Here is a 54,176-nt window from a genome sequence, read left to right on the forward strand (position 1 = left end):
TGGATGCAGAGTGACGCGCCGATGGGTAAGTTGAAATTCTATCCAAAGAAACGAGAGCTTGAGTTGTTTCTGCCCGCCGCAACCGAACCTTTGTTCAATGAAGTTGCCGAGTCGCGCCTGAACTCGCTGGCAAATGCACTTAAATCGGAAACACGGGTGATCATGCAGCGCTAGGTGCTGATCAATCAGATATCCGTAGCGCCCTGTGGTTCTTCTTTTTGCTCTTCCTGATCTTCCGGCAGAATTTCTTGAGGCTGCGGCTGATCCGGCTTTTTACGGATAATGATATCGCCATTAGGCAGTATCTCGGGTGCTTCGTAAGCGCTCCAGTCCTTTACCTGTGCTGTGATTTCAGCCAGCGCTGGTCCCATTTCCTGAATGAACGACTGCATGGCGGGACCGAATTGCTCGGCCAATCCGCGCAAATCCTCAAGCGCGGGTTCCATTTCCTGCCGGAGACCTTCGAAGAACAGTTCAGCCCCCTGCTCCATCAGGGATTTCCCGTCATCCTCCTGCGCAGAGACAGGAGCAGTAGCGACGGTTAAAATGGCGGCTATCAAAGCAATGCGATGCATGGACCAAATATAGGACAGGCTCAATACGCTTGAAAGGTCACAAATCGATATCCAGAGTGACCGGGAAGTGATCTGACGCCGCCAGCAGCGCTTCTCGCAACTCGGGCAATGCCCAACACCCTGTATCGTTGAATGGATGCCAGATACGCCATTTTGGTTGGCGTTCGCGCAGATCTTCGCTGATCATCACATAGTCAAGCAGGGCCTCCAGAAACCGGCCTTCTTTAGGTTTGGGAAAACGTGCCGTTGACGGAATAGACCCCGGCCGCAAGCTGTTCGCGCTGACGGCATGTGGATCATAGAGCCCGGCATCCAATAGTATCTCAACCGACGAGCGCCCGAAGAGATGCTCAAACTCATCCAGACCGGGCCCGTCGTTCAAATCACCCAGCAGGACCACCGGCTCCCCCTCGGCGACATGCGCTTTCACCCGTCGTGAAAGCCATACGGCCTGTGCAAGCTGCTTACGTCGGTTGGCGATCGAGATCCGAATAGCCTCATCGCGGCTATCCGCTCCATGAGGTGCCTTGGATTTCAGATGCGCGCCGATCAGACGGAATTCAAAGCCTGACTTGCTTTTCACCGCCAATTCCATCGGCGGCTTGGAAAAGCGGACAACATCCTCGGTGGCGTCGACGTCCAGATCTATTCTGAACTCATGATCAAATCGAGGGGCTCGATTGTTACTGGTTTCCTTTGGGTCGTGGCGAACGCTCAACTGTTCAGGATCATATAGCAGCGCAAGTTCCTGATGCGTGTCGTTGGGAAATCCCATGATCGCCTGTGAGGTTCTGAGGTCGAAGGTCTCGGCAAACCTCTGAAGCGCGCGCACTGTGTTCTGACTTTTCCCGGTGTTTGGTGCTTCAACAATCAGGATTGCATCGGCATCAACCGCGCTCAACACCTTGGCAATGGCTTCAATCTGCTGAACCTTGGTGACATTGTGCCGGCCTGACCAGCTGTCATCGGCGATCAGAGTGTCATTCTTGTCGAACAGGTTGGCGAACCATTCGATATTGTAGGTCGCCAATCGCATAACTTCAGACCCGGGCGCCGTTGATCTCGTCCCATGCCCGGTTGATATCGATCATCTTCTTTTCGGCCAGACGGATCGCTTCTTCGGGAACACCACGCGCCATCATCGCGTCAGGGTGCGTGTCACGTACCAATTGTCGCCAGGTTTTACGAATCTCCGGCAATGGCGTTTCCCGGGTCACTCCAAGAACCGTGTAGGGATCATTCGGCGCATCCGGCACGAAACGCGCACGTAATGCCATGAACTGCGCTTCGTCCTGGCCGAAAATACGACTGACTTCCTCAAGGAATTCGTTTTCGTTGGGGTGGTAAAATCCATCCGCCATCGCGATGTGGAACAACCCTTCCATCAAATCGCACAGCGTGGTGCTGTCTTCGGAAAACATGCGCGCGATCTTACGGGCGTAATCCTGATAACCCGCGACATCGGTTCGGGCCATGTTGAAAACGCGTGCCGCGCCATCTTCGTCATCGCGAGCGATCTGGAATACCTCTCGAAAGGCTGTGACCTCATCGCGTGTCACCTGCCCGTCGGCCTTGGCCATTTTTGCGCCCAGCGCAATCACCGCGATTGCAAAGGCAACCGATCGTTCAGGCGGAGTCCGCAGCTTTTCAAAAACTGCGGTCAGGCTTTCGCCTTGGGCAAGCGCGCTCAGCGCATCGGATATGCGGGTCCAGATCGACATGCTTGCACCCTAGCGCGAGGAAACGTGACTGTCAGGTGCGACTAATCATTCCGTGGCAAGAATTTTCTGCATCAGAACAAGGTCCAACCAGCGATTCCATTTTCGGCCAACCTCGGGCATCCGGCCGACTTCGGTGAACCCAAGTGCTGAATGAAATGCGATTGCACCGGGGTTGTCGGATGAAACACCGGCGACCAGAACATGCACACCGTCCGCACGTGCGACGTCTTCAAGAGCAGTCATCAATGCCCGCCCCAATCCTCTACCTCGCGCAGCAGGAGACAGCTGAATGGAATGCTCACGTGAGTGGACGTAGCCCGGGCCGCCCCGGAATGGGCCATAGGTTGCAAAACCCAGCACTTGACCGTCTGCTTCGGCCACCAGATACCGGTTTCCACGCGCCTCAACATCTGCAGCAATGCTTTCAATACTGCGTTCATCGGTAGTGAAGGTGATCAGCGTCTCGCGGATGATTGCATTCGTTATGTCAGCGATTACCGGGGCATCCCCAACTTTGGCTCTTCGTACCATCATTCCAACACGCGCATCCCGCGCGGTGTTTCGAATTCGGCTCGCATGGCCACAGGTCCGGAATCAAACTCGACCAGTTCCAGTGGTCCCAGCAGTTTCGCCAGATCAAGCGCGTCAGGATGAAACACGACAAGGCGGCGCAACCTGCAGCCACTGGCCTGTAACATCTGTGCGGGGTGTAGATCGCCCTGCCACTGAATCAGCGCTGGAAACAGGTTATCAAATGGCAGGCGTCCCGAAGGTGGAACAGCCATGCGCCACCTCAGCGCTCCGCGTTCCAGATCTATTGGCTGCCCGGCCCCTTCAGATAAAGAAACAAGGTCAGCTTCAATATCCTCCACGCGGCAAATCCAGTTGGTCAGCCGTGGGGTGCCTGAAAACCGGTCCAGATCGAACCAACGGGGAAATTCTGGCGCGGGTGCATTCGGATCAACGGCAATCGCCTCAAGGTAAAGACCATCCGCCAGCCCCAACAGCCGGTTATAGGTTCCGAATCTGGCGTGCTTTCCGCCTTCCTGTAGCTTAACGCCCAACGCTTCTTCAACATGAGCGGCAGCTGCTTCAAGCGTTTCGCCCGCGACTGCCAAATGATCCAGAATCATACGCTCTCCCCTTCGGTATGACCTCAAAGAAAAAGCAGCGCGCGGGTGCACGCTGCTTTCAATGTCATCTTCGCCGAAAAATTCCGGATGGCAAGAGTGCCTTGGCACGTTATCCGCGGGCTTCCCCAATCAGGCGCAGGATGTCCTGTGCCGCCTCGGGGATATTCGTGCCCGGCCCGAAGATCGCCTTGACGCCGTGGTCATAGAGGAACTGGTAGTCCTGTTGAGGGATAACGCCACCACAGATCACGATGATGTCTTCGGCTCCGGCTTTCTTCAGTTCCTCGACCAGTTGCGGTGCCAATGTCTTGTGGCCCGCTGCCTGCGAAGAGATGCCGATGACATGAACATCATTGTCCACAGCGTCCTGTGCCGCTTCGGCGGGCGTCTGGAACAGCGGTCCTACATCAACGTCAAAGCCGATATCGGCAAAAGCTGTTGCGATGACCTTCGCACCCCGGTCGTGACCGTCCTGCCCCATCTTGACCACCAACAGGCGGGGCCGGCGGCCTTCAACTTCGGCGAAGTCTTCGATGGACTTCTGGATCGCGGCAAAGCCTTCATCACCTTCGTAGGCCGCGCCATAAACGCCGGCCAGGGTTTTCACCTCGGCGCGGTGACGGCCGAACTCTTTTTCCATTGCCATGCTGATCTCTCCTACGGATGCGCGGGCGCGGGCGGCCTCAACCGCAGCAGCCAGCAGGTTTCCACCCTCTTGGGCAGCCTTGGTCAAAGCGTCCAGCGCATGTTGGCAGGCAGCCTCATCACGGGTCGCACGGATGCGTTCCAGACGTGCAACCTGTGCCTCGCGCACGGCCACGTTGTCGACGTCCAGAATGTCGATCGGGTCTTCCTGTTCCTTGCGGTACTTGTTGACACCGACGATCACCTCTTCGCCCCGGTCGATCATCGCCTGACGGCGGGCTGCGCTTTCCTCGATCCGCAGCTTGGGCATACCGCTGGCAACCGCCTTGGTCATACCTCCCATTTCCTCGACCTCTTCCATCAGGGCCCAGGCTTTTTCGATCAACTCGTTGGTCAGGCTTTCGACGTAATAGGAACCTGCGAGCGGATCGACCACATCGGTCACTCCGGTTTCCTCCTGCAGCACCAATTGCGTGTTCCGGGCAATGCGGGCTGAGAAATCGGTGGGCAACGCAATCGCCTCGTCCAGAGCGTTTGTATGCAGCGACTGGGTGCCGCCCAGAACCGCGCTCATCGCTTCATAGGCAGTGCGGATCACGTTGTTATAGGGATCTTGCTCCTGCAAGCTGACGCCCGACGTCTGGCAATGGGTCCGCAGCATCTTGGACCGTTCGGATTTTGCACCGAAATCTGTCATCACCCGATGCCACAGCGTGCGTGCAGCGCGCAGTTTGGCGATCTCCATAAAGAAGTTCATTCCGATAGCAAAGAAGAACGACAGACGCCCGGCGAACTTGTCTACGTCCATCCCGGCCTGCGTCGCGGCGCGCACGTACTCACGCCCGTCTGCCAGCGTATAGGCCAGTTCCTGCACCAAGTTCGCCCCGGCCTCTTGCATGTGATAGCCCGAGATCGAGATCGAGTTGAACTTGGGCATCTCGTTCGATGTGAATTCAATGATGTCCGAGATGATCTTCATCGAAGGCTCAGGCGGGTAGATGTAAGTGTTGCGCACCATGAACTCTTTCAGAATGTCATTCTGAATGGTGCCGGACAGAACCGATTTGTCGTGCCCCTGCTCTTCGCCCGCAACGATGAAACTTGCCAAAATCGGGATCACCGCGCCATTCATCGTCATCGAGACCGAAACCTTGTCCAGCGGAATACCGTCGAACAGAATCTTCATGTCCTCGACACTGTCGATGGCCACGCCGGCCTTACCTACATCGCCAACCACGCGCGGGTGATCACTATCATAGCCCCGGTGCGTCGCCAGATCGAAGGCCACCGAAACACCCTGCTGACCGGCGGCAAGATTGCGGCGATAGAACGCGTTCGATTCTTCGGCGGTTGAGAAACCGGCATACTGACGAATGGTCCAGGGACGACCGGCATACATGGTTGCCTTGACGCCACGGGTGAATGGACCAAAACCGGGAAGTGACCCCATATGCGGCAGTTCAGCCGTGTCTTCCTGTGTATAGAGCGGCTTGACGTCGATGCCTTCCAGCGTCTCTTTGGTCAGGTCGTCCAACGGGCGACCGCGCAGCTCTTTCTCAGCCAGCGCCTGCCAGTCTTTCGTATCGGTCATTGCGATTTCCTTTTCTCAATTCGGTGCGCGCCGTGCCGCAGCCTGCGCGTTGTGATGTTCCGAGCCGCCCTGTGCGACGTAGCATCGCGCAATAATTTGAGCGCGATGTGCAATTCGCCGGTCGCATTCATCGACACAGGGGCTATATTCAAACGAACAGGAGGCCCCATGACACGAACGCTTGCCCTTGTTTTCTCGGCACTATTCCCGCTGGCCGCTATGGCTGCGGATGGGTCTGCACCCGATGATGAATTTGTTCGCCCCGCTGGTGACAGCGAGTTGAGCGAATACTTGTGGATCAACCGACCCATCGTCGTTTTTGCCGATACGCCCGCCGACCCTCGGTTCCAGCAGCAGATCGATATGCTGCTGGAAGGTGAAGACGCCATGCGTGATCGGGATGTCATTGTCCTGACCGACACCGATCCGTCTGCCCGCTCTCCGATCCGGTCACAGTTGCGGCCGCGAGGGTTCCAAATGGTGTTCGTCGACAAGGACGGTGTCGTCAAACTGCGCAAGCCGTCCCCATGGAGCGTGCGCGAAATCGGCCGGTCCATCGACAAAACGCCCCTGCGCGAACGCGAAATCCGCGAACGGCGCGAGGGCGGCTGAGCGCTTTCGCCACGCCAAAGCCCCCCGGCGCAGCACGCCGGGACGTCTTGGGGATATGACAAAAGCGCAACCATGATCACTCGAACTCGATGATCACGTCATCCACGGCGAGGCTGTCGCCGGGGCCAGCATTGACCTTGGCCACGACGCCCTTCTTCTCGGCGCGCAGGATGTTCTCCATCTTCATCGCCTCAACGGTGCAGAGCGCCTGACCTTCCTGAACTTCCTGCCCCACTTCTACGTCGACTTTGACGATCAGTCCCGGCATCGGGCACAGCAGCATTTTCGAGGTATCAGGCGGCAGCTTTTCTGGCATCAGCTTGGCCAGCTCTGCCGCGCGTGGGCGGCGGACATGCACCTTGAGATCCGCGCCACGGTTCCGAATGCGGAATCCACCGGACACTTTGCCAGCTTTTAGCACTAGCGGGCTGCCGTCGACATCCAGGACGGCCAACTGGTCGCCGGGCGTCCAGTCGGATGCGACACGCAGGGTCGATCCATCCTCAAATTTGACAGTCGCGCCTTCTTTGTCCGCGTTGACCTGAACTGCGTATTCCTGTCCTTGCAGCGACACGACCCAGCGTTTGCCAACCTTGCGCTCGTGATTGTCCATCCGGCCCGAGACGCGAGTACGACGGATTTCCGCAACCCGATGCATGGCGGCACATGACGCTGCAATACGACGCAGATCGGTCTCAGACAGTTCAACGCCTTCAAAGCCGTCTGGATACTCTTCGGCGATGAAAGCCGTAGTCATATCGCCACTGATGAATTTGGGATGATCCATCACGGCCGACAGGAACGGCAGGTTGTGACCGATCCCCTCAACCTCAAAACTGTCGAGCGCCACACGCATCGCCTCGATGGCTTGCTCACGGGTCGGTGCCCATGTGCACAGCTTTGCGATCATCGGGTCATAGTACATGCTGATCTCGCCGCCCTCATAAACGCCGGTGTCGTTGCGCACGGCTGCGTCACCACTTGGGGCCTCACCCTGCCATTTATCATTGACCAGCAATGGTCCGGCCGCGATTTCCTGAGGCGGGCGATAGCGGGTCAGACGACCGATGGATGGCAAGAAGTTACGATACGGATCTTCCGCATACAGACGGTTCTCAATGGCCCAGCCGGTCAGCGTCACGTCGTCCTGGGTGATGGACAGCGGCTCACCCGCTGCAACACGGATCATCTGTTCAACCAGATCGACGCCTGTGATCAGTTCAGTCACCGGGTGTTCCACCTGAAGGCGGGTGTTCATTTCGAGGAAGTAGAAGTTCTTGTCGCCATCAACGATGAACTCCACCGTACCGGCACTGGCATATCCTACGGCCTTGGCCAGCGCGACGGCCTGCTCACCCATTGCGCGGCGAGTATCCTCATCAAGGAAGGGCGACGGTGCTTCTTCCACAACTTTCTGGTTGCGGCGCTGGATCGAACATTCGCGCTCACCCAGATAGATGCCGTTGCCGTGACTGTCGCAAAGTACCTGAATCTCGATATGGCGCGGTTGGGTCACGAATTTCTCGATGAAAATCCGATCATCCCCAAAGGAGTTCGCGGCTTCGTTCTTGGATGACTGGAAACCTTCGCGTGCTTCTTCATCATTCCACGCGATCCGCATGCCCTTGCCGCCGCCACCGGCACTGGCCTTGATCATCACCGGGTAACCGATCTGCTGGCTGATTTTGACGGCCTCATCGGCGTCTTCAATCAAACCCATATAACCAGGCACGGTGGAAACGTTGGCATCCTGCGCGATCTTCTTGGATGTGATCTTGTCGCCCATCGCCTCGATGGCCCCTTTCGGCGGGCCGACAAAAGCGACGCCCTCGGCCTCAAGCGCCTCGGCAAACTTGGCGTTTTCCGAAAGGAAGCCATAGCCTGGGTGAACAGCCTGTGCACCGCTTTGACGAATGGCATCCATCACCTTGTCGATGACGATATAGGACTGGTTGGCCGGGGGTGGACCGATATGCACGGCCTCGTCCGCCATTTCCACATGCAGCGCCTGTTTGTCCGCATCCGAATAGATGGCAACGGTGCCGATTCCCATCTTGCGCGCGGTTTTAATGACCCGGCAGGCGATCTCACCCCGGTTGGCGATCAGGATCTTGTTGAACATGGAACGTCCTTTGTCTTGGTGTTCTGGGAACGCAAAAACGCCGTTGCAAGGCGAAAGCCCCACAACGGCGTGATGCGTGATGACGGTCGGGGCAACGGATGCCCCGCAATGTTCTTGTTAGCTGCAGTTCTTCTGCGTCTTGCAGTAGAGCACGTTTCCTGCGGCCCCGACTGCGGCTCCGAATATCGGATCTGCGTTGAGGACGGCCGCACCGACCGCACCGGCGCCGCCACCAAGCAGCGCTTGCTCGCCGGTTGTGTCTCCGCAGGCCGAAACGCCCGCACAGGCGGCCAGTACAAGGATAAGTCGTGAGATTCGCATGATATCTGCCCCTTTGGATTTTTTATCGCGATCGGGTGCAGATGCCGGAATAGCCCGCTGTTATTCAATATCAGATCCGATGATCCCGGCTTTTGCGCAGATATTTGCTGCTTTAAGACTGATATACGCGCAAAGAAAAACGCGGACAGGACTATGTGGGGAACACAAGCCTGTCCGCGGAAGGAAGGGGTACGGAATAGTAGGTGCATGTGCGGCGCAGGCAAAGTAGAGCCGCACGGCCCGCTCACCTTGCATGGCACAATTCCACCCGCCAACCAGTCATTGTTTCCATTTGAATTTCCGGCTGGTTTCTGCCCATCCGCAGAATTTCCGCGCAGAAATGCGCCGACAGCGGCCTTAGTCGTAAAGGGAAAATGCACCACATCACCCAGATAAATAGCGCCTTTTTGTCCCTGAACACTGGACATTGCGATATGTGCCGCCGTCTGGACCAACTTCAGCCAACCCCGTCAAAGATATCGGGAAAGGACTGCCGTGCCGCATCCAAATCGATCACCAAAAGTGCGTCATAACTTTCAGGATCAAACGGGTCTTCTGCCGCGATAACCTCACGCCCGAAAAGCCAGCTCAGACGACCGGCATCCAGATTGCCACGCTCAAATGGCTGATCACCAAAATGCTCCCACAGCGCTTCCATAAAGGCTGTATCCGCGCGCCGATCTGCCGGTTTGCGATCCCGGAACCGTTCACGTTGGGTTATTGGCGTCACGCCCTTCGGATTGGCGCGCCGGATTGTGAACTGAAAATCAGTGCCGGCTAAACGACCGGGAAATCCGCGATGTTTCAGCATACCTGCACCTCGCCGGGCAAACTGTTAGAATAGAAAAGAAAAAGACTTCCGTTCCGGAACGGGTTCTCCATGCGCACCTCCAAAGCCGCATCGTTTCGCTGAAACGCGCCAACAACATGAGATGATCCCCTCATGGTCAGAGCCCCTCCCAGATACACTGGGATTGTTCCAGCCGATAGGCTTCGAAAAACTGCGTGGCATCGGGCGAGGCATTGCCGAATTCGATCGCGCGGTCGGAGAAAGAGATAACCACAAGCGCTGGCTCCAACTGGTGCTTATTTACGTAAGGGACAGCCAGAGTTTCACACAGATGCGCCATGTCCGTCGAAGCCACGTCATAGCCGATCCGCCCTACGGTCGAGCCGATCTTTGGAGCGATGAAACGGAAGCGCAACCACAGCTCGCCCGGATTGTTGTCGAGCAGCACATCGCTCAGTTCGACAGGCTGGCCTGAGGGAACGGGCAAAAGGGCATCGGTTAGCCCGGCAGTGGGTGCCATCAGGGCAAGAGCCAGAACAAGAGCACGGCCCCGGCCCTGCCAATGGCAGGCTCCTCCTTCCGGGGCCGCGTGCGCAGCACCTTTGGTGTGCACGATTCTATGTCTGGCAGAGCAACTCATGGCGCCGATTCGTCGCTGGTGTCAAATTGCGAGGGCGAAGTGATCTCGATCAGCTCCATTTCGTCCGAATGTCGGACTTCACGATGCACGATCCCGGGTGGTTGCAGAATGCAGGACCCTTCTCGCAAAAGATGCTCGCCCTGCCCTTCGTATTCGAAGACCACCCAGCCCTTGGTGACATAGACCATCTGAAAATCCAGTTCATGCGAATGCCAAGAACCCGGGCTTTCCATCCCGGGAACGGCCCGGATCACATGAGCCCCGAATTTACCCTGTGTCGCGTCTTTGATCCCGAGGTCCCGGTATTCAAAAAAGGCGCGCAATCCCTCGCCGACAAACGGGGACGTGTCGGCGTGGGATACGTTAAAGGCTTGGTTTTTCCAGATTTGAGACATCCGTCACCAATGGCTGTTGATCAGGCTTTCAGTTGGACTGCGTACATCACAAAGGAATGTTGTCGTGTTTTTTCCATGGGTTCTTCAGCTGCTTGTTACGCAGGCTGGCAAAGGCCTTGGACACACGGCGGCGGGTTGATTGCGGCATGATCACCTCGTCGATAAAGCCACGCTCGGCCGCAACGAAGGGATTAGCGAACCGGTCTTCGTAGTCCTGCGTGTGCTGCGCGATCTTCTCAGCATCTCCCAGATCGGCACGGTGGATAATCTCGGTCGCGCCTTTTGCGCCCATCACCGCGATCTCGGCGGTGGGCCACGCATAGTTGAAGTCTCCGCGCAGGTGCTTGGAGGCCATAACGTCATACGCCCCGCCATAAGCCTTGCGGGTGATCACGGTAACCTTTGGAACGGTAGCTTCGCCATAGGCAAACAGCAACTTGGCACCGTGCTTGATGACACCGCCATATTCCTGCGAGGTTCCCGGCAGGAAGCCCGGCACATCTACAAAGGTCAGGATCGGGATTTCAAAGCAATCACAGAAGCGTACGAACCGCGCCGCCTTGCGGCTGCTGTCGATATCCAGACAGCCCGCCAGAACCATAGGCTGGTTTGCTACGACACCAACAGTCTGCCCCTCGAGCCGGATGAAACCAGTGATGATATTCTTGGCGTAATCTTCCTGAATCTCATAAAAATCGCCCTCATCTGCCACTTTGGTGATGAGTTCTTTCATGTCGTAGGGCGTGTTCGGATTTTCCGGGATCAACGTATCCAGCGAAGTTTCAATCCGGTCGGGCTCATCAAAGAATGGGCGAACGGGTGGTTTTTCGCGGTTGTTGAGCGGCAGGAAGTCGACGAGGCGACGAACCTCGGCCAGTGCTTCAACATCGTTTTCAAAGGCGCCGTCTGCGACGGACGATTTCTTGGTGTGGGTCGATGCGCCGCCGAGTTCCTCAGCAGTTACAACCTCATTCGTGACGGTTTTCACAACGTCGGGGCCAGTCACGAACATATAAGAGGTGTCTTTAACCATGAAAATGAAGTCGGTCATCGCAGGGCTGTAGACCGCGCCACCGGCACAGGGGCCCATGATGACGCTGATCTGCGGCACAACGCCCGAGGCCATGATGTTGCGCTGGAACACCTCGGCATAGCCCGCAAGCGAGGCCACGCCTTCCTGGATTCGCGCACCTCCCGAGTCGTTGATGCCGATCACCGGCGCGCCATTCTGCATCGCCATATCCATGATCTTGCAGATTTTCTGGGCGTGCGTTTCAGACAGCGACCCACCGAAGACGGTGAAATCCTGCGAAAAGACATAGACCATGCGGCCGTTGATCGTGCCCCAGCCGGTCACAACGCCATCACCCGCAGGCTTTTGATTTTCCATTCCGAAATCGGTACAGCGGTGACTGACGAACATATCGAATTCTTCGAAACTGCCTTCGTCCACCAGCAGCTCGATCCGCTCACGCGCGGTCAGTTTCCCACGGGCATGCTGCGCATCGATACGCTTTTGCCCACCACCCAGTCGCGCGGCTTCGCGACGATCTTCGAGCTCGGAAAGGATGTCCTTCATCACGATAGTCCCCTGTGAAATTTTCCGGGACAATATAGGTTGCTGAAGGTGACCCAAAGGCTTTTTCCGCAAATTTGCAAAATTTTGGAAACCAGTCATGTGACAACTGCAAATTTGTTAATTAACGAATTAAGCCATCAATCTGATAGTAATTCCGAAATGCAGGCTCTAAGTGTGAACCATGCAGTTCAGTTCGCGCTCGATAGGGCACACTCCACCAACGCTTGCCACGCTGGTCCTGTTGTCAGGATTGTCAGCGCTGAGCATGAATTTGTACCTGCCCAGCCTGCCCTTCATGGCTGTCTATTTCGAAACCGACTACAAGGTGATGCAGCTTTCGATAGCACTGTATCTGCTTGTAAACGCGCTCATGCAGATCCTGATCGGCCCCATCGCAGACAAAGCCGGTCGCCGACCGGTGCTACTGTGGGGTCTTGGGCTCTTTCTGCTGGCTACGCTTGGCTGCATCTACGCCCCGAACGTCGAACTCTTTCTGTTTTTCAGAATGAGCCAGGCTGTCATCGTTGTTGGCCTTGTCCTGAGTCGGGCCGCGGTTCGCGACATGTTCGAACAGGATCAAGCGGCATCAATGATCGGTTATGTGACAATGGGCATGGCTGTTGTTCCGATGATAGGGCCAGCCATTGGCGGGGTGCTGGAAGAAAGCTTCGGATGGAAGGCGAATTTTTGGCTGCCGTTCGGATTGGCGGTTTTAGCATTGGCGCTGACCTACATGGATTTCGGTGAAACTTCGGCCAAAAGCGGCAAGACATTGATGCAGCAATTTAGGGAGTATCCCGAGCTGCTGACCTCGCCCCGTTTCTGGGGCTATTCTCTGTCCTCAGCATTATCCTCGGGCGCTTTCTTCGCCTATCTGGGCGGCGCACCCTTCATTGGAACCGAAGTGTTCGGACTGACGGCCGCCGAAGTGGGCATCTATTTTGGTGCTCCCGCTGTGGGATATTTCTTTGGCAACTTCATAAGTGGGCGTTATTCGGTTCGCTTTGGCGTCAACAGAATGGTCCTGTGGGGATGCTGGTTGAATGCAATTGGCGTCGCGCTGTCCGCTGCCCTGTTTCTTGTGGGTATGGGAACTGCATTCAGCTTTTTTGGCTTCATGACCTTTGTCGGCCTCGGAAACGGTATGTCCATCCCCAACGCAACTGCTGGTTCCTTATCCGTGCGCCCGCATCTTGCCGCCACGGCGTCAGGATTAAGCGGTGCAATCATGCTGGGTGGCGGCGCCGCTTTGAGCGCACTTGCCGGTGCGTTACTGACCCGTGAAACCGGCGCAATGCCCCTGCTATGGTTAATGCTCGCAACCTCGATCCTGGCCATAATTGCCATCAGCAGCGTCATTTGGCGCGAACGGCAACTGGGACTTTAGGTCGCTTGCACTGAAAGGTTTGCAAAGTTAGCCTGCAGCTTCAGGAAAGCTGCAAAGATTCATCATGGCCACCCAAAAACTTTATGCCGGTGCAAAGCTGCGCGAGATGCGTACACGGCTGTCGCTGACCCAAAAGGAATTCGCTGCCAAGCTTGGCGTTTCGCTCCCTTATCTCAATCAGATGGAAAACAATAATCGTCCGATTTCGACGACGGTTGTTCTGGCTCTGGCGCAAGAATTCGGGATGGATGTGACCGAACTGAGCACTGGGGACAGTGAAAGGCTGGTCTCGGACATGCGCGAAGCACTGGCCGATCCGGTATTTGCAGATTCGATGCCCCCTCTGGCTGATCTGCGTCTGACTGCATCAAACGCACCCGCCTTGGCGCGTGCCTTCATCGACCTGCACAAGACCTATCGCCAAACTCATGAAAGGTTGGCTTCGCTGGATGAAGCACTCGGACGCGAAGACGCGCGCACGCAGGCCAGCCCTTGGGAAGAAGTGCGCGACTTCTTCCACTATTGCGACAACTACATCGACGCGGTCGACCGCGCTGCTGAAAGGTTTGCCGAACGTGCGGAAGATCCTGGCGGCATTCGTCAGGCGGCCATCAACAGCCTTTCTGAAAGGGGCATTCAGGTCCGTTTTGCTGACATCGAAGACATGCGCAACTATGATTCCGACACCAGAACGTTGCGCCTGTCCTCACGTGCCGCGCCACAGACTCAGGTGTTTCAGCTGCTTCTGCAAGTGGCCCTGATCAGTCAGGACAAGCTGCTGGAAGCAACACTGGATTTCGCACGCTTTCAAAGCGAAGAGGCCCGTTCAATCGCCAAGATCGGCCTTGCGAACTATTTCGCGGGCGCGTCGCTGATGCCCTACGGGGCATTTCTGGCTGCCGCGCAGGAAGATCGCCACGATCTGGAATTGCTCAGCAACCGGTTCGGCGCATCAATTGAACAGGTCGCCCACCGCTTGTCGACACTGCAACGGCCCGGCGCCAAGGGCATTCCGTTCTTCTTTGTCCGGGTGGACCAAGCCGGAACCATCACCAAACGCCATTCTGCCACACGCCTGCAATTTGCGCGCTTTGGAGGGGCATGTCCTTTGTGGAACGTCCACCGCGCCTTTGAAACACCCGGCCATTTCCTGCTGCAACTGGCGGAAACCCCGGATGGAGTAAGGTACATCTCGCTGGCGCGGGATGTTTCTAAATCGGGGGGGTCTTTCGGCGCACCCGTACGCAGATACGCCATCGCATTGGGGTGTGAAGTCCGCCATGCCGAGGCTTTGGTCTATGCCGACAACCTCGACATCAATAACGCAAGCGCATACGAGCCTATTGGGATTTCCTGCAGAATTTGCGAGCGCCAGACCTGCCATCAAAGGTCTGTTCCACCGCTGGAGCGTCGCCTGACAATCGATGCCCATACCCGCGGCACGCTGCCCTATGAGGTGACTTAAGCGCTACAATACGTGGCGGGAGCGCTGCCCCCGCCCGTGTTTGTCGATCAGGATTTGGACAGGATCGCCCAAATCTCATCCTTGAGTGCTGCCCGTTTTTTGCGCAGCTCCACCTCAGCCAACTCTTCCATCGGTTCGATATTGGTTTCAGCCCGATGTACGGTTCGATTGATCTCGTGATATTCGTCAGACAGTCGGGCGAAATGGGCATCCGATTGCTTGAGCTGGCTCATCAACTCGACCTTGTCGGGAAACTCTTCGGCCAGTTCATGCGGGGTGTGAGACATTGCTGTTCGCTCCTTGATCTATCGTTACAAACTATTGGTAAAGGTGATCGTTCCATACCTCTTTGACCCGGATCAAATTTTGCCGGATTTCATTCAATATTCAACGCTTTGCCGGTCGCCATCCAGCAGATCGGGCTTCTGATGCCGAGCAGAACCATCGCTCACCCTTGCGTTGGCTGATTTTTGTCTTCGCATAGTATTTCTGTCCGGGGGCATGGTAAATGCGTTCGCCACTGGACGAGATGTTTCCTTTGATCTGACAGGGCTGTGAGTTCTGGTTGCGTCCTAATGCCCGGTGGACCCAGGGCACCTGCACCTGCCCCGCATGCAACCCCTGATTTGAGGCGACCGCTTTTGTTTCAGCAGCAACATAATCGTTGGAGTATTTGCGATAGGCAAACGCGAGGCCCTCAAGAACCATTACCTGCGCGACATCTGTACCGCGCACGTTGCAACGTGCGACCACCCGATCGTATCGATCCCGGTCACGTGGTACGCAAGCCGCGGTCTTTCCCTCAAAACGCTCTTTGACCTGTTGGGTAGCCCAAGCCCCGCAAGACCAGTTTTGGCCCTGCGCATCCTTGCAGGACTGATCCAGTTCCGGAGCGTCGATCCCATGCAGACGAACGCGGACGCCACCCACATCCCATGTGTCGGCATCCACGACGTGAACACGCCCTTCGATCCGATCCGCTGAAAATGCCGCGACCGGGAAAGCCAGAACAAATGCTAAACAAATCCTTAACATACCTCCGATATGCACCCGACCATGGGTGCTTTCAACGGGGGCTGTTAAGAAAGGTTAACGCTGTGCCACTGCCCAGTTAGGATTGATCCACGGACGGTCATTTGCCTTGGGCAATGGATCCTTGCCCAGCAAATGATCCGAAACCTTCTCCCCCACCATGATAGATGGCGCATTCAGGTTTCCGTTGGTGATCTGCGGGAAGACCGAGCTGTCGGCAACGCGCAGCCCATCTACGCCGATCACACGACCTTCGGGATCAACAACCGCGTTCTTGTCATCGGCACGTCCCATCCGGCAGGTCCCACAAGGGTGATAGGCACTTTCGGCATGTTCCGCGATAAAGCCGTTCAACTCTTCATCCGTCTGCACGCCCGCCCCCGGCTGGATTTCCTTTCCGGCATATGGCTTGAAAGCGTCCTGACCAAAGATCTCACGGGTCAGGCGAATGCAGGTGCGGAAATCTTCCCAGTCCTCTTCATGGCTCATATAGTTGAACCGGATAACCGGCGCGTCTTCGGCCTTGGCCGAACGCAATGTGACCGCGCCACGCGACGGCGACCGCATCGGCCCCACATGTGCCTGGAAACCATGCCCTTCAGCTGCTGCCTGACCATCGTAACGCACAGCGATTGGCAGGAAATGGTACTGAATATCAGGATATTCCACGCCGGGCTTCGAGCGAATGAACGCCGCGCTTTCGAATTGGTTCGATGCACCCAGGCCGGTTTTGGTAAACAGCCACTGCGCCCCGATCAGACCTTTGCTGATCAGATTCCAGTGCTTGTAGAGCGTAATGGGCTGCAGTGATGCTTGCTGGATATACAGCTCCAAATGGTCCTGAAGGTTCGCACCAACACCCGGTCGGTCAGCAACAACCTCGATCCCGTGCTCAGCCAAATGCGCTGCGGGACCAATGCCCGATAACATCAGCAACTTGGGTGAGTTGATGGAGGACGCGGCCAGTACCACTTCGCGCCGTGCGCGGATGATTTCTTTCTTGCCGCCTCGGACAAGTTCGACTCCGGTTGCACGACCGTTTTCCATAACAACGCGCGAGGCCAGACCACGAACGACGTCACAGTTTTCTCGTTTGAGGGCGGGTTTCAGATAGGCATTTGCCGCCGACCAGCGCCGTCCTTTCCAGACGGTCTGCTCCATCGGGCCAAAGCCTTCCTGCTTTTCCCCGTTATAGTCACCGGTGACTTCGTAACCCGCCTGTTGACCCGCATCGACGAAGGCCTGGAACAGCGGATTTGCACGCGGCCCACGCGAGACATGCAACGGGCCATTGGTACCACGCCAGGTCGGATCTCCGCCATGGCCACCGTCATGCCATGTCTCCATGCGTTTATAATACGGAAGCACATCAGCATAGGACCATCCATCTGCCCCCATCTCGGCCCAAGTATCGAAATCGCGCGCATGGCCACGCACATAGACCATGCCGTTGATCGAAGATGACCCACCGATCACCTTGCCACGCGGACAGGCCAGTCGGCGGTTGTTCAGATGTGGTTCCGGCTCGGATTGATAACCCCAGTCATAGCGCGACATGTTCATCGGGTAGCTGAGCGCCGCCGGCATCTGGATGAACGGACCGGCATCTGTGCCGCCATGCTCGATCACCAGAACCGAGGCCCCTGCCTCACTCAGGCGATAAGCCATCGCACAACCCGCGGATCCTGCGCCAACGATGACGAAATCTGCTTCCATATTCACGACTCCTTGTCCCGCCGGCCCTGATCATCAGGTGTTCGGCGGGAGTATTTTCAAAACGGTGAAGAGGTCATTCCCCGCGCGGGAAGCGCGCGTTTTCCTCTACGACATTCAGATCCATGTGGTTGCGCATGTAGCGTTCGGACGCCTTCTGCAGCGGCTGATAATCCCACGGGTAGTATCCGCCCTGACGCAGTGCCTCGTACACGACCCAGCGGCGGGCCTGACTGGCGCGCACATCGGCGTCGAACTGGTCCAGATCCCAGCGCGCTTCGGACTTTGCCTTCAGCGTTTCCAGCGTGCCTGCATGTTCAGGGGCGTCCACAAGATTGTTCAATTCGTGAGGGTCGGCCTCAAGATCATACAACTGGTCCGGGTCCAGCGCGCACCGGTTGTACTTCCATTTGCCATATCGCAGCGAAACCAGAGGTGCATACGACGCCTCGGCCGCATATTCCATCTTCACCGGCGCCGTGCGTTCGGTGCCATTGGCAAGCGGCACGAGGTCTTCACCATCTGTCCACGGCGCAATCTCTGCCATGTCAACGCCGGCCAGCGCCCCGAGAGTCGGCGTGACGTCGATTGTCGAGACCGGCGTATCGATACGACCTGCAGGCATATCTGGTGCAGAAATCATCAGCGGCACACGGGCCGAACCCTCGTAGAAGTTCATTTTGAACCACAATCCCCGCTCGCCCAGCATATCGCCGTGATCCGAGACGAACATGATGATGGCTTCCTGACGGGTGGTTTCCAGCACCTCGAGGATCTCACCGATCTTGTCGTCCAGATATGAGATGTTGGCAAAATAAGCTTGCCGCGACTTGCGGATATCTTCTTCGGTGATGTCGAAGCTGCGCCAGTCATTGGCGTCAAAGATGCGCTTGGAATGCGGATCCTGATTGTCATAGCCGAGATCAGCGACCTCAGGCTGCAAATGCTCGCAATCTTCGTAAAGATCCCAGTATTTCCGGCGCGCTACATATGGGTCATGTGGATGGGTGAAGCTTACGGTGACGCACCATGGGCGGTCATCCTTGCCACGGGCCAGATCATATAGCTTGGCCTTGGCGTTGTATGCGACCTCGTCGTCGTACTCCATCTGGTTCGAGATTTCAGCCACACCTGCGCCTGTCACTGAACCCATATTGTGATACCACCAGTCGATCCGTTCGCCGGGTTTGCGATAATCCGGGGTCCAGCCGAAATCTGCTGGATAGATGTCGGTCGTCAGGCGATCCTCGAACCCGTGCAACTGATCGGGACCCACGAAGTGCATCTTGCCAGACAGGCAGGTGTAGTATCCTGCGCGACGCAAATGGTGTGCATAGGTCGGAATGTCACTGCGAAACTCGGCGGCGTTGTCATAAACGCCTGTGCGGGATGGAAGCTGACCGGACATAAAGCTGGCCCGCCCCGGCGCGCACAGCGGCGAAGCCGTGTAGGCATTGGCAAACCGGGTCGATTTACTGGCCAGTTTCTTCAGGTTCGGAGCATGAAGCCAGTCTGCGGGACCATCGGGAAAGAGGGTTCCGTTAAGCTGATCCACCATCAGGATCAGAATGTTGGGTTTTGTCATTTTTCAGCCTCAAGCAGGGTATTCAGAACACGCATTGCATGGTTGACGGCCAGTTGCGGTTCTTCGGGTGCGCTGAGTGCAGCGCGGATATAAAGCCCATCGATCAGGGCAATCATGTTTTCAGCTGCTTCAACCGGATCTTTCATGACCGGGCGCAGGGCATCGGTCAGATTCGACCGGATACGTGCCTGATAAATCTGCCACAGGCGCAACGCATCATCATTGGTCTGCGCCAGCACATAAAAGGTCATCCAGGCGGCGATGACGTCGGGCGTAAAACAAGAAGGCGCAAAACACGCCCGGATGATGGCATGTGCTCGTTCTTTCGGGTCGGCTGCCTTGAGCTCGTTCCGGGCTTCTGCCCCGAAATCCGAGAGAATACGGCGCATTGCCGCCAGAAAGATCTGATCTTTACCGCCAAAATAGTGATGCGCCAGCGCACTGGACATCCCTGCGCGTTTGGCAATCTGGCTGACGGTTACATCAAGGGATTTTTTCGAACCAAGTTCTGCGATTGTCGCTTTGACAATCGCATCACGCCGGATCGGCTCCATTCCGAGTTTTGGCATCGCTGCCCCCCTCAACACAACCTGATGGGAAAACGCTAAGGGGTTTTTATTGACTCGTCAATCAATAACGCACATTCGGCTAGGCTCGCCTGTATCTAAAGCTTGGGCGCAATACTCGGAGGCGTCAAGTTTCCTCGCTTTAGGACCGCCTCACGCCAAGTGATGAATGTCACCGCCGCAAGGATCAAAGTCCCACCCGCGACCACCCACAGGTCAATGCCTTCATGGAACACAAATGCGCCCAGCAAAGTGGCCCAGATCAGTTGAAGAAAGGTAACCGGCTGCGTCACGGCCACCGGAGCAGCCTGCAACGCAAGCGTCATGAAATAGTGCCCTGCGGTGGCAAAGCTGGCGATGAGAAAGAGCACGCAGATATCGCGCAGGCTGGGCGGGGTCCAAACTGCGATCGCAAAGGGGATCAGGAAAATGGTGGTCCAGATAGACAGATGGGCCACCACCACGGATGGGCGGACATCCTGCACCATCGCCTTGGCGAGCAGATAAGAGCCACCAAGCATCAAAGATGTGCCAAGCATGGCCAGATGTCCGGTCGACACCTCCCGAAAGCCCGGACGGAGGATGATCGCGGCTCCGATCAGAGCCACCAGTACCGCCGCGATCCGGCGAAACGCCATTTTCTCACCCAGAAAAAGTGCAGCGCCAAGCGTGACATAAACTGGAGTGAGATAGTTCATGGCTGTCACTTCAGCCAGTGGGATTTGCGTCATCGCATAGAACCACAGCATGACACCGACCGCGTGAATCATCCCGCGTACACCAAACAGAGTCAGGTGTCGGCGCGTCAGATGGGTTGTCATGATTGCGCGCATTGCAGGCAACAGAAACACAAGCCCCAGAACATAGCGAAGAAAGGCTGCCTGAATAGGGTCCATCGATGTACCCAGAGACTTGACCAACGCCGTCATCGCCACAAAGGACAGCCCGGCGGAGAACATCCAGAACATACCGGCAAGCGGGCGGGATTGAATGGCAACCGTTGTCATGGAAACGGTTGAACACCGAAACCCGACGAGGAACAACCCTTCACATCGCAACAAGTTTGTAGGCAATGCCCAGCATGACGATCCCGATGATCATATCCAGCACTTGCCACGCGCGCGGGCGGGCAAAGACAGGGGACAGAATTCCCGCCCCATACCCAAGCGAAAAGAAGAACACAAAGCTGGAGAACATAGCCCCAAGGGCAAAACCCATCCGATCATCATATTGTGCCGAGATCGAACCGATGAGAACGACAGTATCCAGATAGACATGCGGGTTAAGCCAGGTGAAGGCCAGCACCGTGAGCAGAGCGGTGCGCAGGCTGGTGCGTTGGCTCTCATCCACGTCCATGACTGCCCCACCCCGCCAGGCAGATTGCAGGCTACGCAGCCCATACCATGTCAGGAATATCGCGCCCCCATAGCGCATGACAGTTTCAAACCATGGGGCCGCCTCGGCCAGCGTTCCAAATCCCGCTACGCCCGCACCGATCAGAATGGCGTCTGAAACTGCGCAGGTCAGGCAAAGTGCAAACACATGCTCGCGCCGCAATCCTTGCCGCAGGACAAAGGCATTTTGTGCGCCGATAGCGAGGATAAGGCTAAAACCAAGGGCAAAACCGGCAATCATGGATGCGGACATGAGGACTCCTGTTCATTGCCAGTTTGACTAGACGCCTCGAATAGCTTTATCAAATTAAAGAAACTGAAGCTTATTAAGTTCTACTAATGCAACTGGATCCACATCATCTGTCCGCTCTTTCTGCGATCCTGCGACATGGCAGCTTTGAAATTGCAGCTGCCGAACTTTCAGTCACACCATCGGCAATTTCACAGCGTATCAAGTCGCTTGAGGATCGGGTAGGTGTGGCGCTGGTACAGCGCGGCGTGCCCTGCACAGGTACACCTGCAGGATTGCGGATTGCCCGACATGCTGAAGATATCGGACTGCTTGAGGCACAACTAGGTCAGGAACTGGCAATCGACCGGGCGACAGGGCCCGCCAGAGTTAAAATTGCTGTTCCTGCAGACAGCCTTGCGACATGGTTCATTGATGCCATGGCACAGGTTGACGACATGTTGTTCGACCTCGTCGTCGATGATCAGGATCATTCAGCGGAATGGCTGCGTCGTGGAGAAGTCAGCGCAGCAATCACCGTCGGCGGTCAATCCGTCACCGGGTGCGATGCCACAGCGTTGGGAACGCTGCGATATCTGGCCACTGCAAGCCCGGGCTACATGCACAAATGGTTCGCCGACGGTGTCAATCACACTTCACTTGCACGCGCACCGTGTCTGACCTTCAACCAAAAGGACAATCTGCAGCGCGCATGGATCGCGACACAGACCAGTCAACGCATATCACCCCCTTCGCATTTCCTGCCGTCTACACAAGGGTTTGTCGAAGCCGCCGCGGCAGGGTTGGGTTGGGGTATGAATCCCGAAGTTCTCGCGCAGCCATTTATCAATGATGATCGATTGTGTGAGGTTGTTCCCAACTCGCATCTGGACGTGGCATTGACCTGGCAGGTCGGGCGTATTCTGGCCCCTGCCCTTGCGCCATTGACCCGCGCAGTCAAGGATGCAGCAACGCAGGCCTTGATCCGGGTGTAAATCCACCCGATAAGACATAAACTACTGGAGAATTAACATGTTTTCCCGCGACAGCCTCAGCTACGACCCGCTCCCGCTGCCCGATCGCAGCGACCTGACAGATGAACAGATGGCCGCAGCCGCTCAGGAATTCTATGAGGTCATGCGTAAGCGTCATACGGTACGAGACTATTGTGACCGACCGGTGTCGCGAGAAGTCATTGAAAGCTGCATCCGCACTGCCGGAACCGCGCCGTCCGGGGCAAATCACCAGCCCTGGCACTTTGTCGCGATTTCGGATCAGGCGCTGAAGCAACGCATTCGCGAGGAAGCCGAGGAAGAGGAACGTCGGTTCTATGCAGGCGGCGCTGGTGATGAGTGGATCAAGGCGCTGGAGCCAATTGGAACCAATGAGGTCAAAGAGCATCTGACCGTAGCGCCTTGGCTGATCGTGGTCTTCGCTCAGCGCTGGGGACAGTTCGAAGACGGTACGCGTTACAAGAACTACTACGTACCCGAGAGCGTGAATATCGCCACCGGCTTTCTGCTTGCCGCGTTGCACCACGCAGGCCTTAGCACACTGACGCACACGCCCAACCCAATGCGCTTTCTGAACGATGCGCTGGATCGCCCGGCTTCGGAAAAACCGACGATGATCATAGCGGTCGGGCACCCGTCAGACGATGCAACCGTGCCCTCCGTTGCAAAGCTGAAGAAACCGCTTGAAGAGGTTGCATCCTTCTTCTGATCACACGTGTGCACCCACCAATTCGGCGTAAAACTTGTCGAAACTTAAAATTCGAATATATTCATCTACCTGTAGTAACTTGTTCTCTGGTACAGGTGGGCGCGCGAATGGCCACCGATTATGTGGTTGCAGCATATTATCTCGGGAACACCGGCAGTGACGGTGGCAAAGCGGGTGAGCCCGCTATCGCGACCGTTGTGACTCTGACCGACGAGAACATGGATGACACAATCGCCGAAGGTGAAGACACGATCGACGGCTTCACCATCTCAGCCCTAAAAGACCAATCCACGATTGAGTTGGAAAATGGGCTGACCGTAACGGGCTGGTACATCGAACACGAGGACGCCTCGGGTGACAAAGAGATATACTTTGTACCGACGGATGGAACTGTTCCGTCTGACAGCGTGCTCGCTGAAGACTCCGAGCAAAATGGTGATCAGGAGGGTGATCCGGGTGACCTGACACCTATACCTCCACCGCCCTGCTTTGCTGCTGGGACAAGAATTACAACTGAAACCGGGTCTTTACCCATCGAGTCTCTTGAAGTGGGAGATCGTGTCCAGACCAGAGATCACGGCGTTCAGAAAATCCAGTGGATCGGACGTGCTACGTTGGATCGCAAAATGCTGAGTAAGGCGAGTTTCACACGGCCGATACGAATTAAGCGGGGCGCACTGGGTCGGAATTTACCCAAACGGGATCTCTATCTTTCGCCGATGCATCGGGTGCTTTCGTTTGGTCCCCAAATCAACCTGCTGTTCGCCGAAAACGAAGCCTTTGCTGCAGCAAAATTCCTGACACCTCTTGAGGGGGTTTCTCAACAAAACCCTGAAAGCGTGACTTATTATCATCTGCTTTTTGACCGCCACGAAGTCATCCAATCAGAAGGCGTCTGGACCGAAAGTCTGTATCTGGGTGAAAACAGTGCGGGTGGTTTCGATCAGGACCAGTTGCAGGAACTATGCTGCCTCTTCCCTGAGCTCATTGATGACATCACGGCCCACTCGATGGTTCTGGCCAGAAGAGATCTCAGGAAATTTGAGATGCACGCAGCACTCTGAGATGACCGACCGGCTATCGCGTGCCATGTGCCAACAACGCTTATTCAGCTGCACCGGTCTGTTGCTCTGCCAATCGGTTCGTTGGCAAGACCACGCGATAGCAGGCATATGCGGCCCATAAACTGCAGATAACGATGAACACGATCGCCAGTGCGACTTCGTGCATATGGGCTACGGCTGCTAAAGCGGCAGAGATTATGACGGCAGATAGTCTGCAGATGCTTTTAATCGCTGCAGACCCTTTGACGCGTTGTTCCTTTGGTGCGACGTCCAAGAAATAAAGCTTCCTTGCACTGCTAATACCCGTCACCGCCACCGTCACGATGAACAAGGCCACCGCGTGCAAGTGTATATCGTGATCAATGCCGATGTAGTGGACAGAAACCAGTACCGCTCCAGTCGCGGCCACCATCAATGTCCCGGTAACCATTACCGCGCGATGCGATTTCATGTTTATGAATTGCCACAATGGCGCAGAGATCAGATACCCTGATGCCGATGAAATGATTAGGGCGGTTAAACCCTTGGCAGTCGCATGATGCGCCTCGGCCGCAATCAACGCAAAAAATGGCACGGCCAACGCAACCACAACCAACGGCAGCCGCATCACCAGATATTGCCGGAACCAGGCCTGATCAAACATTGCACGAATGTCGCCGATGTACTGACCTGCCGACCGGTGTTGCGGGCGTTCGGCCTGCATCCCGGTTTTGTCATCCCGGGCCAGCTCTGCCATCGCAAGAATGGACAGACCGGAAAGAACAAAAAAGGTAACGGCTGCAGCAATTACCGTCGAGTGGCGCGAAAACGGCGGATTTTCCTTGGTAATTTCGTGCAGTATCAAGGTCAGTGCGATTGCACCCAACCCCCCGGCGCCAAGCTGCAGATAATGCATCCACATCCTGGATTTCGACTTCAGATGATCACCTAGCAGATCTGTCAGCATGAGGCTTTGGATCTCTTCCACCAATCCGATGCAAAAAAACGCAGCCACAAACGCTACAGCAATCAGTGGTGTACCTCCAACCGCAGCAACAACAATCGCCACCAACAAACAAGCGCCTATGCCAATTTCAGTCAGCGCTATTGCGCGCTTTTTCTGTTGTTTTGCGGAAATCCGGCCAGCAAGAAAAACATCCGACAGCGTGCCACCGATTTTTCGAACCGACACCAGTGCTCCAGCCAAAAACATTGGCATTTCAAGGGAGACCGCCAGAAAAGGCAGAACAACTGACGGGCTGCCCATTGTCCACGCGACTTGCGACAGAATACTCTGCCCTGCCAATACAGGGACGTTTCGCCTTTCGAGATCGGTCGTGGACTTATCCGCCATTTCCCCGTCGTTTTGCCATCTGACCACAAGCCTATAACCTCAAACAATTTCGGCCAAGCGGTAAGTTTAACGCGCAAAAAACGAAAAACCCGGCTCATTGAGCCGGGTTTAAAACAGTCGTCAGGGTCGCAGAATTCAGAGTTGCGCCATGACCTCATCCGATGCTTCGAAATTCGTGGTAACGCGCTGAACGTCATCATCGTCTTCCAGGGCATCCACCAGCTTCATCAGCTTTTGCATGTCTTCCAGACCCAGCTCGGTGGTGGTGGTCGGCTTCCACACCAGCTTGGTGGACTCGGTCTCGCCCAGCGCCGCTTCGAGTGCATTGGATACGTCATTCAGATCTGTATCCGCGCACCAGATGATGTGGCCTTCGTCCGAGCTTTCAACATCTTCAGCGCCTGCTTCGATCGCCGCTTCGAAAACGGTGTCAGCGTCGCCAACAGATGCCGTATAAACAACTTCACCCTTGCGTTCGAACATGAACCCGACTGAACCAGTCTCGCCCAGGTTGCCGCCGTTTTTGGAGAAGGTCGAGCGCACTGTTGATGCAGTCCGGTTGCGGTTGTCGGTCATGGTCTCGACGATCACGGCCACACCGTTCGGGCCATAGCCCTCGTACCGGATTTCTTCGTAATCGTCGCCTTCGCCTGCAACCGATTTCTTGATCGCGCGGTCGATCACGTCCTTGGGGACCGAGTTCGACTTGGCCTCTTTCACCGCCAGACGCAGGCGTGGGTTCTTGTCGGGATCAGGGTCGCCCATCTTTGCGGCAACGGTGATTTCTTTCGACAGTTTGGAAAACAATTTGGACCGCGCGGCGTCCTGACGCCCCTTGCGGTGCTGGATGTTGGCCCATTTGGAATGGCCTGCCATGTTGCGTCCTCGTGATAGTGATTGCGTATTTGGCGCACATATAGACGTTTGCGGGGGCGAGGATCAAGAGATCGGCTTGTTCGTCGCGAATGCGCGGGTATGGTGGCGGTATGACGACAGATCAGATCATTCTTTTTACCCTTTTCATCACTGTATTTGCTTTGCTGTTGTGGGGGCGATTTCGATACGACCTTGTCGCCTTCGCCGCCCTGATGGTTGGCGTGGTATTGGGCGTCGTGCCCGTCGATAACGCGTTCTCGGGGTTTGGCCATCCTGCCACCATCATCGTTGCGCTCGTTCTGGTCGTATCGGCCGGATTGGTCCGTTCGGGCGCGGTGTTTCTGATCACACGCACCCTGGTTGACGCGTCGCGTGGTCTGGGCGCGCACATCGCGCTGATGGGTGGAATCGGTGCCGTTCTGTCAGCATTCATGAACAACGTCGCCGCCCTTGCCCTGCTGATGCCCGTAGATATTCAGACCGCACGAAAAGCAGGGCGATCAGTCGGACTGACCCTGATGCCGCTAAGCTTTGCGACCATCCTTGGCGGCATGGCGACCCTGATCGGCACCCCACCCAACATCATCATCGCCTCAATCCGCGCCGAGACGCTGGGCGAGCCATTTCGCATGTTTGACTTCGCCCCTGTCGGCGGTCTGGCTGCGGTTGCCGGCCTCGCATTTGTGTCGCTGGTCGGGTGGAGGCTGATCCCGAACCGGGGACCTCAAACCGAAACTTCCGAGGCGCTGGCAGAATACATCGCAGAACTGACGATTCCTCCTGAATCAGCTCATATCGGAAAGCGCGTCAGTGAGCTCTATGAGGCGTCGGAGAAGTCCGATGTTGCGATTATCGGACTGATCCGGGATGGCAAAAGGCGTTATGGACGGTCTGCGCACACCAGCTTGCGTGAAGGTGACGCGCTGGTTCTTGAAGCGCGGCCCGAAGCACTGGATGAGTTCCGCGCAGCCCTGAATCTCGATTTCTCGGATACGCGCCGACAGGAGTTGCTGACGGCAGAAGGCGAAGGTCTGGAAGTGATCGAGGTTGTGGCACCTGAAAGTGCGCGTATCACTGGCCGGACGGCGCAGGGTCTTGGACTGGCGTGGCGGCAGAGCACGGTTCTGATGGGCATCTCCCGTCAGGGGCGCAGGATTACACAACAGGTTCGCAAAACCGAAGTTGAAGCGGGTGATATCCTGCTGTTGCTCTGCCCAAGGGATCGCAGCGTCGATGTTACCGAGTGGCTGGGATGTTTACCTCTGGCCCAACGCGGTCTGAACGTAACCGCAAACGACAAAGCGTGGCTTGCCATTGGTTTGTTTGCCGCCGCCGTTTTGGCCGCCAGCATTGGTCTGATTTACCTGCCGGTTGCCCTTGGTCTGGTCGTCATCGCTTATGTTTTGACTAAGATCCTGCCAATTGCCGACATCTACAATCACATTGAATGGCCAGTGGTCGTGCTGCTTGGGTCCATGATCCCGCTGGGCAGCGCGCTGGAAACTTCGGGTGGGACAGAACTGATTGCGAATGCTCTGGTTCAGCTCACTGATGGGCTGCCCGCTTGGGCCATCCTAACCGTATTGATGGTTGTAACCATGACCCTGTCGGATGTTCTGAACAATACGGCTACAGCTATCGTGGCCGCTCCGGTGGGCATTCAGATGGCCCGCACGCTGGAGGTTTCTCCGGATCCGTTCCTCATGACCGTGGCAGTTGCGGCTTCGGCAGCGTTTCTTACTCCGATCGGGCATAAGAATAACACGCTGGTCCTTGGTCCGGGCGGTTATCGTTTTGGCGACTACTGGCGCATGGGACTGCCGTTGGAAATACTGATCATTGCTGTATCTGTGCCTGCGATCCTTGTGTTCTGGCCACTTTGAGCGACTGCTTGCATGGTGGGGCAAGACCACGGTAAGGGCAGACTATGAAACGTTTTCTGATCCTCCAACTGCGCCCCGAAGCTGATGCGTCCGATGCGGAATTTGCATCCATTCTGGATAAAACAGGTCTGCCCGTCGAACGTACCCATCGCATCCGGCTGGATTGCGAGGACCTGCCCGAGGGTCTGCAGGTGACCGACTATGCCGGTGTCATCGTTGGTGGCGGTCCCGGCTGTGTCAGCGATGATCCAGCCACCAAATCTGAAATGGACGCGCGGATTGAAAGTGCGATCATGGGCCTCATGCCTCAGATTACGGCGAATGATCACCCCTTCATGGGATGCTGCTATGGTTTGGGTATTCTGGCGGCACACCTGGGTGGAGCGGTCAGCAAGAAACAATACGGAGAGCCTGTCGGCCCATCGACATGCCAGTTGACCGCCGACGCAGCCGATGACCCCATGACCGCAGGGCTGCTGCCCGAGTTCGAAGCCTTTGTCGGGCACAAAGAAGCGGTGCAGGAATTGCCCGAAGGGTGTGTGCATCTGGTGTCGTCCGCCCCCTGCCCGTATCAGATGATCCGCTGGGGCAAGAATGTCTATGCCACGCAATTTCACCCCGAGGCCGATGCACGGGACTTTGAGCAGCGCATAAACATCTACAAAAACCACGGCTATTTCCCTCCTGAAGATGCACAATCTCTGATCGATATGTGTCATGCAGCTGATGTGACACAGCCAGGCGAAATCCTGCGCCGGTTTGCCCAACGGTACGAGTGACCCAACGGCGCGGTTGCCTGTTCCAATCTCCCTCGCTTAGGCTGGTCCGAACGGCTTTGGGAGGAGTTGTTTCTTGGATCTGCTAATCAATGTCGGCCTGCCCGTATCGCTGGCCATAATCATGCTGTCTCTGGGTATCGGATTGGAGGTTGCCGATTTCAGGCGCGTCATAAGCAGGCGATACCCTTTCGCCATCGGCGCGATATGCCAGGTGATACTGTTACCCGTCGCGGCGTTCATCACCGTCAAACTCTTTGCATTGCCACCGGAAATTGCGGTTGGCTTTATGCTGCTCAGTTTTTGTCCCGGTGGCGTTACCAGCAACATCCTGTCCAAACTTGCGAAAGCTGACGTGGCCCTGTCTGTCAGCCTGACCGCCGTGATCAGCCTGTTGTCCATCATCACCGTTCCTGTGCTGGCGGCGTGGTCAATCAACCACTTTATGGGCGAAGACGCCCCAGAGGTTTCGATCAGCGGGCTTGCCATTGCGATGTTCCTGATCACCACGCTGCCAGTGGCAATCGGTGTCAGTCTTCGTCATTTTGCCACGGGATTTGCCAACAGGATCGATACGGGATTGTCCAAGCTGGCAACCGTCCTGTTTGTCCTGATCGTTGTCGCTGCCCTGGCTGGAAACTGGCAACTTTTCGTCGACAATCTCGGGATCATGGGCGCCGGGTTGATTTCACTGAACGTAGCACTTTTACTGATCGGGCTTGGTCTGGCGCGCGCTGCAAATCTGTCGTGGAACGAAAGCAAGACGATCTCGATCGAAACCGGCATTCAAAACTCGACCCTGGGTATTACACTGGCTGCGCTCATCACCGGTACGGAAAGTGGCTTCAGCCCTCTGGCGCTGCCATCGGCCGTTTATGGGATCACGATGTATGCCGTCGCAATCCCGTTTCTTGTCTGGTTCCGTAACCGCTGAAAGGATTTCCGATGACCAACAACACAGCAGATGCGATTGTCGTCGGGGGTGGTCTTGCAGGGCTTGCGGCAGCGGCCGAACTTGGAGATCGCGGCAAGAAGGTGATTGTTGTCGATCAGGAGCCTGAGCATTTCCTGGGAGGGCAAGCATTCTGGAGCCTGGGCGGTTTGTTCATGGTCAACACGCCAGAACAGCGCCGCATGGGCATTCGCGACAGTCAGGATCTGGCTCTACGTGACTGGATGGGCAGCGCTCAGTTCGATCGCGAGGACGACCTGTGGCCCCGCAAATGGGCTGAGGCGTATGTTGAGTTCGCGGCCGGTGAGATGCGCCCATGGCTGCATGAGATGGGCCTGCGCTGGTTCCCGGTTGTGGGTTGGGCCGAACGTGGCGGATCGTACGCAGATGGCCATGGGAACTCGGTTCCGCGGTTTCACATCACATGGGGCACCGGGCCGGGCGTTCTGGAACATTTCATTCGCCGCGTACGTGAACATGTCAGCGCGGGTCTCATCGACTTGAAGTTCCGCCATCAGGTCAGTCACATCATTATGCAAAATGGATCCGCCAAAGGCATCTCGGGCGAAGTTCTGGCAGATGACATCGCGCAGCGCGGCGGCAAAACCAACCGGGATGAGGTAGGCGAGTTCGAATTCTACGCACCATCCGTCATCGTAACCTCGGGCGGGATCGGTGGGAACTTTGAGATGGTGCGCAAGAACTGGCCTCAGGACCGGCTTGGCAAACCGCCAGAGAATATGGTGGCAGGTGTGCCCTTTCACGTCGATGGCCGGATGATCCCAATCAGCGAAAAGGCGGGCGGGCATATCATCAACGGCGACCGCATGTGGCACTACACTGAAGGCGTCCGAAACTGGGATCCGATCTGGCCCGCACATGGCATCCGCATTCTGCCGGGGCCAAGTTCGATGTGGTTTGATGCCGAAGGCAACCGGCTGCAACCGCCCTGCTTGCCGGGTTTTGATACGTTGGGGACGCTGCGCGAAATCCTAAAAACCGGATATGAATACAGCTGGTTCGTGCTGACCCAGAAAGTGATCAAGAAGGAATTCGCCCTTTCGGGTTCAGAACAGAACCCGGATTTCACCTCGGGCAGTTGGAAAGAAGTCATTCGCCAGCGAGTCCTGTCAGGCTCCAAGGCAACTGGTCCGGTCGAGGCGTTCAAGGAGAAAGGCGAAGATTTTGTCGTCGCCAATACGCTGACCGAACTGGTGAGCGGCATGAACCACCTTGGCGGCGGACTGATCGACGAAGCGCATCTGCGCGCTCAGATCGAGGCACGTGATTCACAGGTCGACAATCCGTTCTCGAAAGACGCACAGATGATGGCCATCCTTGCGGCACGCAACTACCGGGGGGACAAGCTGATCCGGACGGCGAAGCCACACAAGTTCCTTGATCCGGCGAATGGCCCTCTGATCGCGGTAAAACTGCATGTACTCACCCGCAAGACGCTGGGCGGGCTGCAAACTAACCTGGACAGCCAGATGGTCGGTGCCGACGGACAGGTCGTGCCGGGCCTGTTTGCTGCCGGCGAGGTCGCAGGCTTTGGCGGCGGCGGCTACCACGGATACAATGCGCTTGAAGGAACCTTCCTTGGTGGCTGTATCTTCTCGGGTCGGAATGCTGGTCGGTCACGCGCGGTCGCGTGACCAATTGCCGTTCTACTGAGAGAGGGTGAACTGAACCACAGGTTCACCCGCTGCATTCAGGAAAGCGAGCCTTTCCCCCTTCAACGCATATGTTGTCGTGCTTTGCAGCGCCTTGAAGAATTGTCGCTCAACCTCATCAAGCGGAGGCGGGCAAGCCATCAGGGTCGCGGCCATGTTGTCAGGAAAGTCGATACTGCTACCCGAGATCTCGGCCTGACCGTTGAAGCGATTGCAACCGCTGGTCCCCGAAAACGCGCCACCCGCCGCAAACGATATTTCAGGACGTTTGTCAGTATTCAGTGCAGCGCCCTGCAAGACAGCCGCATTCCATGTGGTGTTTTCGAGCATGGCAACCCCTTGAGGTTGTACTTTTACCAAAACCAGATCAGCGGAATCGCCTGCCCCGTCTGTCAGAACCGGATAGGCGGTATCCGTAGTGAATATCAGTTTCTGACCCTGATAAATCGATCCACGAACCACATAGCGCATATTGTCCTTGATCAGTGCATCATCATAAGTCAGCTCAAAATCCGCAGGCACACCGGTCAGTGCATATCGCTGAGCCCCCAGTATCTCGGCGGGTGCATCGGCCTTGGATACATCCTGAAGTTCAACATAAAGGGTTGCATCGGGTGGAACCGCAATCTTCTCACGATAGGTTGCCGAACCCTGAATTGTTCCAGCGATACCAGCCCCACACAAAGTGGCCCAAATCGCTGTGCTGGCCAGAACGGCCCGTCCGGTCTTGGGCATATCTCAATCCCCTTCTGAAAATCTCTACTCTAAAGGATCGTGTAATCGCTTTGGTTTACAAGGCTCTTAAACCAGTCTCGGCGATTCCACGCCGGTTTCAGAGCGGCCAGATCAATGGAATTAAGAGCGAGGCCAACAGACCGCAGGTCAGGTTAAGTGGGATGCCAACCTTCATGAAATCCAGGAACCGGTATCCGCCGGGGCCATAGACCATCATGTTCGTCTGGTATCCGATCGGCGTGGCAAAAGACGCGGAGGCCGCCACCATGACCGCCACAACCAACGGACGCGGGTCGATTCCGACCGCCTGCGCGAGGCCGATGGCAATCGGCGTTACCACAACCGCAACCGCGTTGTTCGAAACCATCTCTGTCAGCACCGATGTGAGCAGATACACCGCCCAAACAATCAGGAACGGTGGGAGCATGCTCAAACCCGGGGCAACAGCTTCGACAATCAACGACACCGCCCCGGAATGATCCAGTGCAGCACCGATAGCCAACATTGCAAAGATCAGCGCCAGCAGGCGACCTTCAACAAAGGAAAACGCCTCATCAGCGTCAATACAGCGGGTCAGCAGGACAACGGCGACCGCAAGAATCGACAGCAGAAGGATCGGTGCAACGCCAAGCGCGGCAAGCACGACGATGCCCGCCAGTGATCCAATAGCGATCGGGGCATGGCTTCGACGGAAAGCACGCGCTGATGGCTGAGAAACATCCACCATGTCCATATCGGCAGCCAGTTTCTGGATATCGGCGGGCGCGCCCTCTAACAGCAGTGTATCACCAACGCGGACGACCAAATCGTCCAGCTGGCGACCGATATTCTGGTTCCGGCGGTGGACTGCAAGTACGTATACACCATACCGTCGACGCAAGCGCAGTGCACCCAGTGTACGCCCCACCATGCGACAACCCGGCGTAATAAGAACTTCGACCGTCTTGGTTTCCACAGCAGAAACCTGATCAACCCGCTTGAGTTCGGGGTTGCGCTGAAGGCTCAGCAATTCTGTCATCTCAGTACGTAAAACGACCCGGTCGCCAACCTTCAGGGTAACGCCCTTCAAGTTCCGGCGCAGCGAGTCGTCACCCCTGATAACGTCGATCAGACGAACACCCGGGCGCTTGAACAAACGCACGCCTGTGACTTCGCGATCGATCAGATTACTGTCTGGCGGCACAACGGCTTCGGTAAAGAACTTCATCTTTGATCGGTCGCTGAGCATGCTGGCCATGCTATCGCGATCCGGCAACAGACGCGGTGCGATGAACCGCAGATAGAACATGCCGTAAATCACCAGCGCGATGCCAAGAGGTGTGACTTCGAAGATGGTGAAGGCAGGTAGTCCCTGCGCACGTGCGACACCGTCGACAAGCAGGTTGGTGGATGTCCCGATCAGGGTCAGAGTTCCACCCAGTATGGCCGCATAGCTCAGCGGGATCAGAAGTTTCGAAGCCGGGACATTCAGCGTTCGCGCGATCTGTACGAAGACAGGGATCATCACCACAACGACGGGTGTATTCGATACCACCGCTGAGGCGAAAACCACAAATGCCATAAGTGTTGCGATTGCGATCTTAGGATTGACCTGCGCCTGTTTCTGCGCCGTCGATGTGAACGCATCCAGTGCCCCAGTGCGAACCAGCGCGCCCATGATGATGAACATTGCTGCAATCGTCCAAGGCGCCGGGTTTGACAGCACCGCCAATGCGCTTTGATAAGGCAGGATACCGGTGACCAGCATCAGGGCGACACCGCCAATGGCTACAACCTCGGTCGGGTAAACTTCGCGCAAGAACATGATGAACATGCCCGCAACAACCACCAGTGCGAGAATTGCACTGCCTGTATCTGTCAGTTGAAGGAATTGCATTCGTGGTATTCTGTCCGAACCCTGGTCTGGCAAAAGCGCCTAGTAGGCAGTTTCACGCATAGAACGCTGCAGGGCAAGCCTGACGTGTTACTCAAGGACCTGCTTGTTCCAGACGCCCACCGACCCGCACCATGCGCACAGACTTGGCCTGACCGTCGCGATCATCGGTTTCCACAAACACACCGCTTAAGGTGGCCTCGCCATTCGCGGGTGTAAATCGCGCCTTGGGCATACCGGTGATGAAGCGGCGCATGGGCTCCTGCTTGTCCATACCGATGACGGAATCGTAGTCGCCGCACATTCCTGCGTCGGTCAGGTAAGCCGTACCCCCCGGTAGAATCTGAGCATCAGCCGTCGGCACATGGGTATGTGTACCCACCACAAGGCTCGCACGTTTGTCGCAATAGTGACCCATGGCCATTTTTTCCGACGTGGCCTCGCAATGCATGTCCACGATGATGGCCTGCGCTTGCCCTCCTCGAGGGTGTGATTTCAGGATTGGTTCAATCGCCGAGAAAGGATCGTCAAATGGCCGTTTCATGAAAACCTGCCCAAGAACCTGAACCACGAGCACTTTGCGGCCGCCGGGCGCGGTAAAGAGACGATGCCCCCGCCCCGGTGCCCCTTTGGCAAAGTTTACCGGCCGGACGATGCGCGGCTCTTTCTCGATGAATTGCAGCATATCTTTCTGGTCGAACGCATGATCGCCCAGTGTCACGCAATCTGCGCCGGAATCCAGAAGCAGTTTGGCGTGATCCCCGGTCAGCCCCATTCCGTTCGAGGCATTCTCACCGTTCACTACCACGAAATCCAACCGCCATTCGTCACGCAGACGCGGCAGATGCTGCTGGATGGCAGCGCGACCGGCGCGCCCCATCACATCACCCAGAAACAAAATCCTCATAAAAGGCGTCCTAGGGGCTGGAGGCGGCAATAACAAGGCGGAACCGTGCCAATTACGCGCCGTCCTACGGGCTTGCATTCACATACAAATATACCAATCTGTTTCATGGAAATTGATATCGAAGGAGAATTTGATGAAACCTATTGCGATCGCGACCCTTGCAGCACTCACAGCCACAAGTGCATTAGCGCAAGCCACCACCAGAACAACAATGGCAAATCCGGCCGCCACATTCTGTATCGAGAATGAGGGCGAGTATCAGATCCGCAAGAATACCGATGGCAGCGAATACGGCGTTTGCATTCTAAAGGATGGTACCGAAGTGGATGCTTGGGACTATCTGCGCAGCCACTTCGAAAAATAGATTTCAGAAAGTCAGAACGCGGCTTTCCGTGATGACCATGTCCAGCGGCTGATCTGTCGGTTCAAGCGGCAGATCTTCGGCTTCCTGCGCGTCAAAGGCAAAACCGATGGCCAGCGTCGGGCGTTTGGCGCGCAACCCTTCCAGCGTCCGGTCATAAAACCCGCCACCATATCCCAGCCGGCCACCTTTCGTATCAAAGGCGACAAGTGGAACGACCAATATCTCGGGATCGAAATAGTCATCAATTTCAGGCACCATAGCCCCGAAGGGGCCGTCTTTTAACGCTCCCTCCGGTGTCCAGCGGGAAAAGCGCAGCGCTTGCCCTGCCGCCTGTATGACAGGCACGCCAACTGGGCCGTAAGCAGCGGCCTCGGCCATCGCTGGCAGGGGGTCAATCTCGGTGCGGATGGGCATGTAACCCGACATTGGAACACCACGGTGACCGGCAAGAACCTCGGACAGGCGCCCAGCCACGCCCGGCTGGCGGCCGTCAAAGGCAGCCTTACGACGCGCAAATGCCGCCTTGCGTGCAGCGGCCTTTATTTCAGTCAGATCAGTTGTTTCGGTCACAATAGCACCACGCTGGCGAGCCCAAGGAATATGAAGAAACCCATGACATCCGTTGTAGTCGTTACAAAGGTTCCTGACGCCAGCGCCGGGTCAACACCCATACGGTCCAGCACCACCGGTACTACCGTACCTGCAAAGCCTGCGATGATCATATTCACGACCAGCGCCGATCCGATCACGACACCCAGCCACGGAGAGTCAAACCACATCATACCCACGGTGCCCAACACCACCGCAAAACACAGCCCGTTCAGCATACCGACCAATAACTCTCGCCGGATAACGCGCCCAACGTTCGAACCGGTCAGGTCGCGTGTCGCCAGCGCCCGAACAGCAACCGTCAGGGATTGAGTACCGGCATTCCCACCCATCGAAGCCACGATCGGCATCAGAATGGCCAGCGCCACCAGCTGATCGATGGCCCCTTCGAACTGCGAAATCACCAGTGATCCACAGATCGCCGTGCACAGGTTCACCGCCAGCCAGGGCAAACGCCGCTTACTGGTTGCCGCAACACTATCGGACAATGAGCTTTCGTCGCTGACACCCGCAAGACGCAGCATGTCCTCTTCGTATTCCTCGTCCAGAACGACCATTGCGTCATCAATGGTGATAACGCCAACCAGCCGCCCGTCGCCATCGACCACCGGGGCTGAAATCAGGTGGTACTGATTGAAGGCATAGGCCACATCCTCTTCATCCTGATCGACCGGGATGATGTGAAACTCTTCTTCGGCAATGTCGTGAAGCGGAACATCGCGTCGGGCAGCCATAAGCTTGCCAAGGGTGACCTGCGCAACGGGTTTCAGCCGCGGATCAACAAGAATGACGTGATAGAATTGCTCGGGCAGATCATCATTGGCCCGCATGAAGTCAATCGCCTGTCCCACTGTCCAGTGCTCGGGTGACATGACGACCTCGCGCTGCATAAGACGACCAGCGGAGTTCTCAGGATAGGACAGTGCCTGCTCGGCGGCGATACGCTCGGAATCCTCAAGCGCATCAAGAATCGTCTCCTGCTGTGGCTCTTCGAGGTCTTCGAGCAAGTCGACGACATCGTCACTTTCCATGTCGCGAACAGCTTCGGCCAGCACGTCTGGCTTCAGGACGCCAATCACCTCTTCCCGTAGCGCTTCATCGAGTTCCGACAGGATATCGCCGTCGAACTCCTTGTCATACAATCGGATCAGGCGTGCACGATCATAAGGATTGATCTGTTCCAGAAGGTCAGCGATGTCAGCCGCGTGCAGCGGTTCCATCAGCTCGATCAGCTTCATACGGTCATCAACATCAACCGCATAAAGGATCGCCGCAACGGTCCGCCGATCCAGCGCATAGGCGTCGTCGTCCCGGGACTGATCGGGTCTGACCTCATCAGTGCCTGTCGTCATGCGCTGCCCCCTTTGTTTGGTGATTGGCCCCTAAATAGAAGAAGCAGCTACCGGAAAACAATGACAATGGTCTAATTTACCCACATCTTTCCTCCGCCTATGCTGTAACGCGATCCCAAACAGGCGGAGAACAGGGCAAATGGCGCAAAAGACGCTTTTGAAAGGGCGCGTACTGAGTTTTGACGGCTCACCATTCGAGGGTGAACCGACCGACGCAGCCACAGTAAATGAAGCGGTTTTGATCGAAGCAGGGCGTATTGTTGCGTTGGGCTCAGCCGATGATCTGACCCGTGCCAATCCCGATGCCAACGTTAAGGATTATGGTGAGCAACTGATCATGGCGGGTTTTGTTGATCCGCATGTGCACTACCCGCAGACCGCGATGATCGCCAGCTGGGGCAAGCGCCTGATCGATTGGTTGAATACCTACACCTTCCCCGAAGAGATGAAATTCGGCTCGCCTGAGTATGCTTCGGAAATTGCCAACCGCTATCTGGACCTGACCGCTGCACACGGGACCACAACGATGTGCAGCTTCTGCACCATCCATCCCGAAAGCGTTGATGCCTTCTTTACCGCAGCACAGGAGCGCGGACAGCGGGTCGTGGCAGGCAAGACCTGCATGGATCGGAACGCGCCCGAAGGTCTGCGAGACACTGCGCAATCGGGGTATGATCAGTCCAAGGCTCTGCTGGAAAAGTGGCACGGCACTGGCAGAATCTCTTATGCCATCACACCCCGCTTCTCGCCCACATCCACCCCGGACCAGCTGGAGGCGATGGGCGCACTTTGGGCGGAACATCCCGACTGTCTGATGCAGACCCATCTCAGCGAACAAACGGATGAGATCGAGTGGGTCCGGTCGTTGTTCCCGAATGCGCGCGATTATCTCGATACTTACGAGCAATTCGGCCTTCTGGGTGGTCGCGGCCTTTATGGTCATGTCATTCATCTGGAGGATCGTGAACGTGATCGCTTGCGCGAGGTGGATGCAGCGCTGATTCACTGCCCGACCTCCAACACGTTTATTGGTTCGGGCTTGTTTGACATGAATGGCTTGATTTCCGATGGGCATCGCGTGGGCCTGGCCACGGATACAGGTGGCGGATCCAGCTTCTCGATGCTGCGCACCATGGCCGCTGCCTACGAGATCGGACAGCTGCGTGGTCGTCCGCTGCATCCGGCACAATTGCTGTGGCTGGGTACGGTCGGATCTGCACGTACACTGCGCATGGGTGACTGCATTGGCAACATCGCACCCGGCATGGAGGCTGATCTGGTTGTTCTGAACCTTGCCTCAACGCCTGCGATCGCCCAGCGAGAAGCCAATGCGGACGATCTGTGGGAAGCCGTTTTCCCGACAATCATGATGGGCGATGACCGCGCGATTGCCGATGTCTGGATCAGCGGTCGAGCGGTCACGCACCAAACATAGTTCAGTTCTGCAAGGCCATCGCCAGCCTGTTCTGGCGTTCGATGACACGAGGCAAATCGATGGTCGTGATCTGACCATCGCGCACAATCTGCCTTCCTTCGACAAACAGGTGTTTGACCCGCATCGGTCCCGCCAACAGCAGAGCGGCGGGATCCCAGCTGCCCGCGCTCTCGATGCTTCGCATGTCCCAAATGGCGATATCCGCGCGTTTCCCACGCTGCAGCCGCCCACAATCCGGACGGCCCAGAACATCAGCGCCACCACGGGTCGCGATCTCCAGCGCTTCGCGGGAAGACATCGCATCAGCCCCGTTCGCAACACGCTGCAACAACATGGCCTGTCGCGCCTCAAGCATCAGGTTGCCGTTGTCGTTGCTTGCTGAACCATCAGCGCCCAATCCAACATTTACTCCCTGATCCCGCATCGCACGGACAGGCGCGATACCTGAACCCAACCTACAATTCGAACATGGGCAATGCGCAACCCCGGTCCCCGTTCTGGCAAACAGATCAATCTCGGCCCCGTCCAACTTGACGCAATGCGCATGCCAGACATCCGGACCAGTCCAGCCCAGTTCTTCGGCATATTGTCCGGGACGACATCCGAACTGCGCCTCGGAATAGGCGATGTCTTCGTCATTTTCGGCTAGGTGGGTGTGCAGCATCACACCCTTGTCACGCGCCAACAAAGCGGCGTCGCGCATCAGATCCCGGCTGACCGAGAACGGAGAACAGGGTGCAAGACCCACACGGCACATGGACCCCTCAGACGGATCATGAAAGGCGTCTACCACGCGGATCATGTCTTCGAGTATGTCCGCTTCTGCTTCGACCAAACTGTCCGGGGGCAAACCACCGTCACTTTCGCCAATGCTCATTGCGCCTCGCGTAGGCTGAAAACGCAGCCCCAATTCGGACGCGGCGGCGATTGTGTCGTCCAGTCTCGATCCATTCGGATAGAGATAAAGATGGTCTGAACTGAGGGTACAGCCGGACAAAGCCAGTTCTGCCAACCCGATCTGCGCCGAGGTGAACATCTCGGTCGGACCAAAACGCGCCCAGATTGGATAGAGTGTTTTGAGCCACCCAAACAGCAATGCATCCTGTCCGCCGGGAACCGCGCGTGTCAGAGTTTGGTAAAGATGGTGGTGCGTGTTCACGAGGCCCGGTGTGACGACGCAACCGGATGCATCGTGAACCTCTCCCATTGTATTAAGCCCATGGCCGATCTGTGAAATTTGACCATCTCGGATCAAAATATCTGCGCCAGTCAATTCCTGGCGTGTGTCATCCATGGTCAGGATGGTGTCAGCGTTTTTAATGAGGATTTCGGACATTCTTCGCACTCCTGCATATGCCCGTCTCATGCCAAGAATGCGAAGGCCGGTGGAAAACGGGCTTAAGAACCGGCCAGAATATGTTTAGTCGAGCGACCCCGATGCAGCAACAGAATTCAGAAGCTCCGCAAAATCTCTAAGGCAGCAGCGTGAATATCCGGATTTGCCGCCGCAAGCGCTCGCCCGCCATTATGTGCGGGCTCACCTTGCCAATCCGTCACGACCCCGCCTGCTGCCTGGATCAGACCAATCGGTGCCTGAATGTCATAGGAATTCAACCCGGCTTCGATCACAAGATCCACCTGCCCCGCGGCCAGCAGTGCGTAGGCGTAACAATCCATGCCATAGCGCGTCAGCTTAACGTGTTGGGCGACGGCCCTGAATGCCTCTGCTTCGGTTGGCGTGCCAACTTCGGGAAAGGTGGTGAACAGGATCGCGTCGTTCAGATCGCGGGTGGATCGGGTACCCAATGGAGATTTTCCTTGCGGACCGATCATGTGGGCAACATCGCTGCCACCCACAAACCGTTCTCCAATATATGGCTGATCAATGACCCCGAGTATTGGTCCGTTTGCTTCGCTAAGCGCAATCAGCACACCCCATGTGGGTGTGCCGCTGATGAAGCCTCGCGTGCCGTCGATTGGGTCGATAACCCAGGTTCGACCGCTGGTTCCATCGTTGTGGCCGAACTCTTCGCCCAAAATCCCGTCATTCGGGCGAAATTCAGCCAAAACTGCACGCATCGCCTTTTCGGCTTCGCGATCCGCAACTGTGACCGGGTCGAAACCGGCAGAAAGTTTGTTGTCTGTTTCCAGATTCGATTGCCGAAAAAAAGGGAGTATAGCCGCACGCGCTGCGTCGGCCATTTTGTCGGCAACCTCAAGATCGCTAAGCTGAGTGTTCTGCATGCACTACCCGTGCGTCCAGATCACCCAAGTGTCAAGCGCTTGTCTCAGGCGACGTCGCTAAGCACGCGAGCGAGTTCGAACAGACGGCGGCGCTGGTTCTCAGGAATTGCGTAGTACGAACGCACCAGATCAAGCGCTTCTTTGTCGCCCATCAGGTCGGCAGGAACCGATTTCTTGTCGGCATCTTCCTTCTGAACCTCTTCCAGGCCTTCAAAGAAAAAGCTAACCGGAACGTCCAATGCCTCGGCGATATCCCAAAGGCGTGATGCGCTGATCCGGTTGGCACCCGTCTCATACTTCTGGATTTGCTGAAACTTGATACCAACTTGCTGCGCCAACTGCTGCTGGGTCATGCCAATCAGCCAGCGGCGATGCCGGACACGCTTGCCCACATGGACATCGACGGGATGGGTCATTGGTATTCTCCTCTACTACACACACAACCGTCCGGGAAACGCGACATCAGTCATGACCGCTAAGCTAGCGAGTCAGCAATTAAGAACTCCCTAATTCGGATCGTGCCCCCCGAAACAGCACTATGCGCCAATATTGCCGCTTTTAGGATTTTTTTCAAGAAGGTTGAGTCCGTAACAAAGTACAAAGGTTTGTGGTTGTGCCGCGACCGAAATTGCTATCGTCGTTTCCACAAGGGAAACAAAGGGTTTCCTCAGACGCGCGCTGCGTGGCTTTCCCGAACGATTGACAATCCGACCATCTCACCGGCCTATGTCGCCAAGACGGAGAGCATTCATGTTGGCATATCGAATTCAATCAGCCGGTGCTAAGGCCGAGCTTTGTGAGGTAGACCTCCCCACCCCGAGCGAAGGCCAGGTGCGCGTGGCCATTCGCGCATGTGGCCTGAATTTTGCGGATCTGCTGATGCAGAAGGGTACTTATCAGGATACCCCGGCCGCTCCGTTTACGCAGGGCATGGAAGTTGCAGGTGTCGTTGATGAGGTCGGGCCCAATGTCTCTCATCTGAAAACAGGGGATCGCGTCGCAATCTATTCCGGGCAAGGCGGATTGGCAGAGTTTGGTGTCTTTGACGCAAACCGCGCAATTCCCCTTCCCGAATCCACAAGCTTTGAGGACGCTGCAGCCATTCAGATTGCATATGGGACCAGCCACATTGCGCTGGACCATCGCGCACATCTCAGACCGGGTGAAACGCTTTTGGTTACCGGGGCCGCAGGTGGAGTTGGCCTGACTGCCGTAGAAATCGGAAAACTGATGGGCGCCACTGTGATCGCACAGGCCCGGGGTGAGGATAAGCTGGCCGTTGCACAAGCCGCTGGCGCAGATCACTTGATTGATGCGGACGAAGATTTGCGTGAGCGGGTCAAGTCGCTTGGGGGCGCAGACGTGGTTTATGACGCCATCGGCGGCGATGTCTTCAAGGCGGCCTTCCGCGCGACGAATCCCGAAGGGCGCCTGCTGCCCATCGGTTTCGCCGGTGGAGACGTGCCGCAGATTCCGGCCAACCATCTGCTGGTCAAGAATCTGACCGTGATTGGTTTTTACATCGGCGGGTATCTGAATTTTCGCCCTGAAATTGTTCGGAATAGCTTTGACACACTGTTCCGCTGGCACGCAGAAGGACGGATCAAACCGCATATCAGCCACACCCTGCCACTGAAGGACGTGGCTGAAGGCATGACACTTCTGAAAGAGCGCAAGTCTACCGGCAAAATCGTGATTACGCCTTGAGTTCCCTCAGCCGACAACAGCCTTGAGAGGCACTCCGCCAAGCAAACGGAAATTCTGACGAACCAACGAGGCCAACGCCTCGACAACCGCGCCGCGCCCTGCGTCACCGCCATAGAGGTTGATCACATGTGCAGGCAGTTCCGGCAGCACACCTCCGGATTCGATTTTTTCCAGGTGTGCGGCCTCGGTTCCCTCGAGCATTGCGTGAACCGCAAGATCGGCGCTCACAGTTGCTTCGATCGTGCGGTCATTTTCGGTCTCAACCGACAGCTCCCATGGAATACCAGCGGCATCCAGAGCCGAGATCACTTGAGGCCTGAACATGCAGCGACGACCCAGCGCGAGAGGAATCGGGCGACGACGCCATGCCGACCCGCCCGGCGCGCCAATCCAACGCAAAGGCAACTCTGCGACGGTTTCACCTCCGTCCGGGGCCGATGCCTCGGTCGTCAGGATCACGTCACATTCACCGCGCCGGAACATCTCCTTCAGTTGCAGGGTATATGACGACACCAGCTGCACCCTGACGCGCGGAAAATCAGCGTTGAAGCGCTGCAGAACGCGAGGGATAGCCGGATACACGATGTCATGCGGCACACCCAGCACCACCTCACCCTCAAAAGCCTGATCGGTAAGCTTCGAAATCACCTCGTCATTCAGAGCCACCATACGCCGAGCGTAGGCAAGCAACTGCTCACCAGATGCAGTAAGCGCAATCGTCCGACCACTGCGATCCAGCAGTTCCAGCCCCAACAATTCCTCTAGCCGTTTGAGCTGCATTGATACGGCCGACTGTGTCAGGTGCAGGAACCCGGCAGCACGAGTCACGCCACCATGGTCAGCGACAGCCACGAATGACCGCAGGGTTGTTATGTCCAAATTTCGCATGTTCAAGAATCCTTATGGTTCTCCTCATAAACATTCATTTTTAAAATGTGTCACGTTGCGCCATATAAATCAAGGAAGTTGATGAAAAGCAGAAAAAACATCACAGAGCAAGGAAAGGACAAAGATTATGACCCAAGTTGCTGTTTCAAAGAAATGCGCACATCGGAGACCGTCCAAAGGCCTTGGATTGTGGACCCTTTTAGGCCTGGCTCGGCAGCGTCGCAGCCTTGCCAAACTTGACGACCGCGCCCTTGAAGACATCGGAGTTTCCCGCGCAGAGGCGGACACCGAAGCCGCCCGCCCATTTTGGGACGCGCCTGATAACTGGCACAAACGACTGTATTAAATGACCTGAAAGCACAATTTGGCGACTGCGACACGTCAGTCGCCAAAATTGCTGACAGATTCAGCGGGTTTTCAGCGTAAAACTCTTGAAACATGTGCCTCACTCTCCGATATTTGCAGGGAAATCGGTTCGCAATTGCGAACTGAGCAAAGACTTTCGAAGGGAGACCCTTAATGGCACAATTCGATACGATCCGGACGGCGACCGGTGCGCGCGCTGCCGAGATTGACGAGGGCCTGCGCGCCCACATGAACAAAGTCTACGGCACAATGTCCGTAGGCATGCTGATCACATTTGCGGCGGCTTGGGCAATTGCCGGCCTGGCAACCACAACTGATCCCTCGGCGGCCGCAGCGCAGTTGAGCGAGACCAAATATCTGACTTCGCTCGGATATGCACTGTTCGCCTCGCCCCTTAAATGGGTGATCATGTTCGCCCCGCTGGCCTTCATCTTTGGCTTTAGCGCCGGGATCAACCGCCTGTCCGCAGCCGGTGCACAGACGGTGTTCTACCTGTTTGCCGCTGTCATGGGTGTATCGATCAGCTGGATTTTCCTGGTCTTCACCGGCCAGTCAATCATTCAGGTGTTCCTGATCACAGCAATCGCCTTCGCAGGCCTTTCGCTGTACGGGTATACGACCAAAAAAGACCTGTCCGCGATGGGCACGTTCCTGATCATGGGTGTAATCGGCCTGATCGTAGCAATGGTCGTGAACATCTTCCTGGCCTCTTCGGCTGTCGCTTTTGCCATCTCGGTCCTAGGCGTGCTGATCTTCGCGGGCCTGACGGCGTACGACACTCAGAACATTAAGAACACCTACCTGCAGATGGCCCATTCGGGCGATCAGGAATGGCTGGGTAAAGCCGCGATCATGGGCGCGTTGAGCCTGTATCTGGACTTTATCAACATGTTCATGTTCCTGCTGCAACTGTTCGGCAACCGCGAATAACGCGGCACCAAATTCAAAGCGAAAGGGCGGGTCCAAAAGACCCGCCCTTTTTTTGTTTGGAGCTTTCTCGATGACCATAGTCAAAATCCCACCCTCGCAGTCCCGTCGGCTTTTGCCCTTGCTGCATCAGGTCCATGACTTGCATTTGATGCACCAACCAGATCGATATGCACCTCTGCCCGAAGATCGAGACATGATTACACATCTACAAACCTGGCTTTCTCAACACGACATGCATGCCTTGGGTTATGAGAAGGACGAAGAGTTGTTGGGATACGCCATTATCGAAATCGAAAATCGCGATGCGACTCCGATCCGTGCATCGGAAACTCGTGCAATGGTCCACCATATCTGCGTCGATTCTGAACAACGCAGACAAGGCATTGGCCTGGCGCTGTTAGAGGCTGCCCGTAACATGCTGCACGAAGTTGGCGGGCAGGTTCTGGCGACCACCTATGCCGAGTTCAACTCAGCTTCAGCAGGATTAATGGAACGCGCTGGTCTGCGTCCTATCACGCGTTTCGCAGAGTGGCGTTCATACAATTGACCGCAACGAAAAGCCCCTGTCGAAGCTGACAGGGGCCATGCAAGACTAATTTTGGATTCCGCTCAGCTGCAGTTCAGCGGAACAGCGAAACCCGAACTACGTGAGGAGTTTCCTTTGCGATAGACATCGCCTGCAGGCAAGCAGCCTGTAAAGCGCTCGGTCTCGCTACCGAAGATTGAGCCGAGGGAGTTGTCTACATGACCGCTCTCTGTACGCAATACCCCGAACAAGGTACCGTTTACGCTGACCGTGCTAAGGAAAAGGTTGATTTGGTCGCCAGACAGCTGCACCGCATTGGATACGTTTTTTCCGCCATTCGTAATCGCCACACCCGCAACCTTGGACAACTCGGTCTTATCAGTGGCGACCCTGATCGTCGGCAGCTCTGCCAGTTCGGCCGGTACGTTCGTCTCGGGTGGCAGGAAGGCGACCGCCCCATTCACATCCGCAACATCTCGCGGTTCTCCATCAATTCCGGTGAAGCCGATGCCCTCACGGTTGAACGGATCCTCGCAGGCCGAAAGTGTCAGAACTGCAATAGCAGGCAATATGATTTTTTTCATGGCGGTCAACATTTTGTAGCGATTTGCTGAAGCGTAGCGGCAGGTGAACTGAAAATGCAAGCCACGCACGAACAGATTGGCTTGCATGCTGATGCGCTGTTGCAACGGCTTACGGCAGAAGCGGCGACAGCACCAAAGATACCAACAAGTTCTCAGTCAATTAAAAAAGGGCTCTGCGATCACAGAGCCCTTTCCGAGAAATGTCTATGTAAGACGGCAGATTACTTGATCTTGCCTTCTTTGTACTCGACATGCTTGCGGACAACCGGGTCGTATTTACGAACGGTCATCTTTTCAGTCATGGTGCGCGCATTTTTCTTGGTCACGTAGAAGTGGCCCGTGCCCGCGGTCGAGTTCAGACGGATCTTGATTGTCGTCGGCTTCGCCATGGTTATCTCCTGCGTCCGAAAAGGCAGGGGCCTTTCGGTTGAATTCCTATGAGCGTGCGCTTTTACCCGCTGGCACGCCCGAGTCAACCAGAATCGGCCAACAAGCATCACAAATCATTTGATACGAACTGGCGCTTTCCCGCGCAGTGGTTTGGAGAGTTCACGGATCCGTGATAATCTCTGCCCACTCCACAATGCCAAGAAGCCAATTGCGGGCTCAATTTGCGAGGCATCAGAAACGGGCAACAAACTCTGTCAGCAGGGTTTTTAGGTTCGATTTTTCTTGGGGGGCTATCATGACTGAATGGACTATTCAGGGCGAAGAACTGGCCAATTGCAATTGCAACTTCGGTTGCCCATGCCAGTTCAGCGTTCTTCCAACCCATGGGAACTGTGAGGCTGTTGTGGTCTTTGACATTACGAGCGGGCGGTACGGGGACACGGATCTTGCCGGCGTTCGAGCAGCAGGCGTCTATTACTGGCCTGGCCCTATTCATGAGGGCAACGGCCAGATGCAGCTGATCATTGACGACAAGGCCAATGCTGATCAGAGGGCTGCCCTACAAGCCATAATGACGGGCGAAGACACCGATGAGATGGCGACCATGTGGTACGTTTACAGTGCGATGGCACCCGCGAAGCATGAAACACTCTTTATCCCAATCGAACTTAACTGGGATCGCGAAGAGCGCAGGGGCTATGCCAGAGCTCCGGGAGTATTTGACGTCGAGGTCAACCCGATCCCGCATATTGTATCGGGCGCACCGCATCGTGCCTCGATTCAGTTGCCAAACGGATTTGAGTATCGCCATGCCGAAGCTGCGTCGGGATCCGCCAAAACCAATGGCGGAGCAATCAGCCTGACATTCGACGCTACGCATGCACATCTGGCTCACCTGAATATCTCGGGCCACGGTGTGATCGGCGCGTAGCCGGAGCGATCCTGTGTCAGTGAATTCGAAACCGCCCCAAACCGGGGCGGTCGAAAGCTTGTTAAGGCATGATCGCGCAATTGTTCTGTTCAGTGTCTGCCTGATTCTGTTGGGTGCATCCTGGTACACTATCGCGGGCGTTGGCATGGACATGTCCGCCATTCAGATGACACGCATGGCTGGCCCAATAGGCGAACCGATGTCGATGGGTGCTGCACCGCACTGGAGCGCCACTTATTGGGTGCTCATCTTTCTGATGTGGTGGGTGATGATGATCGCGATGATGACACCCAGCGCCGCGCCGACCGTCCTGCTCTATGTTGCGATCAAACGAATGGGGGCTGAAAAGGACCAGGTCGCCCTGCTCGGCCTCGTTTTCCTGTCGGGCTATCTCATAGCGTGGGCTGTCTTCAGCGCGCTTGCTACGGGCGCTCAATGGGGTTTGGAGCACATTGGACTGTCGGATGGGCCGATGATGACAATCCGATCCAAGACCTTTGCAGGATTCGTATTAGTTGCAGCCGGCGTCTATCAGCTTTCAAGCCTGAAAACCGCTTGTCTACGCCACTGCCAAAGCCCCGCACAATTCCTCGCAAAGCATCATCGTTCCGGCGCGACAGGAGCGCTTCGCACCGGCACGCTGCACGGGCTTTATTGCCTTGGCTGCTGTTGGGCGTTGATGGCCCTTCTCTTTGTGGGCGGCATCATGAACCTGCTTTGGATCGTTGGGATAGCACTGTATGTGGCACTGGAAAAATTGCTTCCTCGCGCCCAGTGGATTGCTCCTGCGACGGGGATTGTCCTGATCGCTTTTGGTGTCTGGCTGATCTCTGCTCCGATCTTTTCAGCAAGCTGAACAAATTATCCGGCCAGGGGACCGGCCCAATCAATGGTCCCAAAACCCTCTCGTTAGGAGATCGATATGCCTATTTTCATTACCTACGCGTCATATTCACATGCGGGCGTCAAAGGGATGCTGAAGAAGCCAGAAAATCGCACTGGCCCCGTAAAGGCATTGTTGGAAAAAGTTGGCGGCAGACTGATTTCGTTTTATGTCACGACCGGCAGAAACGATGTGGTTGTCATCAGCGAGGCCCCGGATGGTACGGACGCTGTTGCCGTCGGAATGGCTGTCGCTGCTTCGGGCGCAGTCTCGGATGTAGAAACCGTACGCGCCTGGACCGCAGAGGACTTTGTGGCAATCACCGAAAAGGCTGCTGAACTCACCGGTGTCTACACACCTCCGGGAGGTTGAGGAAAACTTGCGCGGAGGGCCTGTAAGCCGGATCCTGTTCCAGGGTTACCCCCTTCGATGACCATTCATCTAGGCCGTGCATTGCTGCACGGCTCCAGCTGCCAACCCGGTCCCTCTCGGCCAAGGCATGCCTAGCGGCGGTATCGGCTGGCGCCGACCGGCCCGCGCGGGGACCCTATTCGGCATTGCTCCCGGTGGGGCTTGCCGTGCCATCCCTGTTGCCAGGGACGCGGTGGGCTCTTACCCCACCGTTTCATCCTTACTCTGGTTTTGCCGGAGGCGAACCTCTGAATCACCAAAGCGGTTTGTTTTCTGTGGCGCTTTCCGTCGGGTTTCCCCGCCCGGGCGTTACCCGGCACCGTTGCCTTGTGGAGTCCGGACTTTCCTCTCGGGTTTGCACCCCAGCGGCCATCCGGCCCTCCGCGCCGGGAGTGGGTATGCCTAAGGCCTGACAACGTCAAGTGTAGACGGCGACGAAGGGGACAGCTCCTTGTTTGCCAACAGCCAATTCAACCCTTTGGCATTTGCAGCTAAGTGAAGCGCAGTCAGGTCCGGCGAATAGTATTGCGAAGCGGGGAAAGATCAGTCGGCTCCAATGGCCCTTTCGCCCAGGGGCGGTATCTTAGCCGAACAGCGGCCAACAGAACCTCGTCATCGGCTTCGGCTGTGAAACCTGCATCATGAGCTAAAGCACGAAACGATTGCATCGCTGCAGCTTGCGGATCTTCACCAAAGCTGCGTTGTTGCGCCAGTTTCTTCCGTTCTAGTCTTTGCCAGTCAAAACGTGCTCCGGGATCGAACTTGCGACCGGGCGCCATGTCAGAATGACCAATCACCCCATCAGGAGCTATGCCCCACCTATCCATGATGTCCTGAAGCAGATTCTCCAGAGCTGCCATTTGGAGTTCGGAAAACGGGTGATCGCCACGATTGTCGAGCTCGATTCCGATTGAACGGGAGTTGATATCCTTTTGGCCTCGCCATTCCCCTGCGCCAGCGTGCCACGCGCGGTCTTCCTCACGAACCATCTTCCAAAGGCGCCCATCGCCAGCGATCAGGTAATGCGACGACACCTCGGCGGCCGGGTCGCACAGGCGTTCAAGCGCCGCCTCGGCAGAATCCATGGCTGTATAGTGGATGACCACCAAAGACGGTTCGAGACCATCCCGGCGTGGTCCGAAATTAGGGGACGGGTGCCAGATCGGCACCAGCGACTCAGTTGTTGACCGCACTGCGGAACGGGCTTGGATCCCAGCTGCACGCAAATCCATCACCGTCAGGATCCAGACCTTTGCGATCCCGCTGCGGGCCACCGTTGGACAGGAATGCGATCTGCGCCTGATCCGATGATGGGTACTGAGCACAGTTCCGTTCAGCTTTAGCCTGCAGGTTAAAACCCGCGCGGCTGTAAAGCTGCGTACCAACAGGGTTAGATGTGCTCAGCGCATATTGTACAATATTGGGCTGACCATCCTGGCTACGCTGAGGCACTGCGGTTGGCGTGACCACTTCATAGGTCTGGCGGTTCTGTTCAATCCGCGCGGCGTCGGATTCGATGCTACGCCGGTTGGATACAGCACCGAAATCCTGTTCGTCAGATATACCGGTGTTGCTCGAAGGAGCTACGGTTGTGGACGATACCGTCTGCCCCGACGTGCTCGCCAGTGCGGCGGCCGTCTGATTTGCGATGTCGCCAGCGCTGTCACCGGTGGTCGGCGGTATCGCTGTCGCCGCACCTTGCGCCGACAGCGGTTGCTGCGAGACTTCGGACGGAGGCAGAAGCGGATTTCCCGCAACACCCTGCCCTGCCAGCTGCGCTTCGCGCTGCGCCTGATACTGGGGCGTGTTGAAACCTGTCCCGGCAACTGGTGCCACGGTCTCACATCCAGCGATTAGCCCAATGGCCGGGATCAGAAGCAATTTGCGCATTTGGCTGCTCCGCTCTGCTTAGTTTTGTTGCCCTGAGGCTTACCACCATTTCCCGGGCTTGGCCACAAACCCTGCGGCCTCTTCAAGGGCGTAGGCGGTGTTAAGCAGGTCACCTTCTTCCCACGGACGACCGATCAACTGCAGCCCCAATGGCAGACCTTGTGTGTCCAGACCAGCAGGCACCGAAATACCGGGCAGACCAGCCAGGTTTACGGTCACCGTGAACACGTCGTTCAAATACATTTGAACAGGGTCAGCCTCGGTCATTTCACCCAGACCGAAAGAGGCCGAAGGCGTGGCCGGGGTCAGGATGGCGTCGATACCTGCGGCAAAGACATCTTCAAAGTCTTTCTTGATCAGGTTCCGCACCTTACGTGCACGGTTGTAGTAGGCATCATAGAAACCAGCCGACAGAACATAGGTTCCGACCATGACACGGCGCTGAACTTCGTGGCCAAAGCCCTCGGCGCGGGTCTTTTCGTACATCTCGGTGATGCCGTCGCCCTGCGCCAGCGTGGCACGGCGGCCATAGCGTACACCGTCATAGCGGGCGAGGTTCGACGAAGCCTCGGCCGGAGCGATCACATAATATGCAGGCAGCGCATATTTCGTGTGCGGCAGAGAAATATCGACAATCTCGGCACCTGCTGCTTTCAGCATTTCGGCCCCATCGGCCCACAGCTTTTCAATCTCGGCGGGCATGCCCTCCATGCGGTATTCTTTAGGAATCCCGATTTTCTTGCCCTTGATGTCGCCGGTCAGCATCGCCTCAAAATTCGGGACGGCCAGTTCCGCGCTGGTGGAATCTTTCGGGTCGTGACCGCACATCGCTTCGAGCATGATTGCCGCGTCGCGCACGTTCTTGGTCATCGGGCCGGCCTGATCCAGCGAAGATGCAAACGCGATGATCCCCCAGCGAGAGCAGCGTCCGTAGGTTGGCTTGATACCGGTGATGCCGGTAAAGGCAGCAGGCTGGCGGATCGAACCACCAGTATCAGTACCGGTGGCAGCAAGGCACAGATCTGCAGCCACAGCAGAGGCAGAACCACCCGATGAGCCGCCCGGCGTAAGCTGCGCGTCGTCGTTACCACGGCGCCACGGGCTGACCGCGTTGCCGTAGATCGATGTTTCGTTGGACGAACCCATGGCAAATTCGTCCATGTTAAGCTTACCCAACATTACCGCGCCTGAATCGGCCAATTGCTGGGAGACAGTGGATTCGTATTCAGGCTTGAAACCTTCAAGAATTTTCGAAGCCGCCTGCGAGGGGACACCCTTAGTACAGAACAGGTCCTTGATACCAATCGGCAAGCCACACATTGACGGGGCATCACCACCTTTGATCCGCTCATCCGCCGCCTTGGCGCGCTCGAGCGCGATCTCAGGCGTTTTGTGGACAAAAGCGTTCAGCGCATCTGCGTCATCAATCGCCTTCAGGCAGGATTCTGTCAGCTCGACAGAGGTTACGTCACCAGCGCGCAGCGCGTCACGAGCCTCGGCCAGGCCCAGTTTGTTCAGATCGCTCATGTCTTACTCCACAACCTTGGGAACGGCGAAAAAGCCTTCGCGTGCATCTGGGGCATTGGCCAGAATCTTGTCCTGCTGATTGCCATCAGTGACCACATCCTCACGACGCTTCAGGCGCATCGGCTCGACCGAAACCATCGGCTCGACACCTTCGACGTCTACTTCGTTCAATTGCTCGATGAACCCAAGAATGGTGTTGAATTCAGATGCCAGCGCCGGCAGCGCGTCATCCTCGACCTTGATCCGGGCCAGTTTGGCCACCTTGGCGGCGGTGCTTTGGTCAATCGACATGGGAACCCTCATATGCGTTACCCGGCATTTACCTGTCTGCCGCAGCAGTCGCAAGACCACTGGCAAACACTGTGCACAACGAACTCCCTGCCCTGTTCGAGTCGTTTTAGAAGTTGACCTAATCAAATTTGAATACCTGCTATGCACAGAAGTGAACCAGTTAGTTCACTTTCTCCATTGAAGACCGGCGGCGCCAACACTTAATGAAGTGAACGGAACAGTTCAGTTTGGAGAACGGCCATGAAATCCCTGATGATCACCCTTTCACTGACACTTGCAACATTGTCTGCGCCAGCAATGGCTCTGGGCATTCCTGATACCAACTTGACCCCCTTGCTGACTTTCCCCGACCAGTCAGCCGATCAGGTAACTAAGGATAAGTCCGTCATTCGCAAGTAACCGGATGATGATTGCAAGATGGCCGGGCCATTCCCTCCCCTATGGCCCGGCCCTGATACATATCTCTAAAACTCGCCCCCTACATCCAGCCTATTTATTCTCTGCTTCGCTTCTTTTCGATTGAATGCTGCCATCCGCTCAGCCATTCATTAACGTGAACAGATCAAGCTATCGCAGCGACATGCGGCACTACTTATGAAGCCAAGCAAGGACCGGAGCGAAAAATGAGCGCGCGGATGCAAAATGTGCTGGACGCCATTGATGCGGCCAACTCTGTCGACCCCAATATGGATGATAACCAGCCTGAAACACTGCTCTATGGAAAGCGGATGACTGCAGAGCTGAATCGCCTGTTCCCAGACGCCTCGGAACCCTTGCAGATCGCAGCACGTGGGCAACATGTCGAACGCTGGAAACTTGCACGATCCGAGTATCCGGAAGGTCGGACCGGGTATCTTACATGGCGACGCGCGCAAGGTGAACATCATGCTCAAGTTGTCGCAGATTTGATGGCGCAGGAGGGATACGAACAGGATCAGATTGATGCAGTGGGACGCATGCTGCGCAAGCAAGGCATCAAAAGAGACACCGAAGTGCAGGCCCTGGAAGATGTGATCTGCTTTGTCTTCCTGAAATGGTATTTTCAGCCCTTCGCCTCCAAGCATTCGGCTGAAAAGATTCAGAGCATTGTGGAAAAAACAGCACGCAAAATGTCTAATGAGGGTCGTGCGCGCGTTCTTGAAGAATTCGATTTACCCGAACAGCTTGCATCGGCTTTTCGAAACTGAATAAATCACAAGCATAGTATCATTTAGAGATTAACCTCGAATTTACCAATTGCCTGTCTTTTCGTTCAAAAGACATTTCCAAGAACTGAGTCTGCCATGTCCAAAAAACCGTTTCTGCTAATTGGCCTGATCAGCTTCCTGATGGGATGCCAGGAAATTCCGTCAAGCACGCCCGACGCAAAAGTAATTGCTGTTGGCGACTCGCTGATGGCGTGGAATTCCATGTCAGGTTCAGCCATTCCGGACGTCGTCGAACAGAGGATCGGCGCACCGGTTTTGGACCGATCGGCCTCGGCGGCATGGATGCAAACAAAATTCACCGACGATGGAAAGCCAACCTCAGGTGTTCAGGCTCAGTTCATCAAGGGTCAG

General features: G+C 56.3%; 58 protein-coding genes and 1 other RNA gene. 22 read left to right on the top strand and 37 right to left on the bottom strand.

What is annotated here, in order from left to right; all coding sequences use genetic code 11:
• Window positions 1–185: 185 nt before the first annotated feature.
• The 6 genes from E1297_RS32150 to scpA all read right to left on the bottom strand — a co-directional run bounded on the left by E1297_RS32150 (window position 186) and on the right by scpA (window position 5,665).
• Window positions 186–575 (bottom strand): hypothetical protein, encoded by a 390-nt coding sequence (locus tag E1297_RS32150; RefSeq protein ID WP_155145273.1) that lies wholly within the window; start codon window positions 573–575, stop codon window positions 186–188.
• A gap of 37 nt (window positions 576–612) precedes the next feature.
• Window positions 613–1,605 carry an endonuclease/exonuclease/phosphatase family protein gene (locus E1297_RS32155; protein WP_209016131.1) on the bottom strand — a complete coding sequence of 331 codons (993 nt, stop codon included), beginning with the start codon at window positions 1,603–1,605 and terminating at the stop codon, window positions 613–615.
• Between the two features lie 10 nt (window positions 1,606–1,615).
• On the bottom strand, window positions 1,616–2,296 hold the full coding sequence (locus tag E1297_RS32160; RefSeq protein ID WP_155145277.1) for a molecular chaperone DjiA: 681 nt from the start codon (window positions 2,294–2,296) through the stop codon (window positions 1,616–1,618).
• Window positions 2,297–2,341: 45 nt separating this feature from the next.
• A complete protein-coding gene (locus E1297_RS32165; RefSeq protein ID WP_155145279.1) occupies window positions 2,342–2,830 on the bottom strand; it encodes a GNAT family N-acetyltransferase in 489 nt (162 codons plus the stop codon).
• Complete coding sequence (locus tag E1297_RS32170; protein ID WP_155145281.1) at window positions 2,827–3,429, bottom strand: VOC family protein; 603 nt, start codon at window positions 3,427–3,429, stop codon at window positions 2,827–2,829. The genes E1297_RS32165 and E1297_RS32170 overlap by 4 nt, the downstream gene beginning before the upstream one ends.
• Window positions 3,430–3,538: 109 nt before the next feature.
• Window positions 3,539–5,665: a methylmalonyl-CoA mutase gene (scpA, locus tag E1297_RS32175; protein ID WP_155145282.1), complete on the bottom strand. Its 2,127-nt coding sequence runs from the start codon at window positions 5,663–5,665 to the stop codon at window positions 3,539–3,541.
• Window positions 5,666–5,833: 168 nt separating this feature from the next.
• Between scpA and E1297_RS32180 the strand changes: the two genes are divergently transcribed.
• Window positions 5,834–6,277 (top strand): DUF4174 domain-containing protein, encoded by a 444-nt coding sequence (locus tag E1297_RS32180; RefSeq protein WP_155145284.1) that lies wholly within the window; start codon window positions 5,834–5,836, stop codon window positions 6,275–6,277.
• A 76-nt stretch (window positions 6,278–6,353) separates the two neighbouring features.
• Here the strand turns inward: E1297_RS32180 and E1297_RS32185 are convergent, their stop codons facing one another.
• From E1297_RS32185 to E1297_RS32210, 6 genes are all read right to left on the bottom strand, one after another.
• Window positions 6,354–8,399: an acetyl/propionyl/methylcrotonyl-CoA carboxylase subunit alpha gene (locus tag E1297_RS32185; RefSeq protein WP_155145286.1), complete on the bottom strand. Its 2,046-nt coding sequence runs from the start codon at window positions 8,397–8,399 to the stop codon at window positions 6,354–6,356.
• A 117-nt stretch (window positions 8,400–8,516) separates the two neighbouring features.
• A complete protein-coding gene (locus E1297_RS32190; RefSeq protein WP_155145288.1) occupies window positions 8,517–8,720 on the bottom strand; it encodes a hypothetical protein in 204 nt (67 codons plus the stop codon).
• A gap of 457 nt (window positions 8,721–9,177) precedes the next feature.
• Window positions 9,178–9,531 (bottom strand): hypothetical protein, encoded by a 354-nt coding sequence (locus tag E1297_RS32195; protein WP_155145290.1) that lies wholly within the window; start codon window positions 9,529–9,531, stop codon window positions 9,178–9,180.
• A gap of 136 nt (window positions 9,532–9,667) precedes the next feature.
• Window positions 9,668–10,123 (bottom strand): DUF6497 family protein, encoded by a 456-nt coding sequence (locus E1297_RS32200; RefSeq protein WP_209016132.1) that lies wholly within the window; start codon window positions 10,121–10,123, stop codon window positions 9,668–9,670.
• Between the two features lie 23 nt (window positions 10,124–10,146).
• Window positions 10,147–10,545: a cupin domain-containing protein gene (locus E1297_RS32205; protein WP_155145295.1), complete on the bottom strand. Its 399-nt coding sequence runs from the start codon at window positions 10,543–10,545 to the stop codon at window positions 10,147–10,149.
• Window positions 10,546–10,591: 46 nt separating this feature from the next.
• A complete protein-coding gene (locus tag E1297_RS32210) occupies window positions 10,592–12,124 on the bottom strand; it encodes an acyl-CoA carboxylase subunit beta (protein WP_155145296.1) in 1,533 nt (510 codons plus the stop codon).
• Between the two features lie 181 nt (window positions 12,125–12,305).
• Here E1297_RS32210 and E1297_RS32215 point away from each other — a divergent pair, with 181 nt between their 5' ends.
• Both E1297_RS32215 and E1297_RS32220 read left to right on the top strand, forming a co-directional pair.
• Window positions 12,306–13,511: a multidrug effflux MFS transporter gene (locus E1297_RS32215; RefSeq protein WP_155145298.1), complete on the top strand. Its 1,206-nt coding sequence runs from the start codon at window positions 12,306–12,308 to the stop codon at window positions 13,509–13,511.
• A gap of 64 nt (window positions 13,512–13,575) precedes the next feature.
• Window positions 13,576–14,976 carry a short-chain fatty acyl-CoA regulator family protein gene (locus E1297_RS32220; protein WP_155145300.1) on the top strand — a complete coding sequence of 467 codons (1,401 nt, stop codon included), beginning with the start codon at window positions 13,576–13,578 and terminating at the stop codon, window positions 14,974–14,976.
• 47 nt (window positions 14,977–15,023) lie between these two features.
• On the opposite strand, the gene E1297_RS32225 is transcribed toward E1297_RS32220, so the two are convergent.
• From E1297_RS32225 to E1297_RS32255, 7 genes are all read right to left on the bottom strand, one after another.
• On the bottom strand, window positions 15,024–15,263 hold the full coding sequence (locus E1297_RS32225; protein WP_155145303.1) for a YdcH family protein: 240 nt from the start codon (window positions 15,261–15,263) through the stop codon (window positions 15,024–15,026).
• A 100-nt stretch (window positions 15,264–15,363) separates the two neighbouring features.
• A complete protein-coding gene (locus E1297_RS32230; RefSeq protein ID WP_155145305.1) occupies window positions 15,364–16,011 on the bottom strand; it encodes a thermonuclease family protein in 648 nt (215 codons plus the stop codon).
• 54 nt (window positions 16,012–16,065) lie between these two features.
• Complete coding sequence (gene betA, locus E1297_RS32235; protein WP_155145306.1) at window positions 16,066–17,724, bottom strand: choline dehydrogenase; 1,659 nt, start codon at window positions 17,722–17,724, stop codon at window positions 16,066–16,068.
• Window positions 17,725–17,797: 73 nt separating this feature from the next.
• Window positions 17,798–19,306, bottom strand: coding sequence for a choline-sulfatase (gene betC, locus E1297_RS32240; RefSeq protein WP_155145309.1), 1,509 nt, complete (start codon window positions 19,304–19,306; stop codon window positions 17,798–17,800).
• Window positions 19,303–19,875 carry a transcriptional regulator BetI gene (gene betI / locus E1297_RS32245; RefSeq protein ID WP_155145311.1) on the bottom strand — a complete coding sequence of 191 codons (573 nt, stop codon included), beginning with the start codon at window positions 19,873–19,875 and terminating at the stop codon, window positions 19,303–19,305. Before betI ends, betC begins: the two co-directional genes overlap by 4 nt.
• Window positions 19,876–19,970: 95 nt before the next feature.
• Entirely contained in the window at window positions 19,971–20,879 is a 909-nt protein-coding gene (locus E1297_RS32250; RefSeq protein WP_155145313.1) for a DMT family transporter, read from the bottom strand.
• A 40-nt stretch (window positions 20,880–20,919) separates the two neighbouring features.
• Window positions 20,920–21,519, bottom strand: coding sequence for a LysE/ArgO family amino acid transporter (locus E1297_RS32255; RefSeq protein WP_155145315.1), 600 nt, complete (start codon window positions 21,517–21,519; stop codon window positions 20,920–20,922).
• 86 nt (window positions 21,520–21,605) lie between these two features.
• Between E1297_RS32255 and E1297_RS32260 the strand changes: the two genes are divergently transcribed.
• From E1297_RS32260 to E1297_RS32270, 3 genes are all read left to right on the top strand, one after another.
• On the top strand, window positions 21,606–22,490 hold the full coding sequence (locus E1297_RS32260) for a LysR family transcriptional regulator ArgP (protein ID WP_155145317.1): 885 nt from the start codon (window positions 21,606–21,608) through the stop codon (window positions 22,488–22,490).
• A 37-nt stretch (window positions 22,491–22,527) separates the two neighbouring features.
• Entirely contained in the window at window positions 22,528–23,217 is a 690-nt protein-coding gene (locus E1297_RS32265; RefSeq protein WP_155145319.1) for a nitroreductase family protein, read from the top strand.
• Window positions 23,218–23,324: 107 nt separating this feature from the next.
• Complete coding sequence (locus E1297_RS32270) at window positions 23,325–24,281, top strand: Hint domain-containing protein (protein ID WP_155145321.1); 957 nt, start codon at window positions 23,325–23,327, stop codon at window positions 24,279–24,281.
• A gap of 40 nt (window positions 24,282–24,321) precedes the next feature.
• On the opposite strand, the gene E1297_RS32275 is transcribed toward E1297_RS32270, so the two are convergent.
• Both E1297_RS32275 and E1297_RS32280 read right to left on the bottom strand, forming a co-directional pair.
• Window positions 24,322–25,614: a permease gene (locus E1297_RS32275; protein WP_155145324.1), complete on the bottom strand. Its 1,293-nt coding sequence runs from the start codon at window positions 25,612–25,614 to the stop codon at window positions 24,322–24,324.
• A 135-nt stretch (window positions 25,615–25,749) separates the two neighbouring features.
• Window positions 25,750–26,490 carry a YebC/PmpR family DNA-binding transcriptional regulator gene (locus E1297_RS32280; RefSeq protein WP_155145326.1) on the bottom strand — a complete coding sequence of 247 codons (741 nt, stop codon included), beginning with the start codon at window positions 26,488–26,490 and terminating at the stop codon, window positions 25,750–25,752.
• 110 nt (window positions 26,491–26,600) lie between these two features.
• On the opposite strand from E1297_RS32280, the gene E1297_RS32285 reads away from it, so the two are divergent.
• The 4 genes from E1297_RS32285 (at window position 26,601) to E1297_RS32300 (ending at window position 31,756) form a co-directional block, all read left to right on the top strand.
• Window positions 26,601–28,373, top strand: coding sequence for an SLC13 family permease (locus E1297_RS32285; RefSeq protein WP_155145328.1), 1,773 nt, complete (start codon window positions 26,601–26,603; stop codon window positions 28,371–28,373).
• A 44-nt stretch (window positions 28,374–28,417) separates the two neighbouring features.
• Window positions 28,418–29,152, top strand: coding sequence for a glutamine amidotransferase (locus tag E1297_RS32290; protein ID WP_155145330.1), 735 nt, complete (start codon window positions 28,418–28,420; stop codon window positions 29,150–29,152).
• Between the two features lie 73 nt (window positions 29,153–29,225).
• Window positions 29,226–30,083, top strand: coding sequence for a bile acid:sodium symporter family protein (locus tag E1297_RS32295; RefSeq protein ID WP_155145332.1), 858 nt, complete (start codon window positions 29,226–29,228; stop codon window positions 30,081–30,083).
• 11 nt (window positions 30,084–30,094) lie between these two features.
• A complete protein-coding gene (locus tag E1297_RS32300) occupies window positions 30,095–31,756 on the top strand; it encodes an FAD-binding dehydrogenase (RefSeq protein WP_155145334.1) in 1,662 nt (553 codons plus the stop codon).
• Window positions 31,757–31,768: 12 nt separating this feature from the next.
• Here the strand turns inward: E1297_RS32300 and E1297_RS32305 are convergent, their stop codons facing one another.
• The 3 genes from E1297_RS32305 to E1297_RS32315 all read right to left on the bottom strand — a co-directional run bounded on the left by E1297_RS32305 (window position 31,769) and on the right by E1297_RS32315 (window position 35,289).
• The gene (locus E1297_RS32305) at window positions 31,769–32,509 is read right to left on the bottom strand and encodes a YbaY family lipoprotein (RefSeq protein ID WP_155145337.1); all 741 of its coding nucleotides are present in this window, start codon (window positions 32,507–32,509) and stop codon (window positions 31,769–31,771) included.
• 97 nt (window positions 32,510–32,606) lie between these two features.
• A complete protein-coding gene (locus E1297_RS32310) occupies window positions 32,607–34,385 on the bottom strand; it encodes an SLC13 family permease (RefSeq protein ID WP_155145339.1) in 1,779 nt (592 codons plus the stop codon).
• 91 nt (window positions 34,386–34,476) lie between these two features.
• Entirely contained in the window at window positions 34,477–35,289 is an 813-nt protein-coding gene (locus tag E1297_RS32315; protein ID WP_155145341.1) for a TIGR00282 family metallophosphoesterase, read from the bottom strand.
• 133 nt (window positions 35,290–35,422) lie between these two features.
• Here E1297_RS32315 and E1297_RS49940 point away from each other — a divergent pair, with 133 nt between their 5' ends.
• Window positions 35,423–35,653, top strand: a complete 231-nt coding sequence (locus tag E1297_RS49940; protein WP_170331607.1) for a DUF333 domain-containing protein — start codon at window positions 35,423–35,425, stop codon at window positions 35,651–35,653.
• 3 nt (window positions 35,654–35,656) lie between these two features.
• Here the strand turns inward: E1297_RS49940 and E1297_RS32325 are convergent, their stop codons facing one another.
• Together E1297_RS32325 and mgtE are read right to left on the bottom strand one after the other, a co-directional pair.
• On the bottom strand, window positions 35,657–36,223 hold the full coding sequence (locus E1297_RS32325) for a 5-formyltetrahydrofolate cyclo-ligase (RefSeq protein ID WP_209016133.1): 567 nt from the start codon (window positions 36,221–36,223) through the stop codon (window positions 35,657–35,659).
• Window positions 36,220–37,614, bottom strand: a complete 1,395-nt coding sequence (gene mgtE, locus E1297_RS32330) for a magnesium transporter (RefSeq protein ID WP_155145345.1) — start codon at window positions 37,612–37,614, stop codon at window positions 36,220–36,222. The genes E1297_RS32325 and mgtE overlap by 4 nt, the downstream gene beginning before the upstream one ends.
• Window positions 37,615–37,753: 139 nt before the next feature.
• Here mgtE and guaD point away from each other — a divergent pair, with 139 nt between their 5' ends.
• The gene (gene guaD / locus E1297_RS32335; RefSeq protein WP_155145347.1) at window positions 37,754–39,049 is read left to right on the top strand and encodes a guanine deaminase; all 1,296 of its coding nucleotides are present in this window, start codon (window positions 37,754–37,756) and stop codon (window positions 39,047–39,049) included.
• A gap of 1 nt (window position 39,050) precedes the next feature.
• Here guaD and E1297_RS32340 read toward each other — a convergent pair whose 3' ends face one another.
• The 3 genes from E1297_RS32340 to E1297_RS32350 all read right to left on the bottom strand — a co-directional run bounded on the left by E1297_RS32340 (window position 39,051) and on the right by E1297_RS32350 (window position 41,709).
• Complete coding sequence (locus E1297_RS32340; protein WP_155145349.1) at window positions 39,051–40,385, bottom strand: 8-oxoguanine deaminase; 1,335 nt, start codon at window positions 40,383–40,385, stop codon at window positions 39,051–39,053.
• Window positions 40,386–40,501: 116 nt separating this feature from the next.
• Window positions 40,502–41,293, bottom strand: a complete 792-nt coding sequence (hisN, locus tag E1297_RS32345; protein WP_155145351.1) for a histidinol-phosphatase — start codon at window positions 41,291–41,293, stop codon at window positions 40,502–40,504.
• A 44-nt stretch (window positions 41,294–41,337) separates the two neighbouring features.
• Complete coding sequence (locus tag E1297_RS32350; protein ID WP_155145353.1) at window positions 41,338–41,709, bottom strand: helix-turn-helix domain-containing protein; 372 nt, start codon at window positions 41,707–41,709, stop codon at window positions 41,338–41,340.
• Window positions 41,710–42,043: 334 nt separating this feature from the next.
• Between E1297_RS32350 and E1297_RS32355 the strand changes: the two genes are divergently transcribed.
• Window positions 42,044–43,000: an NADPH:quinone oxidoreductase family protein gene (locus E1297_RS32355; RefSeq protein WP_155145355.1), complete on the top strand. Its 957-nt coding sequence runs from the start codon at window positions 42,044–42,046 to the stop codon at window positions 42,998–43,000.
• A 6-nt stretch (window positions 43,001–43,006) separates the two neighbouring features.
• On the opposite strand, the gene E1297_RS32360 is transcribed toward E1297_RS32355, so the two are convergent.
• On the bottom strand, window positions 43,007–43,888 hold the full coding sequence (locus tag E1297_RS32360) for a LysR family transcriptional regulator (RefSeq protein ID WP_155145357.1): 882 nt from the start codon (window positions 43,886–43,888) through the stop codon (window positions 43,007–43,009).
• A 127-nt stretch (window positions 43,889–44,015) separates the two neighbouring features.
• On the opposite strand from E1297_RS32360, the gene E1297_RS32365 reads away from it, so the two are divergent.
• The 3 genes from E1297_RS32365 (at window position 44,016) to E1297_RS32375 (ending at window position 45,731) form a co-directional block, all read left to right on the top strand.
• Window positions 44,016–44,234: a DUF1127 domain-containing protein gene (locus E1297_RS32365; RefSeq protein ID WP_155145359.1), complete on the top strand. Its 219-nt coding sequence runs from the start codon at window positions 44,016–44,018 to the stop codon at window positions 44,232–44,234.
• 173 nt (window positions 44,235–44,407) lie between these two features.
• Window positions 44,408–45,184, top strand: coding sequence for a Bax inhibitor-1/YccA family protein (locus tag E1297_RS32370; protein ID WP_155145360.1), 777 nt, complete (start codon window positions 44,408–44,410; stop codon window positions 45,182–45,184).
• A 70-nt stretch (window positions 45,185–45,254) separates the two neighbouring features.
• A complete protein-coding gene (locus tag E1297_RS32375) occupies window positions 45,255–45,731 on the top strand; it encodes a GNAT family N-acetyltransferase (RefSeq protein WP_155145362.1) in 477 nt (158 codons plus the stop codon).
• 62 nt (window positions 45,732–45,793) lie between these two features.
• Here E1297_RS32375 and E1297_RS32380 read toward each other — a convergent pair whose 3' ends face one another.
• Entirely contained in the window at window positions 45,794–46,381 is a 588-nt protein-coding gene (locus tag E1297_RS32380; protein ID WP_170331575.1) for a lipoprotein, read from the bottom strand.
• Between the two features lie 134 nt (window positions 46,382–46,515).
• Window positions 46,516–46,683 (bottom strand): 50S ribosomal protein L33, encoded by a 168-nt coding sequence (gene rpmG / locus E1297_RS32385; protein ID WP_007799108.1) that lies wholly within the window; start codon window positions 46,681–46,683, stop codon window positions 46,516–46,518.
• Between the two features lie 296 nt (window positions 46,684–46,979).
• Here rpmG and E1297_RS32390 point away from each other — a divergent pair, with 296 nt between their 5' ends.
• The 3 genes from E1297_RS32390 (at window position 46,980) to E1297_RS32400 (ending at window position 48,870) form a co-directional block, all read left to right on the top strand.
• The gene (locus E1297_RS32390; RefSeq protein WP_155145364.1) at window positions 46,980–47,615 is read left to right on the top strand and encodes a DUF1326 domain-containing protein; all 636 of its coding nucleotides are present in this window, start codon (window positions 46,980–46,982) and stop codon (window positions 47,613–47,615) included.
• 13 nt (window positions 47,616–47,628) lie between these two features.
• On the top strand, window positions 47,629–48,471 hold the full coding sequence (locus tag E1297_RS32395) for a DUF2182 domain-containing protein (protein ID WP_209016134.1): 843 nt from the start codon (window positions 47,629–47,631) through the stop codon (window positions 48,469–48,471).
• Between the two features lie 66 nt (window positions 48,472–48,537).
• Window positions 48,538–48,870, top strand: coding sequence for a GYD domain-containing protein (locus E1297_RS32400; protein WP_155145366.1), 333 nt, complete (start codon window positions 48,538–48,540; stop codon window positions 48,868–48,870).
• Between the two features lie 7 nt (window positions 48,871–48,877).
• On the opposite strand, the gene rnpB is transcribed toward E1297_RS32400, so the two are convergent.
• From rnpB to gatC, 5 genes are all read right to left on the bottom strand, one after another.
• An RNA gene (rnpB, locus tag E1297_RS32405) (RNase P RNA component class A) lies at window positions 48,878–49,294 on the bottom strand.
• Between the two features lie 121 nt (window positions 49,295–49,415).
• Window positions 49,416–50,078 carry an N-acetylmuramoyl-L-alanine amidase gene (locus E1297_RS32410; protein ID WP_209016135.1) on the bottom strand — a complete coding sequence of 221 codons (663 nt, stop codon included), beginning with the start codon at window positions 50,076–50,078 and terminating at the stop codon, window positions 49,416–49,418.
• Window positions 50,079–50,085: 7 nt separating this feature from the next.
• Entirely contained in the window at window positions 50,086–50,799 is a 714-nt protein-coding gene (locus E1297_RS32415; protein ID WP_155145370.1) for a hypothetical protein, read from the bottom strand.
• A gap of 39 nt (window positions 50,800–50,838) precedes the next feature.
• Window positions 50,839–52,326 carry an Asp-tRNA(Asn)/Glu-tRNA(Gln) amidotransferase subunit GatA gene (gatA, locus tag E1297_RS32420; protein ID WP_155145372.1) on the bottom strand — a complete coding sequence of 496 codons (1,488 nt, stop codon included), beginning with the start codon at window positions 52,324–52,326 and terminating at the stop codon, window positions 50,839–50,841.
• 3 nt (window positions 52,327–52,329) lie between these two features.
• Complete coding sequence (gene gatC / locus E1297_RS32425; protein ID WP_155145374.1) at window positions 52,330–52,617, bottom strand: Asp-tRNA(Asn)/Glu-tRNA(Gln) amidotransferase subunit GatC; 288 nt, start codon at window positions 52,615–52,617, stop codon at window positions 52,330–52,332.
• A gap of 240 nt (window positions 52,618–52,857) precedes the next feature.
• Between gatC and E1297_RS32430 the strand changes: the two genes are divergently transcribed.
• The 3 genes from E1297_RS32430 to E1297_RS49275 form a co-directional block, all read left to right on the top strand.
• Window positions 52,858–53,016, top strand: a complete 159-nt coding sequence (locus E1297_RS32430) for a hypothetical protein (RefSeq protein WP_155145376.1) — start codon at window positions 52,858–52,860, stop codon at window positions 53,014–53,016.
• 224 nt (window positions 53,017–53,240) lie between these two features.
• Window positions 53,241–53,804 carry a DUF4202 domain-containing protein gene (locus E1297_RS32435; RefSeq protein ID WP_155145378.1) on the top strand — a complete coding sequence of 188 codons (564 nt, stop codon included), beginning with the start codon at window positions 53,241–53,243 and terminating at the stop codon, window positions 53,802–53,804.
• Window positions 53,805–53,900: 96 nt separating this feature from the next.
• A partial coding sequence (locus E1297_RS49275) for a hypothetical protein (RefSeq protein ID WP_209016136.1) occupies window positions 53,901–54,176 on the top strand: 276 nt, incomplete at its 3' end.

It is taken from the genome of Roseibium sp. RKSG952 (assembly GCF_009711355.1).

Bases quoted from the DNA above. Each gene is read 5' to 3' on its own strand.
- E1297_RS32150 (WP_155145273.1), bottom strand. From the start codon at position 575: ATGCATCGCATTGCTTTGATAGCCGCCATTTTAACCGTCGCTACTGCT.
- E1297_RS32160 (WP_155145277.1), bottom strand. From the start codon at position 2,296: ATGTCGATCTGGACCCGCATATCCGATGCGCTGAGCGCGCTTGCCCAA.
- E1297_RS32165 (WP_155145279.1), bottom strand. From the start codon at position 2,830: ATGATGGTACGAAGAGCCAAAGTTGGGGATGCCCCGGTAATCGCTGAC.
- E1297_RS32170 (WP_155145281.1), bottom strand. From the start codon at position 3,429: ATGATTCTGGATCATTTGGCAGTCGCGGGCGAAACGCTTGAAGCAGCT.
- scpA (WP_155145282.1), bottom strand. From the start codon at position 5,665: ATGACCGATACGAAAGACTGGCAGGCGCTGGCTGAGAAAGAGCTGCGC.
- E1297_RS32180 (WP_155145284.1), top strand. From the start codon at position 5,834: ATGACACGAACGCTTGCCCTTGTTTTCTCGGCACTATTCCCGCTGGCC.
- E1297_RS32185 (WP_155145286.1), bottom strand. From the start codon at position 8,399: ATGTTCAACAAGATCCTGATCGCCAACCGGGGTGAGATCGCCTGCCGG.
- E1297_RS32190 (WP_155145288.1), bottom strand. From the start codon at position 8,720: ATGCGAATCTCACGACTTATCCTTGTACTGGCCGCCTGTGCGGGCGTT.
- E1297_RS32195 (WP_155145290.1), bottom strand. From the start codon at position 9,531: ATGCTGAAACATCGCGGATTTCCCGGTCGTTTAGCCGGCACTGATTTT.
- E1297_RS32205 (WP_155145295.1), bottom strand. From the start codon at position 10,545: ATGTCTCAAATCTGGAAAAACCAAGCCTTTAACGTATCCCACGCCGAC.
- E1297_RS32210 (WP_155145296.1), bottom strand. From the start codon at position 12,124: ATGAAGGACATCCTTTCCGAGCTCGAAGATCGTCGCGAAGCCGCGCGA.
- E1297_RS32215 (WP_155145298.1), top strand. From the start codon at position 12,306: ATGCAGTTCAGTTCGCGCTCGATAGGGCACACTCCACCAACGCTTGCC.
- E1297_RS32220 (WP_155145300.1), top strand. From the start codon at position 13,576: ATGGCCACCCAAAAACTTTATGCCGGTGCAAAGCTGCGCGAGATGCGT.
- E1297_RS32225 (WP_155145303.1), bottom strand. From the start codon at position 15,263: ATGTCTCACACCCCGCATGAACTGGCCGAAGAGTTTCCCGACAAGGTC.
- E1297_RS32230 (WP_155145305.1), bottom strand. From the start codon at position 16,011: ATGTTAAGGATTTGTTTAGCATTTGTTCTGGCTTTCCCGGTCGCGGCA.
- betA (WP_155145306.1), bottom strand. From the start codon at position 17,724: ATGGAAGCAGATTTCGTCATCGTTGGCGCAGGATCCGCGGGTTGTGCG.
- betC (WP_155145309.1), bottom strand. From the start codon at position 19,306: ATGACAAAACCCAACATTCTGATCCTGATGGTGGATCAGCTTAACGGA.
- betI (WP_155145311.1), bottom strand. From the start codon at position 19,875: ATGCCAAAACTCGGAATGGAGCCGATCCGGCGTGATGCGATTGTCAAA.
- E1297_RS32250 (WP_155145313.1), bottom strand. From the start codon at position 20,879: ATGACAACGGTTGCCATTCAATCCCGCCCGCTTGCCGGTATGTTCTGG.
- E1297_RS32255 (WP_155145315.1), bottom strand. From the start codon at position 21,519: ATGTCCGCATCCATGATTGCCGGTTTTGCCCTTGGTTTTAGCCTTATC.
- E1297_RS32260 (WP_155145317.1), top strand. From the start codon at position 21,606: ATGCAACTGGATCCACATCATCTGTCCGCTCTTTCTGCGATCCTGCGA.
- E1297_RS32265 (WP_155145319.1), top strand. From the start codon at position 22,528: ATGTTTTCCCGCGACAGCCTCAGCTACGACCCGCTCCCGCTGCCCGAT.
- E1297_RS32270 (WP_155145321.1), top strand. From the start codon at position 23,325: ATGGCCACCGATTATGTGGTTGCAGCATATTATCTCGGGAACACCGGC.
- E1297_RS32275 (WP_155145324.1), bottom strand. From the start codon at position 25,614: ATGGCGGATAAGTCCACGACCGATCTCGAAAGGCGAAACGTCCCTGTA.
- E1297_RS32280 (WP_155145326.1), bottom strand. From the start codon at position 26,490: ATGGCAGGCCATTCCAAATGGGCCAACATCCAGCACCGCAAGGGGCGT.
- E1297_RS32285 (WP_155145328.1), top strand. From the start codon at position 26,601: ATGACGACAGATCAGATCATTCTTTTTACCCTTTTCATCACTGTATTT.
- E1297_RS32290 (WP_155145330.1), top strand. From the start codon at position 28,418: ATGAAACGTTTTCTGATCCTCCAACTGCGCCCCGAAGCTGATGCGTCC.
- E1297_RS32300 (WP_155145334.1), top strand. From the start codon at position 30,095: ATGACCAACAACACAGCAGATGCGATTGTCGTCGGGGGTGGTCTTGCA.
- E1297_RS32305 (WP_155145337.1), bottom strand. From the start codon at position 32,509: ATGCCCAAGACCGGACGGGCCGTTCTGGCCAGCACAGCGATTTGGGCC.
- E1297_RS32310 (WP_155145339.1), bottom strand. From the start codon at position 34,385: ATGCAATTCCTTCAACTGACAGATACAGGCAGTGCAATTCTCGCACTG.
- E1297_RS32315 (WP_155145341.1), bottom strand. From the start codon at position 35,289: ATGAGGATTTTGTTTCTGGGTGATGTGATGGGGCGCGCCGGTCGCGCT.
- E1297_RS49940 (WP_170331607.1), top strand. From the start codon at position 35,423: ATGAAACCTATTGCGATCGCGACCCTTGCAGCACTCACAGCCACAAGT.
- mgtE (WP_155145345.1), bottom strand. From the start codon at position 37,614: ATGACGACAGGCACTGATGAGGTCAGACCCGATCAGTCCCGGGACGAC.
- guaD (WP_155145347.1), top strand. From the start codon at position 37,754: ATGGCGCAAAAGACGCTTTTGAAAGGGCGCGTACTGAGTTTTGACGGC.
- E1297_RS32340 (WP_155145349.1), bottom strand. From the start codon at position 40,385: ATGTCCGAAATCCTCATTAAAAACGCTGACACCATCCTGACCATGGAT.
- hisN (WP_155145351.1), bottom strand. From the start codon at position 41,293: ATGCAGAACACTCAGCTTAGCGATCTTGAGGTTGCCGACAAAATGGCC.
- E1297_RS32350 (WP_155145353.1), bottom strand. From the start codon at position 41,709: ATGACCCATCCCGTCGATGTCCATGTGGGCAAGCGTGTCCGGCATCGC.
- E1297_RS32355 (WP_155145355.1), top strand. From the start codon at position 42,044: ATGTTGGCATATCGAATTCAATCAGCCGGTGCTAAGGCCGAGCTTTGT.
- E1297_RS32360 (WP_155145357.1), bottom strand. From the start codon at position 43,888: ATGCGAAATTTGGACATAACAACCCTGCGGTCATTCGTGGCTGTCGCT.
- E1297_RS32365 (WP_155145359.1), top strand. From the start codon at position 44,016: ATGACCCAAGTTGCTGTTTCAAAGAAATGCGCACATCGGAGACCGTCC.
- E1297_RS32370 (WP_155145360.1), top strand. From the start codon at position 44,408: ATGGCACAATTCGATACGATCCGGACGGCGACCGGTGCGCGCGCTGCC.
- E1297_RS32375 (WP_155145362.1), top strand. From the start codon at position 45,255: ATGACCATAGTCAAAATCCCACCCTCGCAGTCCCGTCGGCTTTTGCCC.
- E1297_RS32380 (WP_170331575.1), bottom strand. From the start codon at position 46,381: ATGCAAGCCAATCTGTTCGTGCGTGGCTTGCATTTTCAGTTCACCTGC.
- rpmG (WP_007799108.1), bottom strand. From the start codon at position 46,683: ATGGCGAAGCCGACGACAATCAAGATCCGTCTGAACTCGACCGCGGGC.
- E1297_RS32390 (WP_155145364.1), top strand. From the start codon at position 46,980: ATGACTGAATGGACTATTCAGGGCGAAGAACTGGCCAATTGCAATTGC.
- E1297_RS32400 (WP_155145366.1), top strand. From the start codon at position 48,538: ATGCCTATTTTCATTACCTACGCGTCATATTCACATGCGGGCGTCAAA.
- E1297_RS32415 (WP_155145370.1), bottom strand. From the start codon at position 50,799: ATGCGCAAATTGCTTCTGATCCCGGCCATTGGGCTAATCGCTGGATGT.
- gatA (WP_155145372.1), bottom strand. From the start codon at position 52,326: ATGAGCGATCTGAACAAACTGGGCCTGGCCGAGGCTCGTGACGCGCTG.
- gatC (WP_155145374.1), bottom strand. From the start codon at position 52,617: ATGTCGATTGACCAAAGCACCGCCGCCAAGGTGGCCAAACTGGCCCGG.
- E1297_RS32430 (WP_155145376.1), top strand. From the start codon at position 52,858: ATGAAATCCCTGATGATCACCCTTTCACTGACACTTGCAACATTGTCT.
- E1297_RS32435 (WP_155145378.1), top strand. From the start codon at position 53,241: ATGAGCGCGCGGATGCAAAATGTGCTGGACGCCATTGATGCGGCCAAC.